Annotated in this window: 54 protein-coding genes, 1 pseudogene and 2 riboswitches (1 of these 57 cut by a window edge); of the genes and pseudogenes, 24 read left to right on the top strand and 31 right to left on the bottom strand. The window is 71.8% G+C overall.

What is annotated here, in order from left to right:
- From Aut01nite_RS26235 to Aut01nite_RS26210, 6 genes are all read right to left on the bottom strand, one after another.
- A protein-coding gene (locus Aut01nite_RS26235) for a glycoside hydrolase family 43 protein (RefSeq protein WP_043527169.1) crosses the window boundary here: on the bottom strand, positions 1 to 93 show its start. 1,623 nt of this gene lie to the left of the window's left edge; 93 of the gene's 1,716 nt are visible here — the first part of the coding sequence; its start codon is at positions 91 to 93; its stop codon lies beyond the left edge, outside the window.
- Positions 94 to 95: 2 nt separating this feature from the next.
- Positions 96 to 923 carry a carbohydrate ABC transporter permease gene (locus tag Aut01nite_RS26230; protein ID WP_204037687.1) on the bottom strand — a complete coding sequence of 276 codons (828 nt, stop codon included), beginning with the start codon at positions 921 to 923 and terminating at the stop codon, positions 96 to 98.
- A 1-nt stretch (position 924) separates the two neighbouring features.
- Positions 925 to 1,848, bottom strand: coding sequence for a carbohydrate ABC transporter permease (locus tag Aut01nite_RS26225; RefSeq protein WP_043526713.1), 924 nt, complete (start codon positions 1,846 to 1,848; stop codon positions 925 to 927).
- A 2-nt stretch (positions 1,849 to 1,850) separates the two neighbouring features.
- Entirely contained in the window at positions 1,851 to 3,185 is a 1,335-nt protein-coding gene (locus Aut01nite_RS26220; protein ID WP_173476700.1) for an ABC transporter substrate-binding protein, read from the bottom strand.
- The gene (gene arfA, locus Aut01nite_RS26215) at positions 3,182 to 4,666 is read right to left on the bottom strand and encodes an arabinosylfuranosidase ArfA (RefSeq protein WP_043526712.1); all 1,485 of its coding nucleotides are present in this window, start codon (positions 4,664 to 4,666) and stop codon (positions 3,182 to 3,184) included. The genes Aut01nite_RS26220 and arfA overlap by 4 nt, the downstream gene beginning before the upstream one ends.
- Positions 4,667 to 4,739: 73 nt before the next feature.
- Positions 4,740 to 5,753, bottom strand: a complete 1,014-nt coding sequence (locus tag Aut01nite_RS26210) for a LacI family DNA-binding transcriptional regulator (protein ID WP_043526711.1) — start codon at positions 5,751 to 5,753, stop codon at positions 4,740 to 4,742.
- Positions 5,754 to 5,870: 117 nt separating this feature from the next.
- Here Aut01nite_RS26210 and Aut01nite_RS26205 point away from each other — a divergent pair, with 117 nt between their 5' ends.
- The gene (locus Aut01nite_RS26205; protein ID WP_043526710.1) at positions 5,871 to 6,536 is read left to right on the top strand and encodes an HAD family hydrolase; all 666 of its coding nucleotides are present in this window, start codon (positions 5,871 to 5,873) and stop codon (positions 6,534 to 6,536) included.
- Between the two features lie 235 nt (positions 6,537 to 6,771).
- Here Aut01nite_RS26205 and Aut01nite_RS26200 read toward each other — a convergent pair whose 3' ends face one another.
- A complete protein-coding gene (locus Aut01nite_RS26200) occupies positions 6,772 to 7,821 on the bottom strand; it encodes a GGDEF domain-containing protein (RefSeq protein WP_052163910.1) in 1,050 nt (349 codons plus the stop codon).
- A gap of 173 nt (positions 7,822 to 7,994) precedes the next feature.
- On the bottom strand, positions 7,995 to 8,483 hold the full coding sequence (locus Aut01nite_RS26195) for a DUF1269 domain-containing protein (RefSeq protein WP_043526708.1): 489 nt from the start codon (positions 8,481 to 8,483) through the stop codon (positions 7,995 to 7,997).
- Between the two features lie 141 nt (positions 8,484 to 8,624).
- Here Aut01nite_RS26195 and Aut01nite_RS26190 point away from each other — a divergent pair, with 141 nt between their 5' ends.
- Complete coding sequence (locus Aut01nite_RS26190) at positions 8,625 to 10,028, top strand: AAA family ATPase (RefSeq protein ID WP_161790661.1); 1,404 nt, start codon at positions 8,625 to 8,627, stop codon at positions 10,026 to 10,028.
- A gap of 23 nt (positions 10,029 to 10,051) precedes the next feature.
- The gene (locus Aut01nite_RS26185) at positions 10,052 to 11,323 is read left to right on the top strand and encodes a hypothetical protein (RefSeq protein WP_043526705.1); all 1,272 of its coding nucleotides are present in this window, start codon (positions 10,052 to 10,054) and stop codon (positions 11,321 to 11,323) included.
- A 15-nt stretch (positions 11,324 to 11,338) separates the two neighbouring features.
- Here Aut01nite_RS26185 and Aut01nite_RS26180 read toward each other — a convergent pair whose 3' ends face one another.
- The gene (locus Aut01nite_RS26180) at positions 11,339 to 12,016 is read right to left on the bottom strand and encodes a hypothetical protein (RefSeq protein ID WP_236642773.1); all 678 of its coding nucleotides are present in this window, start codon (positions 12,014 to 12,016) and stop codon (positions 11,339 to 11,341) included.
- Positions 12,017 to 12,492: 476 nt separating this feature from the next.
- On the opposite strand from Aut01nite_RS26180, the gene Aut01nite_RS26175 reads away from it, so the two are divergent.
- Complete coding sequence (locus Aut01nite_RS26175; protein WP_043526701.1) at positions 12,493 to 13,473, top strand: SEC-C domain-containing protein; 981 nt, start codon at positions 12,493 to 12,495, stop codon at positions 13,471 to 13,473.
- Positions 13,474 to 13,521: 48 nt separating this feature from the next.
- Here the strand turns inward: Aut01nite_RS26175 and Aut01nite_RS26170 are convergent, their stop codons facing one another.
- The 6 genes from Aut01nite_RS26170 to Aut01nite_RS26145 all read right to left on the bottom strand — a co-directional run bounded on the left by Aut01nite_RS26170 (position 13,522) and on the right by Aut01nite_RS26145 (position 20,126).
- Complete coding sequence (locus Aut01nite_RS26170; RefSeq protein ID WP_043526700.1) at positions 13,522 to 13,983, bottom strand: peptidoglycan-binding domain-containing protein; 462 nt, start codon at positions 13,981 to 13,983, stop codon at positions 13,522 to 13,524.
- Positions 13,984 to 14,146: 163 nt separating this feature from the next.
- A complete protein-coding gene (locus Aut01nite_RS26165) occupies positions 14,147 to 15,007 on the bottom strand; it encodes an ABC transporter permease (RefSeq protein WP_043526698.1) in 861 nt (286 codons plus the stop codon).
- Entirely contained in the window at positions 15,004 to 15,930 is a 927-nt protein-coding gene (locus Aut01nite_RS26160; RefSeq protein WP_043526696.1) for an ABC transporter ATP-binding protein, read from the bottom strand. The genes Aut01nite_RS26165 and Aut01nite_RS26160 overlap by 4 nt, the downstream gene beginning before the upstream one ends.
- A 130-nt stretch (positions 15,931 to 16,060) precedes the next feature.
- On the bottom strand, positions 16,061 to 17,062 hold the full coding sequence (locus tag Aut01nite_RS26155) for an NAD(P)H-dependent glycerol-3-phosphate dehydrogenase (RefSeq protein WP_043526695.1): 1,002 nt from the start codon (positions 17,060 to 17,062) through the stop codon (positions 16,061 to 16,063).
- A gap of 52 nt (positions 17,063 to 17,114) precedes the next feature.
- Positions 17,115 to 18,734 carry a hypothetical protein gene (locus Aut01nite_RS26150; RefSeq protein ID WP_043526693.1) on the bottom strand — a complete coding sequence of 540 codons (1,620 nt, stop codon included), beginning with the start codon at positions 18,732 to 18,734 and terminating at the stop codon, positions 17,115 to 17,117.
- 156 nt (positions 18,735 to 18,890) lie between these two features.
- A complete protein-coding gene (locus Aut01nite_RS26145; RefSeq protein ID WP_052163912.1) occupies positions 18,891 to 20,126 on the bottom strand; it encodes an alpha/beta hydrolase family protein in 1,236 nt (411 codons plus the stop codon).
- A 134-nt stretch (positions 20,127 to 20,260) separates the two neighbouring features.
- Here Aut01nite_RS26145 and Aut01nite_RS26140 point away from each other — a divergent pair, with 134 nt between their 5' ends.
- On the top strand, positions 20,261 to 21,376 hold the full coding sequence (locus Aut01nite_RS26140; protein WP_043526692.1) for a sensor histidine kinase: 1,116 nt from the start codon (positions 20,261 to 20,263) through the stop codon (positions 21,374 to 21,376).
- Positions 21,364 to 22,005 carry a response regulator transcription factor gene (locus Aut01nite_RS26135; RefSeq protein ID WP_043526690.1) on the top strand — a complete coding sequence of 214 codons (642 nt, stop codon included), beginning with the start codon at positions 21,364 to 21,366 and terminating at the stop codon, positions 22,003 to 22,005. The genes Aut01nite_RS26140 and Aut01nite_RS26135 overlap by 13 nt, the downstream gene beginning before the upstream one ends.
- 36 nt (positions 22,006 to 22,041) lie before the next feature.
- Here the strand turns inward: Aut01nite_RS26135 and Aut01nite_RS26130 are convergent, their stop codons facing one another.
- The gene (locus Aut01nite_RS26130) at positions 22,042 to 22,509 is read right to left on the bottom strand and encodes a MarR family winged helix-turn-helix transcriptional regulator (protein ID WP_043526689.1); all 468 of its coding nucleotides are present in this window, start codon (positions 22,507 to 22,509) and stop codon (positions 22,042 to 22,044) included.
- 64 nt (positions 22,510 to 22,573) lie between these two features.
- Here Aut01nite_RS26130 and Aut01nite_RS26125 point away from each other — a divergent pair, with 64 nt between their 5' ends.
- Together Aut01nite_RS26125 and Aut01nite_RS26120 are read left to right on the top strand one after the other, a co-directional pair.
- Complete coding sequence (locus Aut01nite_RS26125) at positions 22,574 to 23,077, top strand: carboxymuconolactone decarboxylase family protein (protein WP_043526687.1); 504 nt, start codon at positions 22,574 to 22,576, stop codon at positions 23,075 to 23,077.
- A 165-nt stretch (positions 23,078 to 23,242) separates the two neighbouring features.
- Positions 23,243 to 24,208 (top strand): dipeptidase, encoded by a 966-nt coding sequence (locus Aut01nite_RS26120; protein ID WP_043526686.1) that lies wholly within the window; start codon positions 23,243 to 23,245, stop codon positions 24,206 to 24,208.
- Positions 24,209 to 24,212: 4 nt separating this feature from the next.
- Here Aut01nite_RS26120 and Aut01nite_RS26115 read toward each other — a convergent pair whose 3' ends face one another.
- The 4 genes from Aut01nite_RS26115 to Aut01nite_RS26100 all read right to left on the bottom strand — a co-directional run bounded on the left by Aut01nite_RS26115 (position 24,213) and on the right by Aut01nite_RS26100 (position 29,802).
- Positions 24,213 to 24,953: a GNAT family N-acetyltransferase gene (locus Aut01nite_RS26115; protein ID WP_052163909.1), complete on the bottom strand. Its 741-nt coding sequence runs from the start codon at positions 24,951 to 24,953 to the stop codon at positions 24,213 to 24,215.
- A 245-nt stretch (positions 24,954 to 25,198) separates the two neighbouring features.
- Positions 25,199 to 25,858, bottom strand: a complete 660-nt coding sequence (locus Aut01nite_RS26110; RefSeq protein WP_043526684.1) for an MSMEG_1061 family FMN-dependent PPOX-type flavoprotein — start codon at positions 25,856 to 25,858, stop codon at positions 25,199 to 25,201.
- Between the two features lie 195 nt (positions 25,859 to 26,053).
- The gene (locus tag Aut01nite_RS26105) at positions 26,054 to 27,595 is read right to left on the bottom strand and encodes a diguanylate cyclase (RefSeq protein WP_236642775.1); all 1,542 of its coding nucleotides are present in this window, start codon (positions 27,593 to 27,595) and stop codon (positions 26,054 to 26,056) included.
- A 5-nt stretch (positions 27,596 to 27,600) separates the two neighbouring features.
- Entirely contained in the window at positions 27,601 to 29,802 is a 2,202-nt protein-coding gene (locus Aut01nite_RS26100; protein ID WP_083999212.1) for a putative bifunctional diguanylate cyclase/phosphodiesterase, read from the bottom strand.
- 56 nt (positions 29,803 to 29,858) lie between these two features.
- Here Aut01nite_RS26100 and Aut01nite_RS26095 point away from each other — a divergent pair, with 56 nt between their 5' ends.
- The 3 genes from Aut01nite_RS26095 (at position 29,859) to Aut01nite_RS26085 (ending at position 32,249) form a co-directional block, all read left to right on the top strand.
- Complete coding sequence (locus tag Aut01nite_RS26095) at positions 29,859 to 30,296, top strand: MmcQ/YjbR family DNA-binding protein (RefSeq protein ID WP_043526681.1); 438 nt, start codon at positions 29,859 to 29,861, stop codon at positions 30,294 to 30,296.
- Complete coding sequence (locus Aut01nite_RS26090) at positions 30,293 to 30,835, top strand: MarR family winged helix-turn-helix transcriptional regulator (protein ID WP_239124614.1); 543 nt, start codon at positions 30,293 to 30,295, stop codon at positions 30,833 to 30,835. Before Aut01nite_RS26095 ends, Aut01nite_RS26090 begins: the two co-directional genes overlap by 4 nt.
- 322 nt (positions 30,836 to 31,157) lie before the next feature.
- Positions 31,158 to 32,249, top strand: coding sequence for a hypothetical protein (locus tag Aut01nite_RS26085; RefSeq protein WP_052163907.1), 1,092 nt, complete (start codon positions 31,158 to 31,160; stop codon positions 32,247 to 32,249).
- A 37-nt stretch (positions 32,250 to 32,286) separates the two neighbouring features.
- On the opposite strand, the gene Aut01nite_RS26080 is transcribed toward Aut01nite_RS26085, so the two are convergent.
- Entirely contained in the window at positions 32,287 to 34,974 is a 2,688-nt protein-coding gene (locus Aut01nite_RS26080; RefSeq protein ID WP_052163906.1) for an AfsR/SARP family transcriptional regulator, read from the bottom strand.
- 184 nt (positions 34,975 to 35,158) lie between these two features.
- Here Aut01nite_RS26080 and Aut01nite_RS26075 point away from each other — a divergent pair, with 184 nt between their 5' ends.
- From Aut01nite_RS26075 to Aut01nite_RS26065, 3 genes are all read left to right on the top strand, one after another.
- Positions 35,159 to 35,755 (top strand): peptidase inhibitor family I36 protein, encoded by a 597-nt coding sequence (locus Aut01nite_RS26075; RefSeq protein WP_161790660.1) that lies wholly within the window; start codon positions 35,159 to 35,161, stop codon positions 35,753 to 35,755.
- Between the two features lie 138 nt (positions 35,756 to 35,893).
- A complete protein-coding gene (locus tag Aut01nite_RS26070) occupies positions 35,894 to 36,232 on the top strand; it encodes a PadR family transcriptional regulator (protein ID WP_043526676.1) in 339 nt (112 codons plus the stop codon).
- Complete coding sequence (locus Aut01nite_RS26065; protein ID WP_152628788.1) at positions 36,219 to 36,860, top strand: hypothetical protein; 642 nt, start codon at positions 36,219 to 36,221, stop codon at positions 36,858 to 36,860. The genes Aut01nite_RS26070 and Aut01nite_RS26065 overlap by 14 nt, the downstream gene beginning before the upstream one ends.
- A 40-nt stretch (positions 36,861 to 36,900) precedes the next feature.
- On the opposite strand, the gene Aut01nite_RS26060 is transcribed toward Aut01nite_RS26065, so the two are convergent.
- Both Aut01nite_RS26060 and Aut01nite_RS26055 read right to left on the bottom strand, forming a co-directional pair.
- A complete protein-coding gene (locus tag Aut01nite_RS26060) occupies positions 36,901 to 37,413 on the bottom strand; it encodes a DUF4262 domain-containing protein (RefSeq protein WP_043526673.1) in 513 nt (170 codons plus the stop codon).
- Positions 37,414 to 37,797: 384 nt separating this feature from the next.
- Positions 37,798 to 38,202, bottom strand: coding sequence for a DUF3224 domain-containing protein (locus Aut01nite_RS26055; protein ID WP_043526672.1), 405 nt, complete (start codon positions 38,200 to 38,202; stop codon positions 37,798 to 37,800).
- A 145-nt stretch (positions 38,203 to 38,347) separates the two neighbouring features.
- Here Aut01nite_RS26055 and Aut01nite_RS26050 point away from each other — a divergent pair, with 145 nt between their 5' ends.
- Complete coding sequence (locus Aut01nite_RS26050; protein ID WP_043526670.1) at positions 38,348 to 38,605, top strand: hypothetical protein; 258 nt, start codon at positions 38,348 to 38,350, stop codon at positions 38,603 to 38,605.
- Positions 38,606 to 38,644: 39 nt separating this feature from the next.
- Here Aut01nite_RS26050 and Aut01nite_RS26045 read toward each other — a convergent pair whose 3' ends face one another.
- From Aut01nite_RS26045 to Aut01nite_RS26030, 4 genes and pseudogenes are all read right to left on the bottom strand, one after another.
- A complete protein-coding gene (locus Aut01nite_RS26045) occupies positions 38,645 to 39,100 on the bottom strand; it encodes a nuclear transport factor 2 family protein (protein WP_043526668.1) in 456 nt (151 codons plus the stop codon).
- 75 nt (positions 39,101 to 39,175) lie between these two features.
- Positions 39,176 to 41,116, bottom strand: coding sequence for a hybrid sensor histidine kinase/response regulator (locus Aut01nite_RS26040; protein ID WP_043526666.1), 1,941 nt, complete (start codon positions 41,114 to 41,116; stop codon positions 39,176 to 39,178).
- Complete coding sequence (locus Aut01nite_RS26035; protein ID WP_043526746.1) at positions 41,113 to 42,429, bottom strand: hypothetical protein; 1,317 nt, start codon at positions 42,427 to 42,429, stop codon at positions 41,113 to 41,115. Before Aut01nite_RS26035 ends, Aut01nite_RS26040 begins: the two co-directional genes overlap by 4 nt.
- A gap of 196 nt (positions 42,430 to 42,625) precedes the next feature.
- Positions 42,626 to 43,905 (bottom strand): annotated as a pseudogene (locus Aut01nite_RS26030) (L-serine ammonia-lyase).
- 32 nt (positions 43,906 to 43,937) lie between these two features.
- A riboswitch (glycine riboswitch) is annotated at positions 43,938 to 44,019 on the bottom strand.
- Between the two features lie 4 nt (positions 44,020 to 44,023).
- A riboswitch (glycine riboswitch) is annotated at positions 44,024 to 44,120 on the bottom strand.
- 110 nt (positions 44,121 to 44,230) lie between these two features.
- Here Aut01nite_RS26030 and Aut01nite_RS26025 point away from each other — a divergent pair.
- The 7 genes from Aut01nite_RS26025 to Aut01nite_RS25995 all read left to right on the top strand — a co-directional run bounded on the left by Aut01nite_RS26025 (position 44,231) and on the right by Aut01nite_RS25995 (position 48,497).
- A complete protein-coding gene (locus Aut01nite_RS26025; RefSeq protein WP_043526664.1) occupies positions 44,231 to 44,878 on the top strand; it encodes a DUF2306 domain-containing protein in 648 nt (215 codons plus the stop codon).
- 36 nt (positions 44,879 to 44,914) lie between these two features.
- Positions 44,915 to 45,913: a S66 peptidase family protein gene (locus Aut01nite_RS26020; RefSeq protein ID WP_043526663.1), complete on the top strand. Its 999-nt coding sequence runs from the start codon at positions 44,915 to 44,917 to the stop codon at positions 45,911 to 45,913.
- A 114-nt stretch (positions 45,914 to 46,027) separates the two neighbouring features.
- Positions 46,028 to 46,414 (top strand): hypothetical protein, encoded by a 387-nt coding sequence (locus Aut01nite_RS26015; protein WP_052163905.1) that lies wholly within the window; start codon positions 46,028 to 46,030, stop codon positions 46,412 to 46,414.
- Positions 46,414 to 46,845, top strand: coding sequence for a MerR family transcriptional regulator (locus tag Aut01nite_RS26010; protein WP_043526661.1), 432 nt, complete (start codon positions 46,414 to 46,416; stop codon positions 46,843 to 46,845). Before Aut01nite_RS26015 ends, Aut01nite_RS26010 begins: the two co-directional genes overlap by 1 nt.
- Positions 46,842 to 47,150, top strand: coding sequence for a mercuric ion transporter MerT (gene merT / locus Aut01nite_RS26005; protein WP_043526659.1), 309 nt, complete (start codon positions 46,842 to 46,844; stop codon positions 47,148 to 47,150). The genes Aut01nite_RS26010 and merT overlap by 4 nt, the downstream gene beginning before the upstream one ends.
- 43 nt (positions 47,151 to 47,193) lie before the next feature.
- On the top strand, positions 47,194 to 47,526 hold the full coding sequence (locus tag Aut01nite_RS26000) for a YnfA family protein (protein WP_043526658.1): 333 nt from the start codon (positions 47,194 to 47,196) through the stop codon (positions 47,524 to 47,526).
- Between the two features lie 179 nt (positions 47,527 to 47,705).
- The gene (locus Aut01nite_RS25995) at positions 47,706 to 48,497 is read left to right on the top strand and encodes a DUF4190 domain-containing protein (RefSeq protein ID WP_161790659.1); all 792 of its coding nucleotides are present in this window, start codon (positions 47,706 to 47,708) and stop codon (positions 48,495 to 48,497) included.
- Between the two features lie 39 nt (positions 48,498 to 48,536).
- Here the strand turns inward: Aut01nite_RS25995 and Aut01nite_RS25990 are convergent, their stop codons facing one another.
- Together Aut01nite_RS25990 and Aut01nite_RS25985 are read right to left on the bottom strand one after the other, a co-directional pair.
- Positions 48,537 to 48,902 carry a HEAT repeat domain-containing protein gene (locus Aut01nite_RS25990; RefSeq protein WP_236642772.1) on the bottom strand — a complete coding sequence of 122 codons (366 nt, stop codon included), beginning with the start codon at positions 48,900 to 48,902 and terminating at the stop codon, positions 48,537 to 48,539.
- 48 nt (positions 48,903 to 48,950) lie between these two features.
- The gene (locus tag Aut01nite_RS25985; protein ID WP_052163903.1) at positions 48,951 to 50,036 is read right to left on the bottom strand and encodes a polyprenyl synthetase family protein; all 1,086 of its coding nucleotides are present in this window, start codon (positions 50,034 to 50,036) and stop codon (positions 48,951 to 48,953) included.
- Between the two features lie 95 nt (positions 50,037 to 50,131).
- Between Aut01nite_RS25985 and Aut01nite_RS25980 the strand changes: the two genes are divergently transcribed.
- Together Aut01nite_RS25980 and Aut01nite_RS25975 are read left to right on the top strand one after the other, a co-directional pair.
- Positions 50,132 to 50,533 (top strand): MarR family winged helix-turn-helix transcriptional regulator, encoded by a 402-nt coding sequence (locus Aut01nite_RS25980; protein WP_373871553.1) that lies wholly within the window; start codon positions 50,132 to 50,134, stop codon positions 50,531 to 50,533.
- Positions 50,533 to 51,315, top strand: a complete 783-nt coding sequence (locus Aut01nite_RS25975) for a methyltransferase domain-containing protein (protein WP_043526656.1) — start codon at positions 50,533 to 50,535, stop codon at positions 51,313 to 51,315. Before Aut01nite_RS25980 ends, Aut01nite_RS25975 begins: the two co-directional genes overlap by 1 nt.
- Here the strand turns inward: Aut01nite_RS25975 and Aut01nite_RS25970 are convergent.
- Both Aut01nite_RS25970 and Aut01nite_RS25965 read right to left on the bottom strand, forming a co-directional pair.
- Positions 51,312 to 53,420 (bottom strand): putative bifunctional diguanylate cyclase/phosphodiesterase, encoded by a 2,109-nt coding sequence (locus Aut01nite_RS25970; protein WP_043526735.1) that lies wholly within the window; start codon positions 53,418 to 53,420, stop codon positions 51,312 to 51,314. The genes Aut01nite_RS25975 and Aut01nite_RS25970 overlap by 4 nt on opposite strands.
- Entirely contained in the window at positions 53,407 to 54,231 is an 825-nt protein-coding gene (locus Aut01nite_RS25965; RefSeq protein WP_043526654.1) for an SAM-dependent methyltransferase, read from the bottom strand. The genes Aut01nite_RS25970 and Aut01nite_RS25965 overlap by 14 nt, the downstream gene beginning before the upstream one ends.
- Between the last annotated feature and the right edge of the window lie 295 nt (positions 54,232 to 54,526).

The following is a 54,526-nucleotide window of genomic DNA, read 5'->3' as shown; positions in this document are numbered from 1 at the left end:
CGACACGGGGTTCTGATAGCGCGGCGCAGCCGGCGCCGGGCCGAGCAGGGTGACCGCCGTCAGCAGTGCGGTCAGGGATGCCGCGAGAGCCATGATCAGCCTTTCAGACCGGAGCGGGAGACGCCTTCGATGATGTAGCGCTGGGCGACGACGAACAGCAGCAGCGCGGGGATGCTGGCGACGGCGGCGCCGGCCATCACCACCGGATAGTTGATCGTGTACGCGCCCTGGAGGATCCCGAGGCCCGGCGGCAGGGTGAAGCTCTCCGGGCTGAACAGCACGTAGATCGGCCAGATGAAGTCGTTCCAGTTGGTGAGGAAGCTGATCAGGCCGAGGGTGGCGAGCGCCGGTTTGGACAGCGGCAGGATCACCCGGGTGAAGACCTGCCAGGAGTTGGCGCCCTCGAGGACCGCGGCCTCCTCCAGTTCGCGGGGCAGGCTCTCGAAGAACTGCCGCAGGAAGAACACGCCGAACGCGCTGGCCGCGCCGGGCACGATCAGCGCCCACAGGGTGTCCAGCCAGCCGAGCCGGTCGATGATCAGGAAGTTCGGGATGATCAGCGTGAAGATCGGCACGAACAGGGTCGCCACGATCATGCCGAAGAACAGGTTCCGGCCGCGGAAACGCATACGGGCCAGGGGGTACGCGGCGGTCGACGCCACGATCAGCACCAGCAGGGCCTGGCCGCCGGCGGCCAGCATGCTGTTGAGGAACCAGCGCAGCACCGGCGTCTGCGATCCGGCCTGGAACAGGGTCCCGTAGGCGCCGGTGGTGGGTTCCAGCGGCAGCAGCGTCGGCGGGACCCGGGTCGCCTCCCCCGGCGTCTTCACCGAGGTCAGCAGCATCCACACCAGCGGCGCGAGGAAGATCAGACTCAGCCCGATCAGTACGGTGTACCAGGCGATGCCCTTCGCGCGGCGCACGTCAGTCCTCCCTGCTCCGGAACACCCGGAAGATGATCAGGCTGACCGCCAGGAGGGCGAGGGTGAGCAGGTAGCTCATCGCGGCGGCGCTGCCCATCTTGAAGTCGCGCAGACCGGTCTGGGCGATGTACATGATCGCCGTGCGGGTCTCGACGCCCGGCGCGCCCTGGGTGATCAGGTACGACTGGCCGAACATGTTCGCCGCCTGCAGCACCGTGTTGATCACGACGAAGAGCAGCACCGGCCGCAGCCCCGGCAGCGTGACGTGCCGGAACTCGGCCCATCTGCCGCCGCCGTCGATGCGGGCCGCCTCGTACAGCTCCCGCGGGATGTCCTGGAGCCCGGCCAGGTAGATCACGGCGTTGAAGCCCAGCGTCCACCACACCGTGACACCGACCAGGGAGACCCACGCCCACGGCAGGTCGGTGGTCCACGGGGTGTTCGTGCCGAGCAGGGCGTTGACCGCGCCGAGGTTGGGGTCGAGCACGAACCGCCACAGCACGCCGATGACCGCCACGCCCAGCACGTACGGGGCGAAGTAGACGGCCCGGAAGAAGGTGCGGCCCGGGAAACTGCGGTTGAGCAGCAGCGCGACGGCGAGCGGCACCGTCAGCAGCAGCGGCACGCTGGCGACGGTGAACACGCCGGTGGCCGACATGGACTGCCAGAAGTACTCGTAGACGGCCGAGCCCGGGTCGAACAGCGCCCGGTAGTTGTCCAGGCCGACGAACGGCTTGCCGGGCAGTAGATAGTCCCAGTCGTGCAGACTGATCCACAGCCCGTAGACCGCCGGGACCAGCATGAACGTGCCGAAGAGCAGAGAATAGGGCAACAGGAAGAGGTACGGGGTGAGCGAGCCGTTGCGCCGGATCCCCCGCCGTTGCCCCGTCTCGGCCGTCCGGGCCCGTTCCTGGAGGAGGGTCATGGTCAGCCGCCGTACTTCTTGCGGTTCTGCTCGAGGATCTGATCGGCTTTGGCAGCCGCGTCGGACAGCGCCCTGGCCGGCTCCTTGCGCAGCAGGACCGCCTCGTTGACCGCGGTGACGACGGTGTTCAGCGCGTCGCCGATGCCCGCGACCGACGGCGGGTAGTGCACGTAGTCGATCTGGGTGGCGAGGGCCGCCTGTTCGGGCAGGGCCTGGAACTCGGCGCTGTCCCGGACGTCCTTGCGGGCCGGGACCTGACCGCCCTTCGCCCACTCCAGGGACTTCTGGCTGATCCAGTTGATGAAGACCTTGCCGGCGGTGAGCTTGTCGTCGTTGCGGGAACCCTGTTTGAACTGGACGAACTGGTGCGAGCCGGCCCACACCGCCTTCTGGGTGCCGATCTGTGGGACCGGGGCCGCGCCCCACTTCAGGCTCTTGTCCTGGGCGAGGGTGTTGACGGTCCAGATGCCGTTCCAGTTGAAGGCGTTCCTGCCGTTGCGCAACGCCACCAGGTCGGCGTCCTGGGCGACGTTCCGCGGGCTGTAACCCTTGCGGACCAGGTCGGTGTACCAGGTGAGCGCCTGCACGCCCGGGTCCTGGGCGAAGGTGGCCTTCTGCGCGCCGGTGTCGAACAGGTCGCCGCCGAACTGCCACAGCAGCGATTGGAACCACAGGCTGCCGGTGAACTGGAACGGGGTCGCCCAGCTCCCCTCGATCCCGGCCGACTTCAGCTTGTCGAGGGCGGCCAGATAGTCGTCGCCGGTCGCCGGCGGTTTCTCCGGGTCGAGGCCGGCCCGTTCCAGGACGGACTTGTTCCAGAACAGCCCGAGCGGGTGCACGTCGAGCGGGATGCCGTAACGCCGGTCCCGGTAGACGCCGGCCTGCCAGACCGGCGGCGAGAAGGCCGCCTCGGTCAGATTCAGCGACGCCGCGAGGTCGTCGAGAGGCAGGACGATGCCCCGGGCGGCGTTGGTGGCGAGGCTGTCGACGTGCATGATTCCCAGGTCCGGGCCGTTGCCGCTGGAGACCGCGGCGGGCACCTTCTGGTAGTAGTCCACCCACTGGTAGACGTTCATCGCCACCTTGATGTTGGCGTGCTCGGTGTTGAACTGGTCGATGAGCCGTTTCATGTAGTCGCCGTCGCCGCCGGTGAACCCGTTCCAGAAGGCGAGTGCGACGTTCGGGCCGGTGTAGGCGGTCGCGGCCGGCCCGGCGCTGCGGCCGGCCCCGGTCACCTTGTCGCTGGGTCCGCTGTCTCCGCAGGCGCCCAGCAGCACGGCGCCGCCGGCGCCCGCGCCGAGCGCGAGCACGCCGCGGCGGCTCAACTGTGTGTTCACGATGTCTCCTCGGTGGTGAAGCCGATCGCGTGCCACGACACCGGGGGCAACAGGACCTCCGTGGTGCTGCGGTGGACGCTGGGGGTGACCCGGTCCGGGTGGGCCGCGGTATTGGTCAGGTGCGGGTCGCCGGCCAGCATCACGTGCTCGCCGGGGGTGTGACCGCCGAACGCGCGCAGGTCCAGGTGCAGGGTGACCGGTGCGGTGCCGCGGTTGACGGCGAAGACGGTGAGGCGGGTGCCGTCGTGGGTGGCGACGGCGTCGACGGCCGGGACGTCGCCGTAGCGCCCGGTGGTCATGACCGGCGCGGTCAGCGCGGGCCGCAGCACGGTGCCGCGGGCCAGCCGGGCGGTGTGCGCGAACGGGTGGAAGATGGTCTGCCGCCAGGCGGGGCCGCCGGGCAGCGTACGGATCGGGGCGATGATGTTGACGAGCTGCGCCTGACAGCCGACGGCGAGCCGGTCGGCGTGGCGCAGCATGCTGATCAGCAGGTTTCCGACGACCATCGCGTCGGTGACGGTGAAGTCGTCCTCGATCAGCGCCGGGGTGTCCTCGATGCCGCGGTCCTCGGGCTCGACGAGGCGGGACTGGTACCAGACGTTCCACTCGTCGAGGGCGAGCCGGATGTACTTGGTGCGGCGCAGCCGGGCGCGGACGTGGTCGGCGGTGGCGAGCACGGCGTCGACGGCGGCGTCCAGATGGACCGCGGAAGCCCGGAAGCTGGCGTCGTCGTACCGCTCGGGGTCGTAGTAGGTGTGCAGGGAAAGGTAGTCGACCTGGTCGTAGGCGTGCTCCAGGACGGTCGCCTCCCAGGCCGCGAACGTCGGCATGTCGGCGCCGGAGCTGCCGCAGGCGACCAGTTCGATGCTCGGGTCGACGCGTTTCATGGCGTGCCCGGCGCGGGCGGCGAGCCGCCCGTACTCGTCGGCGGTGCGGCTGCCGATCTGCCACGGCCCGTCCATCTCGTTGCCCAGGCACCAGAGCCGGATGTCGTGCGGCCGGGTGACGCCGTGTTTGCGGCGCAGGTCGGCGGCGGCGGTCCCGCCGTCGACGTTGCAGTACTCCACCAGTTCGGCGGCCTCGGCCACGCCGCGGGTGCCGAGGTTGACGGCCATCATCGGCTCGGCGCCGGCCAGGCCGGCCCAGCGCATGAACTCGTTGAGGCCGAAGGCGTTGGTCTCGATACTGCGCCAGGCCAGGTCGAGGCGGCGGGGCCGGTCGCCGGCCGGGCCGACGCCGTCCTCCCAGCGGTACGCCGAGACGAAGTTGCCACCCGGGTAGCGGACGGTGGTGACCCCGAGTTCACGGACCAGGTCGAGGACATCGGTGCGCAGGCCGTCGGGGTCGGCCCGCGGATGCCCGGGTTCGAAGACACCGGTGTAGACACACCGGCCCATGTGCTCGACGAAGGAGCCGAAGAGGCGCCGGTCGACCGGGCCCACGGCGAAGGACGGATCTAGTGTGAGCCGCGCCACAGCCATGTAGTCGTTTTACAACGTTGGAAGTCCCGTTGTAAAGATGTCGTTGAATGCCTCCGGCCGGTTCTCCCGGCTCTCAGCCGACGGTGCTCTCCCGGACCACCAGGCGGTGATCGACGCGCAGCTCCCGCGGCGGGCCCGCGGCGGCCGGGCCGTCGCCGAGGCGCTCGGCCAGCAGATCCACCGCCAGCTGGGCGATCCGGGCGGTGTCCGGCGCGACAGTGGTCAGCGTCGGCGTGCTGAACCGGCCGTCCTCGATGTCGTCGAACCCGGCCACCGCCACGTCCTGCGGCACCCGGACACCCCGCGACAGCAGGGTCCGGATCGCGCCCAGGGCGAGCAGGTCGTTGAAGCAGAACACCGCGTCCGGGCGGCGCGGGCGGTCCAGCAGCGCGGCCATCGCGGCGGCGCCGTCCGCGCGGTGGAACCGGTCCACCCGGGCGACCAGGCGCGGGTCGAACGGCAGGCCCGTCTCCGCCAGGGCCGCCCGGTAGCCGGCGAGCCGCTGGTGGGCGGTCACCGCCGACGGCTGGTCCTGGGCGCCGATCGCCGCGATGCCGCGGCGGCCCAGCCCGTACAGATGCCGGGTCGCCTCCGCCGCGGCAGCGGTGTTGTCGATCGCCACGTGGTCGGCCGGGCCGTGCCACACCCGCTCACCCAGCAGCACCATCGGCGTGTCACCGCCGCGCGCCAGGTCCTCCCCGGCCAGCGCGAGCGGACTGAAGATCAGCCCGTCGATGGCGTGCCGGCGCAGACCCGCCACCAGGTTGCGCTCGCGCTCGGCGTGCCCGTCGGTCTGGTCGATCAGCACCGTCCAGGACCGCCGCTCGGCCGCCTGCACGATCAACCCCGCGACCTCGGCGAAGTACGGCGACTGCAGCTCCGGGACGGCCAGCGCGATCACCCCGGAACGCTTGCTGCGCAACTGCCGGGCAGCCACGTTCGGCACGTAACCGAGGGCGTCGATCGCCTCCTGGACCCGGGCACGGGTCCGCGCGGCGACGTGCACGTAGCCGTTGACCACGTTCGACACCGTCTTGATCGACACGCCGGCGCGCGCGGCGACGTCCTTGAGGCCCGGGGGCGGCACAGCTGAGCACTATACAACGTTGGCAAAACCCTCCGGCTGGTTCTCACCGGCCGTGAGACAGCCGTGAGAACCAGCCGGAGGTTGGTTCGCCATGCCGATCTCGGGTAACCGGCGACCATGAGATCCGGCGTTCTGTTCGACGTCGACGGCACCCTCGTCGACTCCACGTACCTGCACACCGTCGCCTGGTGGGAGGCGCTGCGCCAGTTCGGCGCGGACGTTCCGATGTCCAGGATCCACCGGGGCATCGGCATGGGCTCCGACAATCTGCTCGACCACCTGCTCGGCCCGGACCGGGACCGGGACGACGACGAGCGGGCCACCACCGCCCACGACGTGCTGTACGGCGCCTGGTGGGAACGCCTGCGCCCGCTGCCCGGCGCGGCCGAGCTGGTCCGGGCCGTCGCCGGGCGCGGCCTGGCCGTCGTCCTCGCGTCGTCGGCGCGCGCGCCCGAACTGGACCAGCTGCGCCGGGTCCTCGGCGCCGACGACGTGATCACCGCGGCCACCTCGTCGTCCGACGCCGAACAGAGCAAACCCGCCCCCGACATCCTGGAGGCGGCCCTCGACCAGTCCGGCGTCGACCCGAAAGCGGCCGTCTTCGTCGGCGACTCGGTCTGGGACGTCCAGGCCGCCGGGAAACTCGGCATCCCGGTCGTCGGCCTGGCCTGCGGCGGCACCTCGGCGGCCGAACTGACCGACGCCGGCGCGGTCGCCGTCTACGACGACCCGGCCGCGCTGCTGGCCGCCCTCGACGACTCCCCCATCGCCGAACTGCGATAAAGCCCATTCTGGTACGGGACGGCATCGGTCCCGTGTCCCGCGGCGGCCACGGCAGGCCTCCCCTCACGACCGTCCCGCAGGTGCGGCCCATGCGTCCGGTCACGGTCACCTCCGGCTGGTTGTCAGGGCTGTCTCGACCGCCCCGAGACAGCCCTGACAACCAGCCGGAGGTCGACGATCCTGTCCGGCCGGCCGTGGTGGCCGTCTCGAGGGCGGTGAGACAGCCGGACTGAGGTCAGGCGGCGCGGCGGGACTGTTTGGCGGCGTACATCGCCTCGTCGGCGGAGGCCAGCAGCGCGGCGGCGTCCAGGCCACGACCGGCGGCCACGCCCACACTGCCACGGATCGGGGTGCCGTCGGCAGCGTGTTCGGCGGCCAGGAGCTGCACGAGCCGGTCGGCGACCATGCGGGCCTCGTCGGGGCCGGTGTTCGGCAGCAGGAGCACGAACTCGTCGCCGGCGAGACGGCACGGCAGATCCGCGTACCCCGCACGGGTGTGGCCGCGCAGCACCTCGGCCACCGTGACCAGCACCTCGTCGCCGGCCGCATGGCCGAGACGGTCGTTGATCTGTTTGAAGCCGTCCAGGTCGAGGAAGAGCACGGCGACCGGGTCCGGTGACACGCAGTGCCGGCGCAGCGCGGCGGCGAACACCGCACGGTTCGGCAGGCCGGTCAGCGCATCGTGGTCGGCCAGCTGCTGGAGCCGGTTCTGCAGGCGGCGCAGCCGCTGGGTACGCCAGGCCAGCACCTCGCCGACCGTGAGGTACAGGGGCATCGTGTAGCTGAGCGAGGACAGGTCGGAGTCGCTCGCCCCGTCCGCGGCCAGCGGCACCAGGTACGCGGCCGCCAGGAACGGGCCCATCGCCAGGCTGATGCCGCGCGGCTCGCACAGGCCGAGCCACAGGAACACCATGAAGAAGAACATGCCGTACCGGAAGCCGTCGGTGCCGGCGGCGATGTTGTGCAACGCGATCAGCGTCATCGCCGACGGCGCGATCGCCAGCCGGACCAGGCGCGGGACGACGTCCCACGGCAGCGCCATCACGACCAGCCCGAACACCACGGCGGTCATCGCGATCGCCGACACCCAGCCGGTCCGGAACCCGGGCGGCGTCGGCAGCAGGATCGTCACGAACGTGTAGAGCCCGCACAGCGTGAAGAACAGGCCGACGGTGAATCCGCTGACCACGGCGCTGTCGTCGGCGCGGGCGTTCGCGAGGATGCGCCGCACATACCATTTCACTCCGCTGTGATCGGCAGCGGCGGCCGCGGTCTGAGCTTTCACCGCCCGTCCCGATGACACCGGTCTCCTCGGCGAAGCGCCGTGGCAGGGAGAACACCCCGGCGCCCACCATGCCGCCGACCACCATCATCGTCATGGTGGTGAGGGTTGGTCTCTGCGGTGTCGTCGGCGTCTGCGTCGCCGTCAGGTGAGCCTCCGTGGGTCCGGGCGCGGTGTCAGTTGCCGGCGCCGAGTTCCTCGGCCAGCTCCTTCTCCTGCTCGTTCGACAGCGAGGTCTGCAGGATCTCGCCGCCGAAGGGCCGCAGCGCGTCGACGAACTTGTCCTCGGTCCGCTCCCGGCTCATGATCACGACGGCGGCCTTGCCGGGAGCCAGCAGCGCCCGCACCCGGTCGCGGAACGAGTCGTTGATCCCGGACTTGCCGAGCTTGCCGAAGAGCGCGCCGAGCGCCCCGCCGACCACCGCCCCGGCGACCGGGATCAGGAACAGCAACCCGAAGATCGCACCCCACAGGGCGCCGCCCGCCGCGCCGGCGGAGACCAGCTTTCCGGGCGTGTCGACGTGGCTGTGCCCCTCGGCGTCCACGGTCACCACCGCCAGCCCGTTGAGCTCGACGATGTGATCCTTCTGCAGCTCGATGACCTGCTCGTAGGCCCGCTGGGCGGTGGCGTGGTCGTCGTACCCGATGATGATCAGATCGGACATTCCCGTTCCCTTCCGCGTCGGACAAGGCACTGGGAACGTAGGCGGCCACCGGGAACCCGTCCTCATCCACCGTGGATGAATCCGGTCCACCCTCGATCTCCGTCAGTATCGTGGGTGGACAGGAGCGGAAGGTGGTACGCGATGCGGAGCCGGTCGACGATCTCGTTGGGGCTGCTGGCAGTGGTCACGTTCCTGCTCCTGCCGATCGTCACCAACGTGGCCGCCGGCCGGCTGCCCGAGAGCTGGCAGCCGTACCTGGGCTGGTCCTGGCTGCTCGCCGCTCTGCTGGCCGCCCCTCTGGTGATCAGCGCGGTGCGCAGTGGCCGTTCCGCGGAGACCTCGCCCTCGGCGACCGTCGCGCAGACCGCGACCGCCGACCGGTCGGGGACCGCGGTGCAGGTGAACGGGCCGGCGACCGTGACGGTCGGCCTACCGGCTCCGCCCGCTCCCATGGCGCCCGAGGCCGCACCGGCGCCGCCGGCCGCCTGGCTCGACCGAGCCCGCGACGACGTCGACCACGGGCAGATCTTCGGGGCGCGGGATGCCCTGGAGCGGCTGGGCCAGGCGCTGCACAACCCGGACGGCGACCGGATCATCAGCATCTTCGGCGAGGGCGGCACGGGCAAGACGACGCTCGCCTACGAGATGGTGAAACGGCACGCGGTGGATGCCGGTTTCACCCGGATCGCCTGGACCTCGGCGAAGTTCGGCCACATGCGCGCGCTCGGCCGGATCGAGTACCGGCGCCGGGCCGCGGCCGAGTGGAACGACCTGCTCATCGACATCGCGGCGCAACTGGGCCTGGACATCGATCTCAGCACCTATCGGCTCAGCGAACGGCTGACCACGGCGATCGGCGAGTCCCCGGATCCGCTGCTGATCGTGATCGACAATCTGGAGACGGTCAGCGACGTGGACCTCGCGATGGCCTTCCTCGACCAGCCGGCCATGCTCGGGCCGCACAAGGTGGCCGTCACCACCCGCCAGTCCACGGCGGCCCGGTCGAGCCTGGTGCACGAGATCGCCTGGCGCGGGCTGGACGAGGCCGCGGTGCGCGACTTCGCGCGGCATCTCGCCGACGACGAGCCGGACTTCCTCCTGACGCCGAAGGATCTGGCCCAGATCGTCAGCGTCAGCGGCGGCCTGCCGCTGCTGGTCAAGATGGTGGTCCGGCTCGCGGTGCACGAGGCCCGGCCGGTCGACGAGGTGATCGGGCGGCTGCGGAACGCCCATGGCGAACTCGGCGGACGGATCGGCCCTTATCTGTACGAGAAGGCGATGGACTCGCTGACGACGAGTGACGGTGTGGGTGAGGAAGCGGCCACCGGCCTGATGAACGCGTTCTGCGCCCTGCCCGCCGGGCTGTCGCTGTCCGGCGACGACTTCTTCGAGCTCAGCCTGATCCCCGACCGCGCCACGTTCGACCGGGCCCGGGCCGCCGCGCGCGATCTGGCCCTGATCCGCGGCGCCGACGGCAACCGCAGGTTCGCGGTGCATCCGCTGTTACGGCAGTACATCTGCGACGGCGCCCGGGCCCTCTCGTGACGGCGCCCGCACGGGAGGCGCGGATGGCGGCCGCCCGGGACCGCGCCTTCTGGAGTGTCCGCACCCGGATGCTGATCCGCGACGCCCGGGAGACACGCGGCCAGGAGCTCAGGACGCTGATCCGGGAGCTCGTCCACTGGGCCGGCTACAGCGCGGACGATCCGGATGTCATCGACCCGGAGCTGTTCGCCGCGTTCGTGGAGGAGTTCAGCCGGGTCAGCGGCAACTACGGAACCGTCGACGACAGCATCGAGCAGGCCATCGAGCGGGTGCTGGACCTGCAGACGAGCCGGGGCGAGCCGGTCACCCGCCTGTGGATCGCCCTGGCCCGGTACCGTTCGATGATCTCCCTGGAGGACCCGCGCCGCCTGGAGGCCCTGACGACCGCGGTCGGCAGCGCTCCCGCCGGGTCCGAGGCGTGGGCGGAGGCCATCCTGGCCATGGTCTGGTACTCGATCGACGTCAGCCTCTACCCGCAGGCCCTTCGACTCTGCGCCGAACTCGAGGAGCGGCTGCCGGCCGATCTGTTCGCGGCGAAGTACCGGTGCGGGGCGCTCACCATGTCCGGCATCGCGCTGTTCACGTCGTTCCAGGACCTCCGCAAGGCCCGGAACGATCTCTCCGAGGCGCTGACGTACGAGGCCGCAGCCGCCGGCGATCAGCAGATCCGCCGGTGGGTGGCCACCGCCTACCACTACCTCGGCCGGGTCGCCGAGGTGGAGCGGGACTATCCCGCCGCCCTGTCGTTCTACGTGCGGGGACAGGCGATCCAGGAGACCTGCCCGGAGGAGTTGCAGGCCCTCGCCTTCCTCCAGCTGCGGATCGCCGAGCCGCTGATCGCCGTCAAGGCGTTCGACCAGGCACGCGACCACCTCCAGACGACGGCGAACCTGTTCCGGGTATCGGTCGAACACAGCTCCGGGCGGTTGCAGGGCCGCCTCGGCTTCGCCTTCCTCCAGGCCGCCCAGGGTGATGTGGACGGAGCGTTCGCCCTCGTGGAGGAGATCCGCGAGGAGTCGCGGCAGATGGGTTTCTGGCGCGGCGAGCTGCTCTGCCTGGGCTTCCGGTTGTCCCTTCTGGTACGCCGCCGGCGGCTCGCCCCGATCCCCGGCACTGTCCTCGAGATCCTCCGCACGATGCGCGGCGGCGAGCTGGGCCGCAACAACGCCCTGCGCCTGCTGACCAGGATCCCGCTGCTGGTCGGCGTCGCGCTCCGCCGGATGTCGCATCGCCGTGCCACCGGGGCGCCCGCGCCCACCGCGGTTCGTTGCCCCTGCCCCCGGCATGCCACCTGACCGGCCCCGCCGGGCTCAGGACAACGCGTCGACGATGCGGATCGCGCGGTCCTCGTGGTCGGCGTAGGCGTCCGGGACCGCTGACCGCTGCACGGCCTGGGCCGCGTCCCCGAGGCTGAGGGACTCCCAGTCGGGGATCTCGACCAGCCGATCGTAGAAGGCGTCCGCGGCGTAGCGCGGATCCATCAGCTGCGCCACCGTGCCCCAGCCCTGGCTCGGGCGCTGCTGGAAGAGGCCGACGGAGTCGAAGTCGTCGCCGACGCCCTGGTGCGGGCGGTCCAGGGAGGCCGGGACCGACGAGTTGGCCAGGTTGCGCAGGCTGGACTCCTGGAAGGCGGTCATCACGGCGATCAGCATCGCCCGCCGGGGAAGATCACGTTCCTGAGCCAGCCGTACGATCGTCGCGGCATTGCTCATCTGTGCCTGGTTGAGGCCCGCCACCGGCTTCGGTGGCCGGGCGGCCTTCGCCGACGGGGCGGGTTTCGAGTACCGGGCGGACTTCGGGGCCGGCGCGGAGGTCGCGGTCGGCGCCGGGGAGGTGAGCACGCCGCCCCGGGTGAGGGCCGGAGTGGGGGCCGTGCGCCGGTCGAAGGCGGCGTCGATCACGCCGGTGGCGGGCAGCCCGGCGCCACTGACGGCGACGAGCCCCCCGACGCCGGCCGAGACGGCGCTCACGGCCATCAGGAGGGACACCACGCGTCCCCGCCGTCGGCGGCGGCCCGGCCGGCGCCGGTGCCGGCGCGGCGGCCAGTCCGTCTCGTACATGTCCGGCCGGACATCGGACCATCCGTCCCATGCCGTCGAACGCTCTGCGGACGCCGGTGCCACGAACCTGCCCCACCCTTCCGTAACCACCCGGTTGTGCTTCCCGGTGGTACGGCGGCGCCGCGCTGCCGGATCAATCCGAACCCGTCTCACATGATGTCGGCCACCTCGATGAGTGGAGTGGAGCGGCCCGGCAGCCGCGTGTGATCGATCACCGCGCCCGGCCGGAGCCCCCGGGCCGTCGAGGACGTCGAGGAATCCCCGCCGGCGAACGTGCGCCGGGTGGCGTAGCCGGTCCACGAGTGCCGGCGCCTCCCGTGCCGGGCCCACCGGGTGGTGCTCGAAGCGGCGGAAGTGACCCAGATCAACGGCGCCGCCCGGCCGGGCGGCAGTAGCGTGACGGCGTGTCCCTGAAAGCAAATCTGACCAGCGCCGATCTCGACGACATCCGGCAGTCCGCGCTCGGCGCCGCCGACCCGCTCGGCATCGCCGCCGATCTGGCGGCCGCCGCCGGGTCCGGGGGTCTCGCCGATCCTCAGGACGCGGGGCTCGCGCTGACCCTGGCCGCCGAGATCGCCGAGAGCCGTTCGAAACTCGACGCCGCGCTGCGGTACGCCGATGCCGCCGTCGGGTCGTTCGGTGACCGCGACGACAGCCCGGCCGCCGCCGCCCGCGCGCTGCGGGCCCGGATCCTGTTCCGGGCGGGACGCGGCGACGAGGCGAACCCGCTGGTGGAGCCGCTGCGCCCGCTTCTCACCCGGTACCCCGACGCCCCCGCCTATGTCACCGCCGCCCTGGTGGTCGGCGGCCGTGCCCGCGAGGCGGAGACCTGGCTGACCGAGGCGGTGCAGGAGGTGCTGGCCGAACGCGGCGCGGATCCGGCCGACGCCGACGACGCCGGAGTGCTGTTCTTCCTGCTGCAGCAGCGGCACCGGCTGCGGCACGCCCTCGGCCTGCAGCACGACACGCACGACAACCTCGCCGAGCGCTTGGAGACCCGGCTGGCCAACGCCGGCGCTCCGGACCCGACGGCCGCGGCGGACCTGGTGTTCTGGTCGCGCGACGAGTTCGGCAAGCTGGTCACGGAGACCGAGGCGTACGGCGCGACCTGGGACGAGCACCGCGCCCGGCTGGAACGCGAACTGGTCCGGCGCGCCGGGTCCGGCCGGGCCGACACGGCGCTGCTGCCCGGTTCGGTCGCCGGCCTGACCGCGCAGGCCGGGCCCGGCGGTGACCCGGTGTCGGCGGAGAACCGGGCGGCGTACGCACGGACGCTGTCCACCGGCGCCGCTCGGCTGCCGTGGCCGCCGGAGCGCAACGGATCATGCTGGTGCGGTTCCGGCCTCAAGTACAAGAAGTGCTGCCTGCCCCGGGCCCGCGCCTGACCGGACCGGACGGCCGCCGGAGTCCCCGGCGGTCGTCCGGTTCCCTGCCTAGAACGACAGCATGCCGCTGACCAGCGCCTGCCAGGTCTGCGGGCCGACGATGCCGTCGACGGTCACCGACGGGATGTCGGCGTGCAGCGCGGACTGGAAGCCGCGGACCGCGGTCTCGGTCTCCGGGCCGAAGATCCCGTCCACCTGCGGGCCTTGCGACGGATCACCGGACAGGTTGCGGAACTGGAACTCCTCCTGGACGCCGCGGACGGCGTCGCCCTGCGCGCCCCGCTGCACCTCGATGATGAGCGCACGCCAGGTCTGCGGGCCGACGATGCCGTCGACGGCCAGGGACTTCTCCCGCTGGAAGTTGCGGACCGCGGTGTCGGTCTTCGGGCCGAAGATCCCGTCGACGGCGACCGTGTGCCGGCGGGCCCGGAGCAGGTACTGCAGGGTCAGGACGGGGTGTTCCTTCGCGCCCTGTCTGGTCTGCGGCCATGGACTCACTGTGGCGGCCATGTGCTTGTCTCCTTCCGCTTCAGTAGGCGGTACGCCCCTATCGGGCCCCACGGAGCGGAAAGACCACAAGGGCCGAACGTATCGACGTACGTGCCACCCTCGAGACGACCCCGCTGCGGGGGGATCCACAGCGGGGGCTGAATCGCGGGGAGGTCGGGAGCGGTCAGGTGGTGTCGCGGCGGCGGAAGGCGAGCGCGCCGGCGCCGACGGCGAGCAGGACGTAGGCCGCGGTGACGGCGGCCGCGCCGGCCTGGGACAGCAGGTACGGGTGGTTGCTCCCGGCCAGCTGGTGGGTCAGGTTGGGCAGCAGGATCGAGGCGAGCCGCAGCTGCCACACGTCCGGCAGGAAGTGCGCGAAGACCGGGGCGACGAGCACGAGCGCGCCGAGCGTGGTCAGCGCGGCGGCGGTGGACCGCAGCAGGGTGCCGAGGCCCATCGCGATCAGGGTGGTCACCGTGACGATCAGGGTGGCGGAGAGCAGGGTCGGCATGGCGTCGGTCCACTGCGGCCACGGGTTGATCGGCTGGGGCCGGTCGCCGAGCATCAGCTTGGCGTCCAGGAAGGCCAGCCCCGCGAACAGCCCGCCCGCGACGAGACCGATCAGGGCGGCGACGGTCGCCTTCGCGCCGATCAGGATGCGCTTCTGCGGCACCGCGAGCCGGGCCGGGCCGATCGAGCGGGTGGTGTACTCGCTGGTGATCAGCATGGCGCCGATCGCGCCGACGAAGAACATCACGAACGGCATGGTGACCACGGTCGGGTCCGCGGTCTCGTAGTTCTGCTTGTCGGCGGCGCTGGCCGCGTCGTAGGACTGCACCAGCATCAACAGGATCAGCGCGCCGAGCGCCGTGACGGCCACGCCACCGGCCAGGAACGCCCACGTCGACCGCAGCGTGCGGACCTTCATGAACTCGGCGGCGATCGCGTCCCGGAAGGCGCCGGAACGGCGCGGGGCGGCGGCCGGCGCCGGGGCTGCCGGAGCCGCGGCGGCGGCGGTGTCGGGGCGGTTCTGCAGGATGGTCATCGCTGCTCCTCCTGGGCTGCGGCGGGGGTGGCCCGGTACTCAGCGGCCTCGTTGGTCATTTGCAGGTAGACGTCCTCGAGGGTGGCGCTGCGCGGCGTCAGCCCGTGGACCGGGATCCCGGCGGCCGCGGCGGCGTCGCCGATGGCCGGGGCGTCCACTCCGACCGCGACCAGGTCACCGTCCTCGGTGGTGGTCACGGTGGCGCCGAGGCGGGTCAGGACCGCGGTCAGGTCGGCGGGGCGGGGAGTGCGTACGAGCACGTCGCGTTCGAACCGGTCGTTCATCTCGGCGACCGAGGTGTCCTCGAGCAGCCGGCCCTTGCCGATGATCAGCACCCGGTCGACGGTGACCGCCATCTCGCTCATCAGGTGACTCGACAGCAGGACGGTGCGGCCCTCGGCGGCCAGCGACCGCAGGGTGGAGCGGATCCACCGGATCCCGGCGGCGTCGAGGCCGTTGACCGGCTCGTCGAGGACCACCACCCCCGGGTCGCCCAGCAGCGCGCCGGCGATGCCGAGCCGCTGCTTCATGCCGAGGGAGAACCCGCCGACCCGCTTGTTCGCCACACTCGACAGCCCCACCTGCTCCAGCACCGCGCTGACCCGCGCCTTGCCGATGCCGTTGGACCGGGCCAGACACGCCAGGTGCACGAACGCGGTCCGGCCCGGGTGCGCGGCGTCGGCGTCCAGCACCGCGCCGACCTCGTGCAGCGGGTGGTCGATCTGGTCGTAGCGGCGGCCGCCGACCAGGGCCTGGCCGGACGTGGGACGGTGCAGGCCGAGCATCATGCGCATCGTGGTGGACTTGCCGGCCCCGTTGGGGCCGAGGAAACCGGTGACCACGCCCGGGCGGACCTCGAAGGACAACCGGTCCACCGCCAGTGTCGGTCCGTATCGTTTGGTCAGCTCTCGTAGCTCGATCATGTGTTTCATCGTGGCAGCGGTCACCCCCGCGGCGCGCCTGACCGAGGTCTTAACAGGGGTCCGACCACGGTCGTAGGGGGGCGAGCGTCCGCACCGGCGGGCACGACGGACGGCCGGGACACCCGCGCGGTCAGCCGGGGTCGGACTCGTGTCCGGCCGGATGGGTGCGCAGCAGCCCGTCGTACGCCCGGACGGCGGTGATCTCACCGGTCACGACCCGGTGGATGGTACGAGTGATCGGCATCGCCAGCCCGTGCCGGTCGGCCAACCGCACCGCGGCGTGCACGGTCTTGACACCCTCGGCGACCTGACCCATCTCGGCCAGGATGTCGTCGAGGCTGCGCCCGCGGCCGAGTTGCTCGCCGACGTGCCGGTTGCGGCTGTGCGGGCTGATGCACGTCGCCACCAGGTCGCCCATGCCGGCCAGCCCGGCGAGCGTGCCCGGTTCGCCGCCCAGCGCGACGGCGAGCGTGGTCAACTCGGCCAGCCCACGGGAGATCACCCCGGCCCGGGTGTTGTCGCCGACGCCCAGCCCCTGCGCGATGCCGGTGGCGATCGCGACGACGTTCTTCAGCGCGCCGCCGACCTCGCAGCCGATCACGTCGTGGTTGGTGTAGACCCGCAGCAGCCCGCGCCGGAAGACCCGCTGGATCTCGGTGGCGACGGTGAGGTCCTCGGTCGCGATCACGGTGGCCGCCGCCATCCCGGCCATGATCTCCTTGGCCAGGTTGGGGCCGGTGAGCGCGGCGGCCGGATGGCCCGGCAGCACCTCCTTGATCACCTCGGTCATCCGGGCCAGCGAGTCGCGCTCCAGGCCCTTGCTGAGGCTGACCACGGGGATCCACGGATGCAGGTCCGGGCGGACGCTCTCCAGGGTGGCCCGGAACGCGCCGGTCGGCACCCCGACGACGAGCAGCTCGGCGTGGGCCGCCGCCTCGGCCAGGTCGGGGGTGGCGCGCAGCCGGGCCGGCAGGGTGAACCCGTCGAGATAGCGCTCGTTGGTGTGCTTGGCGTTGATCTCGTCGGCGGTGGCCGGGTTGCGCGCCCAGATCAGCGAATCGTGATCCCGGCGGGTGAGCACCGACGCGACGGTGGTGCCCCACGAACCGGCGCCGAGAACGGTGATCCGCATGCTCTCCCCCTCATCGGACCGGGTCCATTGCAGAGAGGATACGGCGGGGAGTCTATTTGACGACGAGCGCGCCGGACGTGGCGGACGACGGCTTTCCGTACGCGTCCCCGGCGAACGCCACCGCGAACCGGAACTGGACGCCCTTCGATGCCTCGACCAGCGTGAAGTAGTCGACCCCGGAGTTCGGCAGCGTGAACGTCTTCGTCTGCACGGTCGGCCAGGCGGTGCCGTTCTTACGCTGCAGGCGCAACGTCACCTTGCGGCCGGCGACCGGGGCCGCCAGGGTGACCTTGGCGAGGACGTCGGACTTCTTACGGAAGTACGCCACCTTCTGCACCGTCCGGTACTGCCCGGACAGGATGATCGCCGTGCGGGTGAGCGTCTTGAAGACGGCCGACGCCGACGACGGGGCGCTGGTGTCGTTGCCGTCGTAGTAGGCGGTCACCTTCCCACCGGACGGCGCGGCGAGCAGGACGGTGGCCGTACCCCCGGCATTGGTCCTGGCGGTGACCGTGACCGTGGCGCCCGGTCCGGTCCGCACGAACCGGACCGGCGCCCCGGGCCGGCCGGCGACCGTCGCCGTGGCGCGGACCTTGTCGCCGAACTTCGCCGGGGCCGTGAGGGTCAGCCGGGTCGTCGTCGCCGCCGGAACCGGCACGGTCCCGAACCCGGCGGCCAGCCAGTAGCGGCGGTTGCCGTTGTCGTTCTCCTCCAGCAGCGTGTAGAGGCGGCTGTCGTCGCCCGACCAGGTCAGCGTGCCCTTGACCGGCTCCGGCTGGTTGTAGGCGGGCTTCGGATGGGCGTTCCCGGACAGCACCGATCCGCCGGTGGACAGATCGAAAGCGGTCACATTGCCGGCGCCGTGCGCGCTGACCCCGCCGCCGAGCCGGGTCCCGTCGTGGGAATAGGCGACCGACACCGGGTACGGCCCGGTGTCGAAGGTGCCGGCGGGCGCCATCGTCGCGGCGGTGAACTGCGACAGGTGGTACGGCGCCCCGGCGGCCGTCGCCACCCTCGCCCCGTCCCTGCTGACCGCGATGCCACCCAGGTTGGAACCGACCTCCGCGGACCCGAGCGGTGTGACCGCCGACCCCTCGACCCGGTAGGTGCGCACCTTCGCCGGGCTCAGCCCCGGAACCGCGACCGCGAGGATGTCGCCTCCGCCGGCCAGCAGCGGCGCCTTGTAGAAGTCGGTGCCGGCCACCGTCTGCGGGTCGGCACCGCTGGCCGCGTCGACCGAGCCGAGGCCGGTGCCCCCGCCGCCGTCACAGCCGAACCCGTAGAACAGCCGTGCCCCGGCGAACGCCAGATGGGCCGGGCACGGGCTGGTGGTCCAGCGCGCGACCTCGGTCAGGCCGGCGGTGTCCAGGACGGCGATGGCGCCGGCCTGGCTGAGCGCCACGAACGCCCGGTCCCCCGCCGCGGAGACCACGATGTCGCGGGCGCCGAACATGCCGGTCAACGTCTTCACGGTGACGCCGTCGGTGCCCAGCACCACGACGCTGTTGCCGTCGGAGACGAACAGCCTCCCGTTCGCCGCCGCCATCGCCGTGGGCGCGGTCAGCGTGGTCGCGGACGTCGGCACCGGTGTCGTCGCCGCCGCGGCCGGGGTGACGCTGAGCAGGCTTGCCGTGGTGATCCCGGCCAGGGCGGCCGCCAACCTCAGGAACATGCCGCAATCCTTCCGCGTCAGCGCGCCGCCAGGGCGGGTTATCCACAGGCCCGCCCCGGCGGCGCCCGGAATCCGGTCCACTGTCCGGAATTCACCACGCCGGGAGCGTGGCGACGCCTGCCGTGGCCGCCGCTCACGCGCCGGGGCGGGGTCCGGTCACCGGACGAATTCGATCTCCGGGTACCGCGGGTCCGGCGCGGCGAGCAGGCGGCCGCCCCGGCACCGCAGGTGCTGATCGAAGAAGGCCCGCAGGTAGGAACGCTGGATCACGATGGACCGCTGCGGGGCGAGGGCGCCGACCATCTCCGCCAGCTGTTGCGGGGTGAGACCGATCTCGGCGGCGGCCTGGGGGTAGAAGGCGACGCCGTCGGTGAACGACCCGTGGACCGAGTCACGCAGTCGCAGCTGACGTTTCCAGCCGCGCTGCGCGGCCCAGAAGGCGTTCCAGGTGGGGTCCTCGGCGTCGGGCCCGTGGTCGCTGCCGAACAGCAGGAACGGCCGGGTGGAACCGGCGACCGCGGCGGGGCCGAGGAGGGTGCCGTCCAGGTCGGCGCCGGCTTTGAGGCGTGGATCCTGGTTCATCACGGCGGCGGCGGTGCTGCCGCCGAGGGAATGGCCGAACATGCCGATCCGGTCCAGGTCGAACGCGCCGCGCAGGCCGTCCGGCAGCCGGCGGCGGCCGGCGTCGGGATTGCGGCCGGCGTCCAGCGCGGCCAGCTGGTCGAGGACGAACCGGGTGTCGGCGGCCCGGACGTCGGCGGCCTGGAGAAGGATCTCGTCGGTGAGGTCCGGCGGAACGGCCGCGACCTCGACCCGCCCGTCGGGGAACTCGACCTCGGAGGCGTCGTGGGTGTGATCGATCGTCACGACGATGTATCCGTGGCTGACCAGGTCCTCGACGAGGACGGTGCCGGTGCCGCGGTCGCCGCCGAGGCCCGGCGAGTACAGCAGCACGGGGTGGCCGCCGGGCCTCCGCTCGACCGGCGCGCCCGTCCGGCCGTGCGTGCGGGTGTCACGGATCCGGCCGGCGGGAAGGCCGAAGGCCTCGGCGAAGTGCGGCACCGCGCCGGGTGACAGCCACGGCTCCGGCAGATGGCCGCGGACGGTGCGGGCCGGGTACCAGACCTGGACCATGATCTCCCGGACCGGGCGGGACGGCACCCACGGATCGGTGCGGGACGTGTCGCGCAGGTGCAGGGCGACGGTGCCGAGCCGGGCCGGGCCGGACGGCGCGGGCAGAACGTATCCCCCGGTGATCCGCCGGTGGGCGGCGGCAACGGGCGTGGCGGCGGCCAGTCCGAGGCCGGAGGCCAGGGCGGCGGTCAGGAGCGTACGGCGGCGCAGGGGTCGTACCGCAGCCGTCGAGTTCGTGATCGTGGTCGGTTCCAGCATGCCGACCACGCTGCCGGAATCGGGCCGCCCGGTCGGTAGGGCAGGCAGCCGGTTCGGGGTGCGGTTTTCCCCACCCCGGCCGGAGGGGTGGCCCCCTGGCCGCCGCACCGGACGGTCTCTACCTTGATCACGTGATGACGGCGGAGACGATGAACCCCGGGACGGTGCCGGCGGCCCGATGGTGGGCGCGCACCTGGCGTGCCGTCGCCCACACGCTCGCGGGCCTGCCGCTCGGCATGATCGGTTTCACGCTGACCGTCGTGCTGCCGGTCGGCGCCGCCTACAGCACCGGGTGGAGCCTGCTGTACGCCGCTCCCGGCGACTGGCCGATGACAGCCATGTTCGCCCTGCTCACCGTGGTGGCGGCGGGGCTGGCGCTGGTGTCCCTACCGGGCCTGACCGCGATGCAGCGCCGGCGTTTCCGGGTGTTGCTCGGCATCGACATCCCGCTCCCGCCCCGGCCGGCGCGGGGGCGGCAGCTCGCCTATCACGTGCTGGCGCCGTTCACCGCTGTGGCGTCCGTCGTTCTGCTGCCGGCGGCGCCCTGGGTGGCCAACGCCGACACGGCCGCGGCCCGGGCGCTTCTCGGTCCCGGCCGCCGTGCGGAGCTGTCGATGCGGGTGGAGGCGCTGGCTCGGAGCCGGGCCGACGTCGTCGCCGCGACCGACGCCGAACGCCGCCGCATCGAACGTGACCTGCACGACGGCGCCCAGCAGCGGCTGGTGTCGCTGGCGATGAACCTGGGCATGGCCCGCGCCGGCCTCGCCGGCACGCCGGGACCGGCGATGCGGGCGATCGAGGACGCCCACGACGAGGCCGTGCAGGCCCTCGCCGAGTTGCGCGAGTTCGTCCGCGGCCTGCATCCCGCCGTGCTCGACGACCGCGGCCTGGACGCGGCCCTGTCCGGCGTCGCCGCCCGCGCCCCACTGCCCGTCCGGCTGCTCGTCGACGTGCCGGCGCGCTGCTCCCCGGTGATCGAGGCGATCGCCTACTTCGTCGTCTCGGAGGCGCTCACCAACGTCAGCAGGCACGCCGGGGCCACCCACGCCGAGGTGACCGTCGTGCGCGCCGCCGATCGGCTCCGCGTCGTGGTCACCGACGACGGCCGGGGCGGCGCGACCACCGGCGGCGACGGCACCGGGCTGCTCGGGCTGGCCCAGCGTGCCGCCTCGGTGGACGGGACGTTCGCGCTGCACAGCCCGGCCGGCGGGCCCACGACGATCACCGTGGAGCTGCCGTGCGCATCGTGATCGCCGAGGATTCGGTGCTGCTGCGGGCGGGTCTGACCAAGCTGCTCACCGACGGCGGTTTCGACGTCGTCGAGGCGGTCGCCGACGCCGAGCATCTGCTCCGCGCGGTCGGCGTGCACCGCCCCGACGTGGCCCTCGTCGACGTGCGGATGCCGCCGACGCACACCGACGAGGGCATCCGGGCCGCCCTCGTCATCCACCACCAGTTCCCGGCGGTCGCCGTCGTCGTCCTGTCCCAGTACGTCGAGGAGCGTTACGCCACCGATCTGCTGTCCGTCCGCACCGACGGTGTCGGCTACCTGCTGAAGGATCGGGTCGCGCACGTGCCCGACTTCCTCGCCGCGCTGCGCCGGGTCGCCGCCGGTGGCACCGCCCTCGACCCGGAGGTGATCGCGCAGCTTCTCGTGCGGCACCGCACCGACCCGCTGGACCGTCTCACCCCACGGGAGTCGGAGGTGCTGCGACTGATGGCCGAGGGCCGTTCCAACAACGGCATCGCCGGCACCCTGAAGGTCAGTCACAGCGCGGTGGAGAAGTACATCGGCAGCATCTTCACCAAGCTGGAGCTTCCGCACGCCGACTCCGACCACCGCCGCGTCCTCGCCGTCCTCAGGTACCTGCGCACCTGAGGATGCGGGCGGTGAGGCGGCCGGCGAGGCCCGGGGTCAGCCGAACCAGCCGGGCACGTCGACCGGGAAGCCGGCGTCCGGCACGACGGCACGCAGGGACGACTCCAGATCCGCGACGCGGGCGGCGCCGAGTGCCGTGACCCAGCGGGCCCGCAGCTCGTCGAAGATCTCCGCGGACCGCGTCAGGGCGTCGATGCCACGCGGGGTGAGCCGCACCAGTTTGCGGCGGGCGTCCCGCGGGTCGTCGGCGCGCTCGATGTAGCCGAGGGCGGCGAGCCGGTCGATGGTCTTGCCGGCGGCCTGTTTGGACACGCCGAGGCGGCGGCCGACCTCGCTGGCGGACGCGCCGTGCACGCCGATCGCCTGCATCGCGAAACCGTAGGCCGGGCGGACGTCGGGATGACCGCGTTCGGCCAGCTCGGCGTGCAGCTGGTCGATCAGCGACCGGAACCCGGCGAACAGCAGCAGGGGCAGCTCGTAGCCTGCCGGCTCGGCGTCAGGCATTGGCAAAGTCGACAACCTGGTTTACGGTTTGGACAACCACGTTGACGATTCTACGGGAGCCCTCATGTTCACCGCACACACCCTCGACTCCGCTCCCGCCGGTTCCCGGCCCCTGATGGCGTCGACCGTCGAACACCTCGGCCACCTCCCGCCGCCGGTCGCCCTGATGGCCGAGTCACCCGAGATGCTCGGCGGATTCCTGCACGCCAGCGGCCTGTTCGAGGCGAGCACGCTCGACCCGCTCGCCCGCGAGGTGGTGGTCATGACGATCGCAGCCCGCAACGAGTGCCGGGTCTGCGTCGCCATGCACACCGGCCGCCTGCGGTCCCTGAACGCCGATCCCGCGCAGATCACCGCGCTGCGGTCCGGGCAGCCCCTCGACGATCCGCGGCTGGAGGCGCTGCGACGGTTCACCCTGCGGGTGCTCGCCACCGCCGGCGAGGTCCCCGAGGAGGAGCTGACCACCTTCCTGGACGCCGGATTCACCACCCGCAACGCCCTGGAGGTCGTCCTGGGCATCGGCGCCTACACGATGTCAACCCTCGCCAACCGCCTCGTCCGCGCCTGAACCGCCATCACTCCGAGCCGTAACCCGGAAGCCAGGTCTCCGCCCGGATCACCGCCATCTCCCCGTCCGCCACGCGCCTGAGGATGGTTAAGGCCTCCTCGTCGACGTGCCATAGCGCCATTGCACGGTGAAACTCACGCCGGCATCGTAGCCGTACCATTGATCATGCCTTTGAACTCGCCGTTCCTGTGGGAACAGCACTGTTGTCTGCCGTTGACGCCCGCCGCCGACCTCGGGGAGCTCGACCGTTACCGGCGGCCGGGCGGCAGCTTCGTCTCGGTCAACGCCGGATACGCGCCGCACGGCTACGACGAGGTGGTGGCGCTGCTGGCGGACTGGCGGCCCCGGCTCGACGGTGACGACCGGTTCGTGCTGACCCGTGGGATCGGGGACCTGGACGCGGCCCGCGACACCGGGCGGGTGGCGGTGGCCTTCGACCTGGAGGACTCCCGCCCGATCGACGGGCGCCTCGACCGGGTGCGGGAGTTCTACGACCTGGGCGTACGCACGATGCTGCCGACCTACAACACCCGCAACGCGGCCGGCGGCGGCTGCCTGGACGCGACCGACGAAGGGCTGACGGGGTACGGCCGGGACCTGATCCGGGAGATGAACGCCGTCGGGATGGTGGCCGACGGATCGCACTGCGGCGCCCGTACCGCCCTGGACGTCAGCGCCGTCTCGGAAAAACCGATGATCTACAGCCACTCGTGCATGCGCGCGGTGTGGGACCATCCGCGCAACATCACCGACGAGCAGGCCAAGGCGTGCGCGGACACCGGCGGCGTCATCGGGATCACCGGCATCGGCATCTTCCTCGGGCCCAACGACACGTCGGTGGAGGCGTTCGTGCGGCACATCGATCACGCGGTCGAACTCGTCGGGCCGCAGCACGTGGGGCTGTCCACCGACTACTCGTTCGATTTCGCCGACGGCGGCGACCCGATCGCCGACAACCCGGATCTGTTCGACGACTGGTTCACCCGCTGGGGCCCGATCGACTTCACCCCGCCGGAAGGGCTGTTCGCGGTCGAGCAGGCGCTACGGGACAGGGGCTATCCGGACGACGCGGTGGCCGCGATCCTGGGCGGCAACTTCCGGCGGGTCGCCGCCCAGTGCTGGGCGGGCTGACCGGTCAGCCGACGTTCCAGTAGCGGTACTCGGCGACGATCGTGAAACCCATGTCCCGGTAGACCGGCAGGCCGGCGGGCGTGGCCTGCAACACGGCGGTGGTGGCGTCCGGCTCGGCGCCGATCGCGTGCTCGGTGACGAGCCGCCCGAAACCACGGCGGCGATGATCCTCGCGTACGCCGACGAAATAGATCCCGACGGTGTCCTCGTGCCGGACGCCGAGACTGATCGCCACCACCCGCCCGCCGACCCGCCCCAGATGGAACCGCAACGCCGGATCGTCGAACGCCCCCGCATGCACCATCGGCCCCAGCAACGCCGGGTCGAACCCGTACACGCTGCCCGCGCAGTCGAGGAACTCCCGCAGTTCGGTCAGGTCACCGGCGGTGGACAGCTCCAGTTCGCCCTCCCCCGGGTCACCGGCCGGACCACACGGCCGGTTCAGGATCGGATACCTCGGTTTCGCTACCGCCCCCAGCCGTGCGGCGAACGCTTCCGCCGCCGCCGACTCCTCCCCGGCGTAGAGCCGCCACGCCGTACCGTGCCCGGCGAAGTACTTCCCGGCCTGCTCCAGCGCCGCCTCCTGCGCGACCCCCGCTTCGAGCTGAAGCAGGTTCCACCCCGGTCCCGGAACCCCGGTCCGCACCAGCAGCCCACCGGGAGTCTCGACACTCTCCCCGCCGCAGATCCGCGCGAGCTGCCGCCAGTAGGCCCGATGGTTGGCGTGTGACGCTTCCACAGACATCCCTCGATTCTCGCCATTCCACCCCACAAGATCCACCCCGTTTCCCGGTACGCCCACCGCGTCGGCCTCGTTCACCGGATCGAGGGCCCGTGGTATTGCTCGACCATGAATCTCGGAATCGCGGGGCGAACCGGGAAGTGGCTACTGACCGGAGTCCGAGCGGCCGGTCCGAGAACGCGGGTGGGACGGTCGCGCCACGGTCGACGGCGATGCCGCCGTCGGCGCCGGGGCAAGCGGTTCTCCGGTCACTCGTACCGGTACTTCAGCGCGTCGCGTTCGATCTGCTCGATGTCGGCGATCGTCAGGTCCGGCATCCGCAGCTGGGCCAAAGTAACCTGGGCCGAGGTCGGCTGGGCGTCGGCGGGCAGCCACCGCTCCGGATCCCAGCTGCCGGAACGCATGAACGATTTCGGGCAGTGCGGGTAGACCTCTTCGATGCCGACCACCAGCGCGCTGGCCGGCGGTTTGCCCACGGCGGTCAGCTGCGACAGCAGTTCCGGGCGGGTGGAGACGCAGGCCCGGCCGTTGAGCCGCAGCGTCGTGTTGCGCCCGGGAATGATGAACAGCAGCCCGGCCCGGCCGGTCGCGATCACGTTCTGCAGGGTGTCGAGGCGTTTGTTCCCGGTCGCGTCGGGGATCGCCACCGTCCGCGAGTCCAGCACGCCGACGAACCCGGCGGGCCCGCCACGCGGCGAGACGTCACAGTTGCCGGCGGCGTCCACGCTGGCGACCAGCACCAGCGACGCGAGGGAGATCAGCTGCCGGGTCTCGTCGGTGAGCTCGGTCATCTGCTTGCGCACCGCGGCCTCGCCGGGCTGCGCGTAGACCCGGCGCAGCGCCTCCTGGTCGGTCAGGGCGTCGGGGCGCAGGGCGTCGAAGGCGGTGGTGGCATCGACTGTGGTCATACGCCGACCCTAGACGACAGGCGCGATCACTCGCGGTCCGCGGCGCTTGCGGCACACCATTCCGCGGTACGGGCCACGCACGGTCCCGTGCCTCGCGGCGGCTGCGGCAGGCGTTCCCGCACGACCGTCCCCCGATACGGGTCATGCATGCCCGTCCCGGTCACCCCCCGGCTGGTTGTCAGTGCCGGCCGCGCGCTAGCCGACGGCGGCGGCCGGCAGGGCCAGTTCGACGCGGTCGCGGCCGGCGGACTTGGCGGCGTACAGGGCCACGTCGGCGGTGTGGAGCAGGGTGGTGACGTCGTGACCGGGACGGGCCTCGGCGACGCCGGCGCTGATCGTCACCGACACGGCGGCCGCGATCGTACGGCGTACCTCGTCGACGCGGGCGGCCGCCTCGTACAGCCCGCAGCCGTCCAGGACGATCACGAACTCCTCGCCTCCGTACCGGGCGACCAGGTCACCCGGGCCGGCGGCCGCCGCCAACCGTTGAGCGACGCGCTTCAGGACCTCGTCGCCGGCGTTGTGCCCGTACCCGTCATTGACCTTCTTGAAGTGGTCGATGTCGATCAGGGCGACGGTGAGGGCCCGGCCGGACGCGAGCATGCCGGTCAGGTTCGTCATCAGGTGCCGGCGGTTGTGCAGGCCGGTCAGGTGGTCACGGGACGCCTGCTCGGCCAGGTCGTTGCGAAGCCGCTCGATCGTGGCGAGCTGGTTGCGCAGTTGTTCGTTGGCCTGTTCCAGGGCGCGGCGCTGCCGGTTGTGCTCGGTGACGTCCCGGGCGACCAGGAGCCGGGCGGTGCCGCGCCGCCGGGCGCCGGTCATGTCGCTGATCTGGATGCTGAGGTCGGTGCCCGTACCGCCGATGTCGTCGATCGTGAATTCCACCCGCCCGTCGGCGGGCAGCTCGCCGAACACGTCCGGCAGCGGGCAGTGGCCACTCGCGGCGCCGAGCCCGCTCAGGAGACGGCCGGCGGCCGGATTGAAGTCGAGGATGCGACGCTGCCCGTCGATGACGATCACCAGGTCGGACATGATCGTGAACAGGTCACGGTGGGTGACCGGCGCCGAGGACGGTCCGGAGTCGGTGCGGACCATCCAGTACATGACCGGCGCGCCGAACGCGAACCCGATCGCGGTCAGGTCGACGAGGCGGCCGGCGGAGAGCACCCCGGTCAGGTTGACGGCGGCGGTCGGCGCCGAGGTCAGCACGGCCAGCAGATAGCCGCGGTGCCGGCCACTCGCCCGGATCACCAGCCGGAGCACCGCCACGCAGCAGACGGTCAACATCACGTAGCAGTAGAGGGCGTGCACCCAGAACAGCGGGCCGAACACGGCGGCGTACGCCCCGCCGACGCTGGTCGGCCGCAACTCGGTCATGAACAGGTGGTGCCACGGGTTGGTGGCCAGCGCGACCGTGCACAGCACGGGTTCGACAGCCAGCAGCACGGCGGCGCGCGGCCGCAGCGTCCAGAACCGGTCGGCGAACGCGCGGGCCGCCGCCCACCAGCCGGCGACCAGAGTGAACACGCCCGCGTACGCCAGCGACATGGCCCACGCCGCGCCGGTGGGCTCGCGCACGAACAGGTTCAGCATCGACATCGCCGACCACCAGGCGGCGCCGGCCGCCACCAGGGCGATCGGCCGGTAGCCGGCCGCCTCGTCCCGCCGCCGCCACGCCGACACGGCGACCGCGACCGAGACGGCCCCGGCGGTCGCGAAGACGGCCGCGAAGATCATCACCGTCACCGGACCACGATCTCCTTCGTCGGCACGTACGCCAGTCGCGGGATCTGCTCGGCCGGGACCGGGCGGGAGTACAGGTAGCCCTGGCCGCGCTGGGCGCCCAGGTGGATCAGCTCGGCCGCCTGCGACTCGTTCTCGATGCCCTCGGCGACGGTGGTCAGGCGTAGCACCTGGGCGAGCCGGATGACGGCCTCGGCGATCGCGGAACCCTCGGCGGTGCCGTCCAGGAGCGCCACGAAACTGCGGTCGATCTTCAGGATGTCGACCGGAAGCCGGGTCAGGTACTGCAGGGAGGAGTAGCCCGTACCGAAATCGTCGATGGCGATCCGCACGCCCTCGGACCGCAACCGCCGCAGCGCGGCGATCTCGATCGCCTCGTTCACCATCGCCGACTCGGTGACCTCGACGACCAGGTGCGCGGCGCTCAGACCGGTCCGGCCGAGCACCGCCAGCACGTCCCGGGCCAGGTTCGGCTCCTGCAACTGCCGGGGCGCGACGTTCACCGTCACCGACAGGTCGAGCCCGGCGGCACGCCAGCGGGCGGTCTGCTCGCAGGCGCGCTCCAGCACCCACTGGCCGATCGCGACGATCTCGCCGGTCCGTTCCGCGACCGGGATGAACGACGCCGGCGACACGTCCCCGTGCAGCGGGTGCCGCCAGCGCAGCAGCGCCTCCACGGCCACCGCCCGGCCGCTCAGCAACTCGATGATCGGCTGGTAGACGACGGTGAACTCGCCGCGTTGCAGGGCGCCTTCGAGGGCTTCGGCGAGTACGGCGTCGGCGGCCCGCCGGTCGTTCATGGCCGGCTCGTGCACGGCGAACGTGGAGACGCCGGACCGCCGGGCGTGATTCAGGGCGATCTCGGCGTTGCGGAGCACGGTCCTGGCGGGCTCGTCCAGCCGGGCGACGGCGACGCCGATCCGGACCGGGACGGCGTCGAAGGCGGCCAGGATGCGCTGGGCCACCACGGTCGCCTCGGAGGCGACGGCGGCGTCGGTGAGCAGCACCCCGTAGGTCGTGTCGCTGAGCCGGGCGACCAGGTCGTCGGCGCGTACGCAGGAACGCAGCACGTCGGCGGTCACTGCCCGCTCCGCCGGGATCTCCAGCGCCTGCTCCCTCGAGATCGCCAGCACCGCGAACGTCTCCCGGCCGCGGACCAGCCGGGCGAGGGCGTCCTTGAGGGCGGCGCGGTTGGCCAGGCCGGTCTCGGTGTCCCGCCCGGCCTGCGCCCGGCTGGCCCGCAACGCCAGCCACTGCCGCGCCGTCACCGCGCCGATCATCACGACCGTCGCCACCAGCAGGCCGCTCCAGCGCAGCCAGCCGGCCGTCTGCACGATGATCACCAGCAGCAGGGTGATCCCGGCGACCAGCGAGACCAGCGGCAGGAAGGCGACCCAGCGCGGCGGGCCCGACCGCGTGGCCCGGTCGGTGGAGCTGAACACGCCGGAGGCGGACATCATCGGCGACAGGGTGAGCAGCAGGTGCGCCAGGATCGCCACGCTGCCGCCGGCCGGGCCGAGCATGTGGGCGGCGCCGTCGTCGAAGCCGGTCGCCCAGCCGGTGTCGACCAGGATCATCAGGACCATGCCGCAGACCAGGACCGTGATCGGGTCCCGCCAGCGGGTGACGACCCCGCGCATCAGCATCGCCGTGACCGCCATCGCCAGCATCAGGCTGCCCAGGGGCAACCCGGCGAGCAGCAGCCAGCCGTGCCCGGGGCCGGTGTGCCAGACCTCCGGGTCGAAACCGACGTACCACATGATCATGACGATCGGGGCGGCGACCGCCAGCATCTCCGCGACGAACGCCTGCCGGTGCGGCCCGCTCAGCCGCAACAGCGAGCCGAGCACGGTCGCCAGGCCGAGCAGCGCCATCCCGCCGATGTGCGCCGACTGCGCCACCCACTGCTGCCAGACCGGGGCGCCACCGACCACCACGGCCGTGAACACCAGGCTCGCGCCCGCGTCCAGGACCCGGGCGGTCGCCCCGAGCCGGCAGGACAGCGGGTTCAGTCCCAGCCGGGCCACCCGGATCAGGTAGTACACGCCGATCAGGTCGATGACCGCCAGAGACACGCCGAGCACCATCGGATGCCATTCCAGGCGCACCCAGCCGACCACCTGCGCGACCAGGACCAGCACGAGCAGCCCCCGTACCGCCCACGGCACGCGCCGGGGCCGGGTTACGGTGCTCTGCGCCATATCCGCACTGTCGGCCCGTCTCCCGCGGAGTTGAGGACAACCGTTACAGTCGCCCCATGTCGGCGCCAGGAGACGTGCCACCGGAGATCCTGAGCCGGTTGCGGCCGATGTTCGAGCGCCTGCCCGAGACGTTCGAGGAGCCGGCCTGGATCGGGGTCCGCTGGCGGATCCGCGCCCGCACGGTCGCGCACGTCTACACACCCGACCCGCGGCGCGCCCCGGTCTACGCGCGTCACGTGGTGGACGGCGAGGCGCCGACCGTGATGACGTTCCGCGTCCCCGCCGACGACCTGCTCGGCCTGACCGCCGCCGATTTCCCGTTCTTCCGCGCCCCGTGGGGCCGGAACGTCGCCGCCGCCGTCCTGGGTCCCCACACCGACTGGACCGAGATCGCCGAACTGGTCACCGACAGTTACCTCCTGATGGCCCCGAAATTCCTCGCCGCCCAGGTTCCCTCCCCCGCTGAGCCTGCCGGCCACCCTGGTCATCCATGATTCGCCCCGCCAACGGTGGGCGGCCGGATCCGTTGAGACAATCCATCGATCTTGGAGGCCGGAGAATGACTTCGAGCACCGTGCCGGCGACCGCTGATCCTTCGGCCGCGGAGGACGCTCTCGCCGCGCAGCCGGTCGGCTATTGGAGCGGCGCGGTGCACAAGGCCGTCGTCAACCGGCTCCGTGACGCGATGGCCGGCATCGACGTGACCCAGCCGCAATGGTGGGTACTCACCCAGGTGAGCATCGGTGACGATCCCACGCGGGCGAGCATCACAGCGAAGCTGGCCGATGTCGCGGAGACGCCGCATGATGTCCCTCGCGCCGTCGATCAGTTGCTGCACCGCGGATGGGTCGAACCGGACGAGGCACGACGGCTCCACCTGACCGACGCCGGCCGGGCCGCCCGCGATCGCATCAAGGACCTCGTCACGGGCCTGCGAGCGGAGATTCACGAAGGCATTTCAGACGAGGAGTACGTCGTAGCGCTCACAGTCATGAGGCGGATGATCAGCAATATCGAGACCGCCGCCGGCTGATCGCAGCGACGCGCAGTCGCTGTGCATCCACTCCGCCAGCTGACGGTACCCCGTCCGACGTGCTGAAACCGCCGGGGTGCGGGCGTTCGTCACCATCCGCCAGCCGGCCCACGTCGTCTCCTCGCATCCTCGCCCGGATCAGTGGGACTCCAGCTCGGCACAACCCAGCAAGCGGTCCGCTCTTCGGCCCGAGGTCGCATCCCTTCGGCGCCGGTGAACGCTTTGCGCTCTGCGGCCGGTAAGGCGCTGCCGCTTGCTGAAGGACGCGTGAGGGTGGGATCATCGCGGCCATGATCGAAAGAATCGAGTTCTCCGTCCGCTGGTGAGCGTGACGACCGAGGCTGGGCTGCCCGGACCCCGGATCGCTCTGTTCGAACACGCGCTGCGTCTCCATCGGCAGCATCCCGACGCCGCTCTGCCTCGCGCAGGTGAGCCGTATCCCGACGATGAGCGTCACCGCTCGCGGCCGTCATACCGGCGGGCGAGAGATCAACGGCTCCACGGGGCCGATGTCGCTGTCATCCTCGACGAGCACTTCAGCCGCCCTGGCGCGCAGCCGAGTGAACTCGTCGGCGCCTTCCGCGATGTCCACGTCCCGATTCATCGCAACGACCACATCGTTGCCGCTGCGCTGCGCGCAGATCGGCAACGAGTGCGTCAGACCGGCCGGTGGCTGGTGCGGCACAGCACCGATCGCAATGCCGCCACGGTCGGACTCACGCTGCTGTCCGCCGATTCGGCCGAGGGCGACATTCCGCTGATCCAAACCATCGGTCTGCTGTCGCACCATTTCGGGCCGTTGGCCGCGGAGGCGTTGCAACGCCGCGGTGGAGGCGCAGAAGCGCTGCGGTGGCTCGGCGAGCGCGTCGCCGGCTGGGGCCGGGTCTACGTCGTCGAGGCGCTATGCCGACAAGGCGCTGCCAGTTCCCGGGCATGGCTGCTGCGCCATGCCTGCGACGGCGACTACCTCAACGGCTACTTCGCCGGCAAGGTCGCCACCGCAGCGCACCTTCACGAGGCGATCACCGATGCCGAGGCCGATGACGAGCTGATCGATCACACCGGCCGGCTCCTGAGGACCCTGGCGGACTGCGGTGGCATGGGCATGACCCTCGAGCACTACCCGCCGGCGCCTGTCGTGCTGGCCGCGCATGCTGCTCACCTCGCCCGGCAGGAGCCGACAGCGAACCGGTACATCGATGCCGCGATGATCGCCGACTGCCTGGTGGCCAGGCCTGCAAACCGATGCGGCTGCACTGCCGAGCAGCGGGACCGCATCGTGCAGCAGTACCTCGCCGTACTCGAGCAGCCCGACTGGCGCGATGCGGTCCGCGCGGGACTCGGCCCGACCAGCGACTTCTTCGCATGGTTCACCAACCACGTCGCAACGCGGCTACGTCTCGCGGCATCGTAAGGCGCGCCTGGTCCAGTCGTGGTTGTTCCCGATTGCCTCATCGACGACGCTCCGAGCGGGTCGCGGCGTCGCCGAGTCGGGCGGCGATCGCCTCGGCGTCCGGATGTCTGAGGTCGCGCAGCAGGGCGTACCCCTGCTCCCAGGCCTCCCGGGCCGCCTCGGTCTGCGCCGCAGCCTGGCAGGCGTCGCCCAGCCGCACCAGGACGTACGCCCGGCTGTACTCGTCCCCGGAGCACGCGAGCAGGCCGGCGGCCCGGCGGAACGCGACGACCGCCTGCCGGTGGTCGCCGCTGTGGTGCAGTGTCTGCCCCAGGCTGTCCCAGGCACTGGCCTCCCCCGGCACATCGCCGTGCCGCTGGTAGAGCTCCAGCATGTCGCGGCAGTGGGTGAACGCCCGATCCAGGTTGCCCACCTGCAGGTACAGCCACCAGAGCCCGACCAGGGCGAACGCCTGTCCGGTACGGTGCTTCCCGGCACGGAACCGCTCGTGCGCCTGCTCGAGGTGGCTCAGCATCTCGTCGTACCGGCCCTGCTGTTCGCAGGCGAGCGAGAGGCTCAAGTGGGTCCGGGCGCGCCCGGTCGGCTCGCTCAGATGCTCGTACTGGTAGAGGGCGTGCCGGAAGTGCACGCGTGGATCGTGGCGGCCGGGGTTCGCGGACAGCCGGGTGTGTTCCCGGCGGGTGAGGAAGTCGGCGAGGGCCCACACGATCTGCCAGACATGGCTGTCGAAGCCGGCCCGCCCGGCGGTCTGTACGGCGCTGATGAGCGTCGCGTGCTCGGCGGTGAACCAGGCCAGTGTTTCCGCCTCGTCGGCCGGCGGGTCCACCGAGACGCCCGGCGCGGGCGGCGGCAGCGACAGCGGGGTGCGTTCCGGGGCGAGCACCAGAGCGGCCCGATGCGCGGTGTGCACGAGGTGGTCGAGCAGCCGGTGCAGGGCCGCGTGCCGGAATCCTTCCGCGTCCCGCGCGGCCAGCTCGGCGGCATAGGCGCGCAGCAGATCGTGCAGCGTGTACCGGCCCGGCGCCTCTTCGATGACCAGATTGGCCCGTGCCAGCGCGGCGAGCAGCGGCCCGGCCTGTACGGGCGGCACACCGAGCAGGCTGGCCGCCGCCGGTACCGTCACGTGCTCGCCCGGGTGCAGGCTCAGCAGCCGGAACAGGTCGGCCGGTAGCCGGTCGAGGACCCGGTAGCTGCAGGCGAACACGGCCCGCAGATCGGTACGGACGTCGCCCGCCTGCAGTGCGTCGAGGTTCGCGCCGATCAGTTCCGCGGCGACCGCGGACAGGCGGAAGTGCGGCCGGGTCGCGGCACGGGCGGCGACGACGGCCAGCGCCAGTGGCAGCCGGGCACAGGCTCGCACGATCGTGTCGACCGCGTCCGGCTCGGCCAGGAGCCGGCCGGTTCCGAGCCGGCTGGCGAGCAGGCCACGGGATTCGTCGGCGTCCAGGGCGCCGAGCGGCAGCGCGTCCGCCCCGTCGGTGGCGACCAGGCCGCCCAGGGCGTCGCGGCTGGTCACCAGGGTGAGGCAGCCGGGAGCGCCCGGCAGGAGCGGACGCACCTGCTCCGCGTCGCGGGCGTTGTCGAGCAGGATCACCATCCGCCGGCCGGCCACCAGACCGCGGTACCGCGCTTCCCGGGCGTCCGGGTCCGGCGGCACATCGTGCGCGGGCACGCCGAGGGCGTAGAGCAGTTTGCGCAACGCCTCCGCTGGTGACACCGGCCGGTCCACCGGATCGAACCCGCGCAGGTTGACGTAGAGCTGCCCGTCCGGGAACCGGTGGGCCACCCGGCGGGACCAGTGCAGGGCGAGGGCCGTCTTGCCGACCCCGGCCATGCCGGAGACCGCGACGACGGCCGTGCCCGGCCGGGCGTCGTCCAGGAGCGCGTCCAGACGAGCGAGTTCCCGCTCCCGGCCGGCGAAGGCCGGCACGTCCGGCGGCAGCTCGGCGGGCGCCACCGCGGGCGGCGGCGGTTCGGCGTCCTCGGCGCGGCGCAGGATCGCCAGATGGATCCGCCGCAGGTCCGGCCCCGGCTCCACGCCGAGCTCGTCGCGCAGCCGTTCCCGGATCGTGGCGAAGCAGGCGAGTGCCTCGGCGGCCCGCCCGGTCTCGGCCAGCGCCCCCATCAGCGCGGCCGCGAGCGGCTCGGTGGTCGGATACTCCCGCAGCAGGGCGGTGAGTGAGCCGGCGACCCGTGCGCCGCAGCCCAGCCGCAGGCAGAGACGGGCCCACCGTACGGCCGCGTCGAGGCGCCGCTCGTGCCATCCCTGCCGGATCGGGACCGTCCACTCACCGGGGATGTCGGCCAGCGGTTCTCCCTGCCACAGCCGTAACGCCTCGTCGAGCAGGCGTTCGCCCCGCTCGTCGGCACAGTTCGCGGCCGACGCCTCGGTCAGCAACCGGGTGAAGCGCAGCATGTCGACGGCGTCCGGGTCGGATCGCAGCTGATAACCCGCCGGGCCGCGGATCAGCTGGACCGGTGGTTCCACGGCCGGGTCCGCCCCGGCGAGGACCTGGCGCAGCCGGGCCACATAGACGTGTATGCCGTGGCGTGCCTGCCGCGGTGCGGCCTCACCCCACACCCGGTCGAGCAACGTGTCCACCGGCACCGGGCGTGGCGCGTCGACCGCCACCGCCGCGAGCAGGGCTCGCTGGAGCGGCGGTCCCGGGCTCACCGCGGCCGTACCATCCCACAACTCCACCGGACCCAGCAGCCGCAGCTCCATGCATCCCCCGTACACATAGCCGAATGTCGATGCTTCTGTGCCGTCCGGCGTTTGTCAACGACGGCGCCGGCGGCGTCGAGGTTCCGGCGAGCCCGCGTCGAGGCCCGCTCCCGAGACTCGTATCCGCGCGCCGCCGTCGATCAGCGGACGGCGCCGGTATCTCCATCAGCGGAAGGGAACGGGGATGAAGGAAACAGCCATCAGGAGCGCCCGGAGGTGGGTGGCAGCCCTGGCCGTCGCGGCGGCGGTGGTGGTGGCGCCCGCTCAGGTCGCCACCGCGGCGCCCGCGGCGTTCGCCGAGCAGGCGCGCGCGGCGGGCCTGGACCAGCGGGAGGCACGCCAGCTGCAGAGCCAGGTCGACCAGGTCCTCGCCGAGATGAAGGTCGGCGGCCGGCAGATCAGCGCCAACGAGGTGCTGTCCAACGACGGCCTGGTCAAGGTCGTCGTGCCGGTTCCCGGCGAGGAACGGGCCCGCGCGCTGTCCGGCTCAGCCGGCCGGGCCGTCTGCACCTACGAGTACCTCTGCCTGTTCGACGGCCCGAACTACACCGGCCTGATGCGGGAGCTCTACGCCTGCAGCATGGTCAATCTCGGCAACTACGGCCAGCACGACCGGCTCGAGTCCTACTACAACAACCAGACGATCGGTACGGTCGCCAACTTCTACAACTGGACGGGGTCCTGGGGGCGCCCGAAGTTCGGCAGCACCGCCCCGCATTCCGATCCCAACCTGTGGCGGTGGGGCTGGCAGAACATGATCGACGGCGTGGACCCCTGCTGAGGCAGTCCGCGAAGTAGGCGGGCCGTCGCATTCGGGCGTCCGGCGCGGGAGATCCGGCGAGACCAGCCGCTCTCCCCCGCCGGACGCCTCACGTCATGGGGTTGTTTGTGATGCAGGGTTCTCTGCTATACATAGTAGGTGAGATCGAGTCAGCTCCTCAAAGGCGTGCTGGACATCGCCGTCATGGCCGCGCTGTCACGTCGCGAGCTGTACGGCCTCGAGCTGCTGGAACGACTGCGGGCCGAAGGCCTCACCCCGTTGGGCGACCCCTCCGTCTACGGGGTGCTACGCCGCCTCGAGCAGGACGGGCTGGTCACCGCCCGGCTGGAGCCGTCGGCCAGCGGCCCCGCCCGCAAGTACTACAGCATCACCCCGAAAGGCCGAGCCGACCTGGACGCCGCCGACGCAGAGTGGTCACGGCTGGCCCGCGTCGTCAACCGGCTCCTGGAGATGAGGAATGAACGTGAGCAACGCTGAGCCATCCGCCGCATCTGCCGGCGAAAAACCCTTCGTACCCTCGGAAGCCATCCGGAACTACGTCACCGCGGTGGACGGCCTCCTGCTGGACGTGCCGTGGCGTCGGCGGCGTGAGCTCACCACCGGCCTGCAGGAACACCTCCGGGAGAATCCGGACCAGATCACCGTCGAACAACCCGAGGAGTACGCGGCCGAACTGCGCGCCGCGGCCGGAGCCGTTCCCGGCGGCTTCCTGTCCGGATTCCGGTCGGTATCCTGGCCCACGCCGCTGGAGTGGTGGGAGTCGGTGCTGCGCGGCGCGGCCCTCATCCTGCTGGCACTGCTGGGATACAAGATCCTGGACCACCTGTCCTACTTCGTCGTCGGAGATCCTTCATCACAGGGCTCGTGGCCCGGCGCGCTCGACCGCGCGCTGCAGACGCTGTACCCCGTGCCAGCCTTCCGCGGCTCCACCGGGACCGGGCTGCTGATCTATGCCCCGCTGGCCGTCCTCGTCGGGCAACTGACCACCGCCGCGGTGCTGCTACGCGCACCACAACGACGTCCAACGCTACGAATCTTGTCGTACGTCAGCCTTGGCATCGTCCTGGCAATGCTCGGCTACGGAGCCATGCGATCGTTTGCCTGACACCGAGGCGCCGGTGCCCCCTCGGATACGGTGATTCGCACTAGCCGCCGGTAGCCGGCCTGACACCCGATGAGACGGGTCGACCGAGTACCGGCATATCGCTCACCCGCGTGCCCGGCTGCCAGGGCCAGCGGTGGTACCGGTCCGGCCAGACGATCTGCAAGGCATCCACGGCGGCATCTTTTGCCGCGTAGAACTGCGCGGCAACGGGCAGGTGGCGCTCCGGCTCGATCACCGTGACGAACTGGACCTCGTGGCCTTCGATGACGTCGTCGGCATGTCGGCCGGAGGTGAACGCCCGCCGGCCGTCGATGATCTCCCCCGCAACGGTGCGCAGAGTAGGCCGGGAGATGTCGGGGGGCAAGCCGAACAGGATCAGCTCAGGGTGCCCGTGGTCAGTCAGGCCGACCGTGTACCAGCACGCTTCCAAGCGAATCGGCTGCGGCACGAACTGCAGATATACACCGAAACGCTTGACAGCCTCACCGATCTGGCGGAGCCCGGCCTCCTGATGTCCGGCCGTCACAGGTTCGCCTCCCCTGATGGCTGCCACTTCAGCACCAGTGCTGACCTAGGTACGCTTCCACCCTGATCGGATACCCGGACACTGAACATCCACACCTGCTGTTCAGTTCGGCTGCCGTCTTCCGCCCGCGTCCACCGCGCAGGCCGCAATGCCGCGTCTACATCTTGCCCGGCACACCGGCATTCTCAACCGCCGATGAGCGGATGCCCCGTGACGGAGTTGCCTGGCAGTGGATCGACTGCAGATTTCGCGGCGAACGATCAATCCCACCAGACGACCAGTGGTAGCAACATGCCTGCTGTCGTGCGACGTCGTCGACGCCTCCCACCACTGGCGCAAGCTCTCCGCCGGCACGAACACCGTCGGGTGTACCGCGGCCGGAGCCGGGCGGTCGACATCCGGCGGGCGGTGTCAGGGCAGGTCGTAGTCGAACGAGATGCGGTGGGTGCCATCGTCGTCGACTGCCAGGCTCCCGGTACCGCGGATGCCGGCCAGACCACCGGTCCCGCTCGCGGGGACGATGGTCAGGAACTCCGCTTGCCGGTCCGCACCCGTGGTGGTGGCGGAGTGCACGAAGTTGAACGTGCCCGCCGTGCCCGCGACGCTGCCCTCGAAGGACTCCATCGCGACGTACGTCCCGGTGCCGATGACGGGGTCGAAAGCGGCCGTGAAGAGGGTCTCGGACCGGCCCTCGACGTCCCCGGTGAACGTCTTGCGCATGGTGGCGAACCCGACCGGCAACCCGGTCTTGATCTCCGAAGCCGGCACGGGGGCCGGGGTGAAGTCGGTTACGTCGAAGGTTCCGGTTGCTCGCATGTCCGGCACGGTACGGCGCTCCCCTGACAGTTTCCGTCAGTATTGCCGGTCATCGGTTCCGGCCGGGCGGGCGGCTGGAACGGCGAACGACGCATGTCCGCTGCCGGTGGCAGAGAGAGCGTGCCCTCCGAGGTAGCGTCTGCCGATGCACCCTGATCCGCTGGAAGACCTGCCTCCCGCGTCCCGCGCGGAACTGACGGCGGCCGTATGCGCCGCCATCGACGTCGATCCCGCCACCGCGGAGGACATCATCCGATCGACCGAGCCGTTCTGGGAGGCGATGGAACGAGCCGGTGGCCTCGTGGACACGTGGGGTGGGGGCGAGTTCTGTCAGGTCCTGCCCCGGGTCCTGTCCTACATCGAGTCCGTCGCCAACCCGGAGCGAGGCGGCGTCGGCCACTGAACCACGGGCGGCGCCGTACGGGGACGGCGTGGGCATCGGTCAGGGGCGCGAGGCGGCCTGGCTCTGAGGGCGAAGGGCGGCGAGGAAGTCGTCGAGCACACCCCAGGCCCGCGCACTGGCGATGTGGTCGATGTAGTCCCGGGACTCGATGATGAGCCCGTCACGGATACGCATCACGAAGACGCAGGGCACCGTGAAGGTCTCACCGGTCTCCTCGACCCGTCCCTGGTAGGCGAATTCGGCGACGATCACTTCCGGGTCCGCTGTCTCGTGGACGGTCACGTCGACCGGCTTACGGTGCAGGGTCCGGGCGACCGGGGGCGGCGCGGTGAAGTGATCGTGGAGTTCGCTGCGGCTGCGCAACGGCGGCGGGTTCAGCGGGTGGAACGGGTGCGTGACGTGAGTCTGTTCGGCGTACAGTCCGGCAAGTTCCTCGTAGGGGCCGTCGCAGACGCCGTCGACCAGCTGCAAGAACGTTTCACGAGGGCTGCTCATGTCGGGTTTCCCTCCGATCCGGCGCCTCCGGGGAGACCGATGGCCGTCGACGAACCCTACCGTCCACCGGGTGGGTCAGACGCGGGAGGTGATCAGGCGGTGCAGTTCGTTGAGGAGGGTCTGTGCCTCGAAGGGCTTGCGGATCAGGGGCGCGTCGGCGGGGAGTTCCTGGCCGCCGGGGGCGGGGCCGCTGGTGTAGCCGGACATGAACAGGACGGGCAGGCCGGGGCGGTCGTGGCGGAGTTCGGCGGCGAGCTGGGTGCCGGACATCCCCGGCATGATCACGTCGGTGAGCAGGACGTCGAAGCCGAGGGCGTCGTCGCGGCACATGCGCAGCGCCTCCGCCGGGTGCGGGGCGGCGAAGACCTGGTAGCCGGCCTTGCGCAGCAGCCGGCAGACGATGTCGCGGACCAGTTCCTCGTCCTCGACGACCAGGATCCGCTGGCCGTCGCCGGCGCGGGCGGGCGCTCCGGGCGCGGCGGGGCTGACACCGGGCGCTCCGGCGGCGCCGGCGGGCAGGCGGACGTGCAGGGTGGTACCGCGGTCCGGTTCCGATTCGAGGCTGATGGTGCCGCCGGCGTCGGTGACCACGCCGTACGCGGTGGCCAGCCCGAGACCCGTACCACTGCCCCGCCCTTTGGTCGTGAAGAACGGTTCGAAGGCGCGTGCCAGCACCTCCGGGGGCATTCCGCAGCCGGTGTCGGTGACGGCGAGGCAGACCTGGTCGCTGCCGTCGCCGGCGTGTTCGAGGCTGGTGCTGAGGGTGAGCCGGCCGCCGGCCGGCATCGCGGCGCGGGCGTTGAGGACCGCGTTCATGACGACCTGTTCGAGTTTGCTGCGGTCGATGACCACCGGCGGGAGGTGCGGGACGAGCACGGTGCCGAGCTCGATGTCCTCGCCGAGGGTGCGGCCGAGCATCCGCAGCATGTCGGAGGTGACCGTGTTGAGGTCCAGCAGTTCCGGCTGGGAGGGTTCGGAGCGGCTGAACATCAGCAGTTGGCGGGTGAGCGCGGCGCCGCGGGCGGCGGCCTGTTTGATGCCGGCCGCGTCGGAGCGGCTGGGGTGGCCCTCGTCGAGTTCGTCGGCCAGCATGTCGGCGTACCCGGAGATCACTGCGAGGATGTTGTTGAAGTCGTGGGCGATGCCGCCGGCGAGCTGTCCGAGCGAGTCGAGCCGTTCGGCCTGCCGCAGCTGCTGTTCGAGTTCGGCGCGTTCGCGTTCGGCGGCCATCCGTTCGGTGACGTCGCGCAGGATGCCCTCGACGGCGACGACCTCGCCGTCCTCGCGGACGGCGCTGGCCCGTTGCTCGATCCAGACCATCTGGCCGTCGCGGCGGCGCAGCCGGAACGTGATGGTGCCGGAGCGGGGCGCCCGCCAGGACTCCTCGAAGATCGTCCGGTCGCCGGGGTCGATCAGGTTCAGGACCAGCCGCGGCTCGGCGTAGAAGTCCTCGGCCGGATGGCCGGTGATCTGTTCGACGGCGCGGCTTAGGTATTCCATCGCCGGTTCCGGGGCCAGCCGATACCGGAAGATGATGTCCTGGGCGTGTTCGGCGAGCAGGCGGAACCGTTCCTCGCTGTCGCGCAGGGCCGCAGCGGCCCGGCTCCGTTCGGTGATGTCGGTGGAGATACCGGCCACCGCGTACGGCACTCCCGCGTCGTTGACCAGCGGGAACTTGACGGTCAGGTAGGTGTGCACGCCGTCGTCGCCGGGCGCGTCCTCCTCCAGTTGCAGCGGGACGCCGCGGGCCAGCGCCTGCCGGTCGTTCTCCCGGAACGCGTCGGCTATCTCCTGGGGGAACAGGTCGTGGTCGGTGAGGCCGACGATGTCCTCACGGCGCAGTTTGAACAGTCGTTCGTACTGGCGGTTGACCAGCATGTACCGCCCGTCCGCGTCGCGCATGTAGATGACCGCCGAGGTGTTGTCGAGCAGGGCCATCAGCTGGTCGCGGCCGACCTCGAGCATCGGCGGACGGCTGTCCTGCCGCCGTGCGGTCTCATCGTCTGTCGTGCTCATCCGGCCATTTCCACAACGACCGGCGCGGTCGTCCCCCGTCCGGACCGTACCGCGGGATCGCCTGCCGGGTCGGCGGTTTCGGCGATCAGCAAGCCGCGCAGCGGGGCCAGGGCGTGCTGCTGGCGGGCCCGGGTCAGGCGTTCCAGGAAACTCTCGGTCATTCCGGTGGTGCCGGCCCGGTTGGAGACCAGCAGGCGGTCGCCGAGGCCGTCGGCGTCGCGGCGGCGCTGCGGCTGGAACAGGAAACGTTTGCTGAGCATCAGGTGGGCCCCGGAGACCCGGGCGTGCATGGCCAGCAGCCGGTACCAGTCGATCAGGGCCGGGTGGTGGGCGACCAGCCGCCGCAGGTCGCCGTCGTCGCAGAGCCGCACGTCGCAGTCGTTGCAGCCGATCTCGGCGAGCAGCCGCTGCGGCAGGGTCGGCGCGTCCATCAGGCCGGCGATCTCGGTGCGCTCACGTTCCAGCAGGGCCGGGAACAGCCGCCGGGCCTGCCGGTCGTAGCCGGGTTCGGCGATGCCGAGCAGGAAGTCGCGTTTCAGCGCCTCCGGGTCGAGGGCGCCGCTGGGCGGGATGTCATCGAGTGTCCAGTGCGCGGCGAACTGCCGGAACACGTCCATGAACATCTCCGGGGCCATGGTCTGCTCCGGTGGCAGGGTCGCGAAGTCGACGAACAGCCGGCGCAGCGCGGCGAGCAGGACGGTGGCCTCGCGTACCCGGTGGCGGGCGTTCTCGCCGATCAGGTCGGCGTGTTCGCCGGTGAGCGGCTCGAGCAGGCAGTTGACCGCCCTCTCGATCGCCTCGCCCTGCTTGACCAGCAGGAAGAAGCGTCGCTCCCCCGCGGTGCCGGTGTAGCTGCGGACCCGGCCGTCGTCGAAGACGCCGGGCAGTTCGGCGACGACCTCCTCGTGCAGCCGGACCAGGACGGTGCCGACGTTCCACCGCACCAGCGAGGCGTAGCTGTCCCGGTCGTAGTGGCCGGTGCCGGTGTGCCCGGCCAGACCGGCGAAGTAGTTCCGGAACCCGATCCGCTCGCCGCCGACGGCGAGGCCGTCGAACGCGCGTTCCGGATGTAGCAGGCCGCCTTCGGTGTGCTCCTGGTAGTGACGGGCCACCGAGGCGCCGACGAAGCCCAGGTTCACCACGAGCCGCTGCGCCTGCGCCGGCGTCAGCTGGTTGATGTCCGGCAGCTGATACAGGACGTGCTCGCGTAACTCGGTGGTCAGCAGCTCGGGTGGTGCGTGATCGTGCAGGATCGTCGTGTTCAGCCGGGGCAGTTCGTGCAGAACCCATTCGCCGACCTGTTCCGGAGTCATCCGGACCATCACCTCCGCGGACGCTTCACCTGTCTGTTCGGCGCGGGCGGCACGCCGCTGAAGCGCGGCGGGGAGTGGCGTGTGGCACCTTTCGCGGGATCGGCGTTCCGGCCGGTTACCGCCCGGCGCGGCGGTCGGCGCGACAGAACGGCCGGATGAGGACGCGGTGGCTGTTCGCCGACCAGTCGGGGGCCGGTCAGCACTCGATGACGTTGACGGCGAGGCCGCCGCGGGACGTCTCCTTGTACTTGATCTTCATGTCGGCGCCGGTCTCCTTCATCGTCTTGATCACCTTGTCCAGGAGACGTGATGCCGGCCGTCGCCGCGCAGCGCCATCCGCGCCGCGGTGACCGCCTTGACCGCGGCCATCCCGTTGCGCTCGATGCACGGGATCTGCACCAGGCCGCCGACCGGGTCGCAGGTCAGGCCCAGGTTGTGCTCCATGCCGATCTCGGCGGCGTTCTCCACCTGCTCCGGGCTGCCACCGAGCACCTCGGCCAGCCCGGCCGCGGCCATCGCGCACGCCGAACCGACCTCGCCCTGACAGCCGACCTCGGCGCCGGAGATCGACGCGTTCTCCTTGAACAGCCCGCCGATCGCGCCCGCGGTGAGCAGGAACCGCACCACCCCCTCGGTTCCGGCGCCGGGCACGAACTCCAGGTAGTAGCGCAGCACCGCCGGGATGATGCCGGCCGCGCCGTTGGTGGGCGCGGTGACGACCCGGCCGCCGGCGGCGTTCTGCTCGTTGACGGCCATCGCGTACACGGTCAGCCATTCCAGGGGGTCACCGTCGGCGGCCAGCTTGCGGGCGGTCTGCGCGGCACGGCGACGGACCTTCAGACCCCCGGGGAGTACGCCCTCCGCGTCCAGTCCGGCGTCGATGCAGTCGGTCATCACCTGCCAGATGCCGAGCAACTCGGCACGCACCTCGGCCGGCGGGCGCCACACGGACTCGTTGGCGAGCATCAGGCGGGAGATCGACAGGCCGGTGGCGCGGGTCAGCGACAGCAGTTCGGCGCCCGAGGAGAACGGGTGGGGCGGGGACGTGCCGTCCGGTCGTACCACCGCGGGGGTGTCACCCACGACGAACCCGCCACCGACGGAGAAATAGGTCTTGCGCAGCATCTCGGCGCCGTCGGCGCCCAGCGCCGTGAAGATCATGCCGTTGGGGTGCTCGGGCAGCGACCGCCGCCGGTGCAGCACCAGATCCACCGGGAACCCGAGATCCCGCACCGACGGTTCGAGGCTGGTGTCGACCGTCTCCGGGTCGTGGCCCAGCAGCCCGAGCAGCACCGCCCGCGGCGTGCCGTGGCCGTGACCGGTCGCGCCGAGCGAACCGAACAACTCGGCCCGCACGCCGGTCACCGAGGCGTCGAGATGCCGGGCGAACATGCGGGCGGCGCGCATCGGGCCGACCGTGTGCGAGCTGGACGGCCCGATCCCGATCGAGAACAGGTCGAAGACGGAGACGGCCACGGGGAGGCTCCTTCGGTGTCGGGCCTCCCTCGCTCTGTCATGGATGCCTGAGAGGTTCACCGCGGGACGCGGTTTGCACCGTGGGCGCAGCCCGGGTGGGCTGTCTTTCCAGAGTCGCCGGACCGCTGCGGTACGTGGGCCTGAGAGATTCTGAGGGAGAAGTTGCTCCTTCGGCGACCCGCTGCGACCAGCGAGTGCTCTCCCGCGGCGGCGTGACGGCGAAAGTGTTCGGTTGTGGGCTCGAACCCTACTACGCGGATTCGCGTACGAGGGCGCCGCCCGTGGACGGACGCCGGATCCGCCGTGATGCCCGAGAGTCGAACCCATGCCTGCTCGTCTCCGCACCGTGCTCTGGATCATGATCGTGGTCGCCGGCCTGGTCCTCGTGGCGCCCTACCTGAGTCTCGGCAGCCGCCTCGAGGTGCACGGCTACGTGCACTACGCCGTCCTGGTGGCGCATGTGCTCACCGCGGCGGTGGCGCTGATCCTGGGACCGTTGCAGTTCATGCCGGCGGTCCGGGCACACCGCCGGCGGCACCGCCTGATCGGCCGGGTGTACCTGCTCGGCGGAGTCCTGCCGGCGGCGGTCACCGCCCTGCCGGTCGCGGTGTGGTCGGTGAGCCCGCTGACCCGGATCAGCCTCACCCTCGCGGCCGTGCTGTGGCTGGTCACAGCCGGGCTCGCCGTCCGGGCCGCCCGCCGCCACGACATCACCGCCCACCGCGAGTGGATGATGCGCAACTACGCGCTGACGTTCCTGGCCGTCACCGCGCGCCTGGTCGTCCCGGTGATCCTGCTGCTGCGCGTCACGATCGCCGACGACAGCCCCGCCTCGATCGCGGAGACCGCCACCACCCTGATCCCGATCGGCCAGACCGCCGGCTGGATCATCAACCTGGCCGTCGCCGAGGCCCTCATCCGCCGGGGAACGCTCCGGCGACGTCGTCCCGCGGCCAGTGGTGTGCGTAAATAGCGGGCGCGTCGCCACGGGGGCCGGAATACTGCCCCGATGACCGATTCTGCTACGCCGCCGCTGCTGCGGCCTCGGGCTCTGCGGGCCGGGGATCTGGTGGTCATCGCGGCGCTGTCCGGGCCGCTGCCCGCCGAGTACGAGTCGCACGTCCAGCACACGGCGACCGTCCTCGAAGGGATGGGTTTCCGGGTCCGACGGGCGCCGCTGCTGGCGGTGGGGCGGCGGCGCTGGTGGAGCGCGGCCTCGCCGGCGGAGATCGCCGCCGATCTCAACGGGCTGCTGAGAGATCCCGAGGTACGCGCGATCGTCGCCGGCGACGGCGGCCAGACGGTGTTCGGCTACCTGGATCTGATCGACCTCGACGCGGTCCGGGCCGACCCCAAACCGATCCTCGGGTACAGCGACATCTCACTGCTGCATCTGGCGCTGTACGCCCGTACCGGCCTGGCCGGGTTCCACGCCGACATGGCCGTCCCCGGTTTCGGCGGGCACTGGCGGACCGCCCCGCCGGCACGCCACGCGGAACTCCGCGACCTCTACGTCCGGCTCCTGACCGACCCCGAGCCGCTCGGCGCGCTGCCCACCGGCCCGGCGTGGGAGTGCTGGCGCCCGGGCCGTGCCGAGGGGCCGCTGATCGGCGCGGTGATCAACCGGATCGCGCTCGTGCAGGCGACCCGGTTCGCGGTGCCACTCGACCGGTTCGACGGGGCGGTGCTGTTCTGGGAGGAGATCGGCGGCCACATCTCGCACGTGTGGAGCTACCTGCAGGTGCTGCGGCACGCCGGCATCCTCGACCGGATCTCCGGCATGGTCGTGGGCATTCCCCACGCGATCGCCGGTCTGGAGGAACCGGACGCCTCCCCCACGCTCGCCGAGATCGTCCTGGACGTCCTCGGCGACCGGGACATCCCGGTCCTGGGAAACGTCGAGTGCGGGCACGCCGGCCCGGTGCTGCCGATGCCGGTGGGCGTCCGCGCGGCCCTCGATGCCGGCCGGCGGACCCTGACCCTGCGCGAATCGGCGGTACGCCCATAGCCGTCCCCCGCTGCCCCGCGGAGGCGGTGTGCTGGCGGGGTTGCATCCGGTACCCGGGTACCGGCTTATGGTCGACCGGACGGCGCCGACGGTGCCCTGTTCGAGGAGACCGGCATGTCCTTCGTGATTCCGGACGCCTGCACGCTGCCGACGGCTGCGCAGCCGTCGCGGCTGGCGGAGTTCGACGCGTTGTTCGCCACCGCGGTACGTCAGGTGGATCGGCTGGACGCGACACGCGCCCGGCTGCGCATGGCCGGCCCGGCCGGGCTGGCGGCCACGGTGCGTGATCTGACCGCACGGGAGACCGGGTGCTGCTCGTTCTTCACCTTCACCGTCGCCATCGAACCGGCGCCGGACGGTGCGGTCGTGGTCCTGGACGTCGAGGTGCCCGCCCGGCACGCCGACGTGCTCGCCGCGCTGGTCCAGCGGGCGAGCACCCTGGCCGAAGCCCCGCCCGCCGGGCTGCCGTTCCAGGGCACCCGCGCGGCGCCGGCATCGTGATGGAGGGCTTGCGCACCGGCGAGGTCGCCGAGCGGGCCGGCGTCAACATCCAGACGCTGCGCTACTACGAACGCCGTGGCCTGCTCGCCGAACCGGTCCGGTCCAACGGCGGGCACCGGCTCTACCCGGCCGACACCGTCGCCCTGCTCACCGTGATCAAAGCGGCGCAGCGGCTCGGTTTCACCCTCGACGAGGTGGCCGGTCTCCTGGACGCCGGCCGGCGCCGGCACCCGAACGCGGACCTGCGGCAACGCGCCATCGACAAGATCGCCGAGATCGACCGGAAGATCGCCGACCTGACCGCGATCCGCGGCACGCTCACCCAGGTCGTCGACGCGCGCTGCGACAGCCTCACCGACTGCACCTGCGCCGACTGCCCGATCCCGTACCTGACCATCGCCACCACCCGACCGGACGGAGCGCCCGCATGAACCGGCCCGCCACCCCGCCGACCCGTACCGCCGTCCCGGCACCGGTGCGGATCGGCACCGAGCCACCACGGCGCAGCAAGGTCACCGGCGGGCTCGCCGTCCTCGCCTGCGCCACCTGCTGCGCCCTGCCCCTGCTGATCGGCGCCGGCGTGCTCACCGCCGCCGGCGCCGCGATCCTGGAGAGGACGCTGCTCGCCGTCGCCGCCGGCCTCGTCGTGGCGGCGCTGGGGATGTGGGGGCTGCACCGGCGCCGCTCCGCCCGGCACACCGGCTGCGGGTGCACCGGCGGCGGATGCGGTTGCTGACCGGCGCGACGGCACCCGCGGGCCGGTGTGCTGACATGTGCGCATGATGATCCTCCGTTCGATCCTGCTGTTCGCCCTGGCCGCGCTGGCCGAGATCGGTGGCGCCTGGCTGATCTGGCAGGGCGTCCGCGAACACCGGGGGCTGTGGTGGGTCGGCGCCGGGATCGCCGCGCTGGGCGCGTACGGCTTCGTCGCGACGTTGCAGGCGGACGCGAACTTCGGCCGGATCCTCGCCGCGTACGGCGGGGTCTTCGTCGCCGGGTCGCTGGGCTGGGCGATGGTCGTCGACAGATTCCGGCCCGACCGCTACGACGTCGCCGGCGCCGCGATCTGCCTGATCGGCGTCGCCGTCATCATGTACGCCCCGCGGCCCTGACCGATGGCACAGGCACCCTTCAGAGGCCCTCGATCAGAACGACCGGCAGCAGGCCGAGGTAGGGAAGGACGCTGTCGGGCAGGAGGGTGGCGCCGAACGCGGCACTGCGACGCACGGCGATGCGAAGGCGAGACGGATACGGGTGCGACGTGAACGGTACGGGCCACTACGGTTCGTTCGTGCACAACCAGGTTCCTTCTGATCCGTTCCAGCAGCCGGCCACCCCGTACGCCGCGCCCGCTCCCCATGTCCCGCCGTACGACCCGTTCGCGCCGCAGCCGTACCCCGGAGACGACCTGCCGCACGAGCAGTACGGACCGCCGTCGGGTTACGGACCGCCGCCGGGTTACGTACCGCCGGAGTTCGCACCGTACCCGGCGCAGGCCGGCACCAACGGATTCGCGATCGTCTCCCTGGTCGCCAGCATCTGCGGTGGCCTGGTCGTGGGCACCCTCCTCGGCATGGGGTTCGGCATCGCCGCGCTGGTGCAGATCAAACGGCGTCCGCAGAAGGGCCGCGGCATGGCCATCGCCGGGGTGGTGATCTCCAGCCTGACGCTGGTGGTCACGATCGCGATCGTGACCACCTTGATCGTCGACGAGTCCCGGGACCGGGCGGCCGGGATCACCGACGTGGAGGCCACCGCGTTGAAGCGCGGCGACTGCATCCGCGAGTTCGACGAGTCGACGACGGTGTACGACATGCCGGTGGTGCCGTGCACCCAGCCGCACGCGGCGGAGGTCTACCACGTCTTCACCCTGCCGTCCGGGCCGTTCCCGGGTGAGCCGGCGATCGAGGAGGAGAGCGACGACGAGTGCGGTGTGGCGTTCGAGCCGTACGACACCCCGCAGAACGAGGAGCTGGACATCTACTACCTGCATCCGCAGCGCAGCACGTGGAGCCGGGACCGCGGGGTCACCTGCATCGTGGTGGACCCCAAGGGCACCCGTACCACCTCGATCCTGAATTAGACCGGGTTCGGGCGGCCCCAGCAGGCCGCCCGTCCACCATCAGCGAGTCCGCCGGCCGCGCTCGAAGAGGAGGCGGCGGGCCTCCTTCGTGTCCAGGGCACGCAAGCCGCCCTCGGCCCGGGAGCGGTACGACTCCTCCTCGTGGTCCAGGGCCTCCGCCAGCACGTCGAACGCCCTCGGTGACCCGGCGCCGGCGATCAGCTCCAGCAGCCAATAGCGGTGGGGGCCGTCGCGCCGATACTCCTGGATCAGCTCGTCGATGTGGTCGGCCGCGATCAGCGTCAGCAGATGGAACCCGTCTTCGCTGAGCTGCGGATCCTTGTCGCGCATGAGCTTCAGCGAGCGCGCGTAGTCGCCCTGGGCATTGCGGAGCAGGCGCTCCCGCTCAGCCTCCCAGTTCCGCACGGCGTCGATGCTATCGCCCGCCCGCCGCCATGACCGGCCGGCGAGGCGTCACGATGTCCGGCCGGTGGCGGCCTGCGCCAGCGCGGCCAGCACCGACCGGCTCGTCTCGTCGACCGGCAGACCGCCGAGGGCGGTCAGGGACCGGTCCAGCAGCTCGCCGATCATGGTCTCGACGGCGTCGAGCGCCCCGGCGCCGGTGATGATCTCCCGGAGGGTCTCGACGCCGTCGGCGCCGAGGCCCGGGTCGCCGAGCAGGGACCGCAGGGTCGCCTGTCCGGCGGCGTCGGCCCGGTCCAGGGCCAGGGCGACGAGGACCGTACGTTTGCCCTCCCGCAGGTCGTCGCCCGCGGGTTTGCCGGTCCGGGCGGCGTCGCCGAACACGCCGAGGATGTCGTCGCGCAACTGGAACGCCTCGCCGAGCGGCAGCCCGTAGGCGGAGAGGCCGGCCAGCAGGTCGTCACCGGCGCCGGCGAGCCGCCCGCCGAGCAGCAGCGGCTGTTCGACGCTGTATTTGGCGCTCTTGAACCGCACCACCCGGCGGGCCCGGTCCAGCGCGCCGTCCGGGCGGCGGCCCGCGGTGGCCTGTTCCAGCAGGTCCAGGTACTGCCCGCCCATCAGCTGGGTGCGCATCCGGTCGAAGACGGCTCGTCCGCGGACGAGCGCGGCCGGGTGCAGGCCGCTGCCGGTGTAGAGCTCGTCGCTCCAGGTCAGGCACAGGTCGCCGGCGAGGATGGCGGTGGACGCGCCGAAACGGTCGGAGTCGCCGCTCCAGTCGTTGCCGCGGTGCAGGGCGGCGAACCGGCGGTGCATGGCGGGGGCGCCGCGCCGAGTGTCGGAGCCGTCCATGATGTCGTCGTGGATCAGGGCGGCGGCCTGGAAGAACTCCAGCGCGGCGGCCGCGGCCACGAGGGCCGGATCGTCGGGCCTGCCGGCGGCTCGCCACGCCCAGTAGCAGAAGGCCGGGCGCAGCCGTTTGCCGCCGTCCATCAGGTCGGCCACGTACCGCACCAATGGCAGGCAGTCGTCGCTCACCTCGGCGAGCACCCGCTCCTGCACGCGGAGGAACTCCGTGATGGTCTCGTGCACCCGGGTGCGAAGGTCTTCGATCTTCAGCGGGTGCGGATTCCTCTCCATGGCAATGAATCTTGGCAGAAGAGTATTTAGATTGTCTTGCTACCCGAGGGGTTTATGATCTTTCCGTGACCGACCTCGCTCTCGCCGTCCGGGACCTGCTGCGCGCCAACGGGGAGGCCACCCACGGCCTGGCCCGCCGCCTCGGCGTCGGCGTCACCGACGCGATAGCGCTCGATCATCTGCTGAGCAGCCCGGACGGGCTCGGGCCGACCGAGCTCGGCCACCGCCTCGGCATCCGATCCGCCTCCGCGACGACACTCGTCGACCGCCTCGAGGCAGCCGGGCACGCCGAACGCGTACGCCATCCCTCCGACCGCCGCCGGCAGACCGTCGTGGCCGGCAACCGCACCCGGCAGCAGGCCGCGGAGGCCCTGCATCCGCTGATCCAGCGGATCGAGGCGGCCGCCGCCCGGATGGCCCCCGACGAGGTCACCGCGGCGACCGCCTTCCTGCACGAGGTCGCCGAGGCGATGCGCGACTACGCCGGGCGCGCGTGATGGCGGCCCTGCGGCGGTTCCTGGTCCTGCCCCGGGTGATCTGGTACGCGGCGCGGGCGCCGCGCGGCCGTGACCGGGTGTGGGACACCTACTGGCGCGACATCGGCGGCGGCGGCGCGGACGGCGACGTGCTGTGGGACGGCGCCACCGACCGGGGCACCCGATGGTGCCTGGACCAGGCGCTCCGGCACTTCGATCCGGCGCTGCCGGTGGTCGACGTGGCATGCGGCAACGGAACCCAGGCGCTGCTGCTCGCCGACCGTTTCGCGCCGGTGGTCGGCGTCGACGTGTCGGGAGAGGCGGTCGCGCGGGCCCGGCAACGCGCCGCGGGACGGTCCAGGCTGTCGTTCCGGGTCGCCGACATCACCCGGCCCGGCGCCGGCCGGGATCTGGCCGCGGAGCTCGGGCCGGCCAACGTGCACATCCGTGGCCTGCTGCACATCCTGGACGAACGGCAGCGGCGCGCCGCCGCCGGCAACCTGGCCGACCTGGCCGGCGAACGCGGTGTGGTGCTGCTGGTGGAGACCGCGGGGGCGGGCGGCGCGCTGCGCTACCTGGAACAGCTGGGGGTACGGCTGACCGCGTTCCCGCAGACGGTGGCCCGCTGCCTGCGGGCCGGGCTGCCGATCCCCCGCGACTTCGGCGAGCGTGAGCTGGCCCGCGCGTTCCCAGCCGACCGCTGGCAGGTGCTGACCACCGGCACGACGGACCTGGACGTGGTGGTCACCGGCGGCCCCACGGCGGTCCCCGCCTTCTACGCCGTGCTGAAACGCCGGACCTAGACGCGGACGTCGCGGGTGAGCAGGTCGTCGATCGCGGCGGCCGTGACCGGGCGGCCGAGATGCCAGCCCTGCGCCGCGTCACAGTCGAGCTCCCGCAGCCGGGCCAGCTGCTCCGGCGTCTCCACCCCTTCGGCGATCACCGACAGGTCGAGGACGTGGGCGAGGTCGATGAGCGTGGCCACGATGTGCGCGTCGGCGGGGCTGCCACCGTCCTTGAGCCCGTCGACGAACTGCCGGGCCAGCTTGAGCACCCGGACCGGCAGGGTCCGCAGATAGACCAGGTTGGAGTAGCCGGTGCCGAAGTCGTCGATGGCGATCCGGATGTCGTGCCCGGCGAGGGTCCGCAGCGCCTCCATCGGCGCGCCGGAACCCGCCATCATGGCGCTCTCGGTCAGTTCCAGTTGCAGCGACCCCGGTGGCAGACCGGTGTCGGCCAGGACCGTCAGCACGTCACCGACCAGCCGCGGATCGTACGTCTGTGCGGTGGCCAGGTTGACGCTGACCACGAACGACGGGAACCGGCGGCGCCAGGCGGCGGCCCGCGCGCACGCCTCCCCCAGCACCCACCTGCCGATCGGGCCGATCGCGCCGCTCTCCTCGGCCAGGTCGATGAACACGTCCGGGGACAGCGTGCCGAGCCGGGGGTGATGCCAGCGCAGCAGCGCCTCCACGCCGAGCAGGCGGCCGCTGCCGACCTCGACGAGCGGCTGGTAGAGCAGGCCGAACTCGCCGCGGTGCAGCGCGGTCGGCAGCTCCTCGGCGAGGGTGTAGCGGGCCACCTGGACGGCGTTGAGCTCGGCGTCGTAGCAGAGCCAGCGGCCCCGCCCGGCGGCCTTCGCCCGGTACAGGGTGAGGTCGGCCGCCCGCAGGATCTCCGCCGGTCCGCTGTCGCGCGCCTGCTGGGTGACGATGCCGATGCTCGCCGACACCCGGAACTGGTGGGTGCCGGCCTGCACCGGATGCTCCAGGCTGGCGAGCACCCGGTCGGCGACCGCGATCAGGTCGTCCTGGGAGGCCCCGGTCGCCAGGACGACGAACTCGTCGCCACCCATCCGGGCGACCAGGTGACCGGACTCGCCGGCGCACCGGCGCAGCCGGCCGGCGATGGCGACGAGCAGCCGGTCGCCGACGTCGTGGCCGAGGCTGTCGTTGATCCGTTTGAAGCCGTCCAGGTCCAGGTAGCAGAGGCCGACCCGGTTGTCCGGCTCCTGGAACGCCGCGGTCAGCCGTTCGGTGAAGCAGGCCCGGTTCGGCAGTCCGGTGAGCAGGTCGTGGGTGGCCTCGTACCGGAGTCGCTCCTGAAGGCGATGGCGTTCGGTGACGTCCTCCATCATCGCCACCGTGTACCGCGGCGCCCCGGTGTCGTCGCGCAGCAGCGAGACGGTCACGGTGGTCCACACCTCGGATCCGTCCTTGCGGGGGTACGCCTTCTCCATCCGCACGTAGTCCCGCGCCCCGCTGACCATCTCGTCGTAGCGCACCCACATGTCCGGCACGTCGGTCCGGTGCACCAGGTCCCGGACGGTGAGCGCGCGCACCTCGTCCTCGGTGTACCCGAGCAGGCGGGCCAGCGCCGGGTTGACCCGCACGATCCGGCCGTCCACGTCGGCGATCCCGATGCCGATCGCCGCGTCCCGGAACAGGGCACCGAACCGGGCCTCGCTCTCCCACAGCGCCTGCTCGGTCTCCTTGTGGGCGCGCAGCACCGCCTGCCCGATGCGTTCCTGCTCCACCAGGGTGCGGCCGCGCAGAGCGGCGGCGTACCCGGCGGCGAGATCGGCCTGCACCGCGGTCACCCGGTCGGCGACCCGGTCCCGGTCGGCGTCCAGCACGGCCAGCAGGGTACGCAGCGGCGCGCCGAACGTGACGAGGCAGGCACGGACCGCGCCGGGGTCGGTGAGACCGGCCCGCACCAGGGACTCGCCGATGTCCGTGCCGACCCCGGGATCGTCCGTGCCACCGGCCAGCGCCGCCAGGAGACGGTGCGTGTGCCCGGACAGCATCGTCTTGAGCTCGGCGGCGCTCAGCGGCTGGAAACCGGCCTGCCGCACGGCCCGCACCCACTGCCGGACGAACCGCGCGACGGCGGCGTCACGCGCGGACATCACCCGCGAGGATCCCCACACCCGCGTACGCCGCCGTCCGCTGCGGATCCTCGTCCGGCTCGTCCCCCGGCTCGGGCCGCCAGGTGGTGAGGAACACCAGGCCCGGGTCGACCAGGGTGAAGCCGTCGAAATACCGGGCCAGTTCGGCCCGGCTGCGCAGCCGCAGCGCCGAGTCGGTCTGGCCGGACAGGTCGTACGCGGCGAGCACCTCCGGCGGCTGCCCGTCCCCGGTGACGTGCGAGAGCAGCAGGTAACTACCCGGGCAGACCGCGTCGCGCAGCCGCCCGATGATCGCGGCGGGGTCGTCGGAATCGGGCAGGAAGTGCACCACCCCGGCGAGCAGGATGGCCACCGGCCGGCTGAAGTCGAGCAGCCCGGTGGCGCGGGCCCGGTCCAGCAGGTCCGCGGGCTCGCGCAGGTCGGCGCAGACCACCACGGTGTACGGGTCGTCGCGCAGGATGGTCCGGCTGTGCGCCACCGCGACCGGGTCGATGTCCACGTAGATCACCCGGCTGCCCGGCGACGCGGCCTGCGCGATCTCGTGCACGTTGCCGGCCGTCGGGATGCCGGAGCCGATGTCGAGGAACTGCCGGATGCCCTGCCCCGCCAGGTAACGGACCGCGCGCCGCAGGAACACCCGGTTGGCCCGCATGGTGTCGCCGACGTTCGGGGTCATCCGGATGATCTGCTCGGCCAGCTGCCGGTCGACCTCGAAGTTGTGCGCCCCGCCCAGGAAGTAGTCGTAGACCCGGGCGTTGCTGGGACGGTCCACATCGATGTCGGCGGGAATCCAGTCCAGTTGATCCGGCACCTGTACCTCCTACACCCGCGTGTGTATTCCGGCCGCTGTCCGCGCCCGCAGTCCACACGCTCTCGGTGGCGGAAGGTCGCGAATCCAGTTCGCGGAGTTTACCGGTGCGATCGACCGAGCAAGCGATCGGGCTCGATCTCTGTCGCGCCGGCGATCAGGATGCCGGGCAGGCGCGGGAACGGGAGGCCGGCCCGCGCCGGATCCGCAGGTGCCCGATCACCGGTGGGCCCGGCGCGGGGTGACCGATCACCGGCGGATCCGGCGCGGGATGCTCGGTCACCGGCGGATCCGGCGC

Origin of the sequence: Actinoplanes utahensis (genome assembly GCF_016862455.1) — a bacterium.
GTDB classification, from domain to species: Bacteria; Actinomycetota; Actinomycetes; order Mycobacteriales; family Micromonosporaceae; genus Actinoplanes; species Actinoplanes utahensis.
Note: the sequence above shows the minus strand (reverse complement) of the source record. Positions and strands in the feature narration are given on the sequence as shown.

Excerpts from the sequence above, each read along its gene's own strand:
- Aut01nite_RS25975 (WP_043526656.1), top strand. The coding sequence starts at position 50,533 with ATGGCGGCCCTGCGGCGGTTCCTGGTCCTGCCCCGGGTGATCTGGTAC.
- Aut01nite_RS26040 (WP_043526666.1), bottom strand. The coding sequence starts at position 41,116 with ATGAGCACGACAGACGATGAGACCGCACGGCGGCAGGACAGCCGTCCG.
- Aut01nite_RS26105 (WP_236642775.1), bottom strand. The coding sequence starts at position 27,595 with ATGATCTTCGCGGCCGTCTTCGCGACCGCCGGGGCCGTCTCGGTCGCG.
- Aut01nite_RS26045 (WP_043526668.1), bottom strand. The coding sequence starts at position 39,100 with ATGAGCAGCCCTCGTGAAACGTTCTTGCAGCTGGTCGACGGCGTCTGC.
- Aut01nite_RS25985 (WP_052163903.1), bottom strand. The coding sequence starts at position 50,036 with ATGGAGAGGAATCCGCACCCGCTGAAGATCGAAGACCTTCGCACCCGG.
- Aut01nite_RS26025 (WP_043526664.1), top strand. The coding sequence starts at position 44,231 with ATGCCTGCTCGTCTCCGCACCGTGCTCTGGATCATGATCGTGGTCGCC.
- Aut01nite_RS26055 (WP_043526672.1), bottom strand. The coding sequence starts at position 38,202 with ATGCGAGCAACCGGAACCTTCGACGTAACCGACTTCACCCCGGCCCCC.
- Aut01nite_RS26035 (WP_043526746.1), bottom strand. The coding sequence starts at position 42,429 with ATGACTCCGGAACAGGTCGGCGAATGGGTTCTGCACGAACTGCCCCGG.
- Aut01nite_RS25970 (WP_043526735.1), bottom strand. The coding sequence starts at position 53,420 with ATGTCCGCGCGTGACGCCGCCGTCGCGCGGTTCGTCCGGCAGTGGGTG.
- Aut01nite_RS26100 (WP_083999212.1), bottom strand. The coding sequence starts at position 29,802 with ATGGCGCAGAGCACCGTAACCCGGCCCCGGCGCGTGCCGTGGGCGGTA.
- Aut01nite_RS26205 (WP_043526710.1), top strand. The coding sequence starts at position 5,871 with ATGAGATCCGGCGTTCTGTTCGACGTCGACGGCACCCTCGTCGACTCC.
- Aut01nite_RS26185 (WP_043526705.1), top strand. The coding sequence starts at position 10,052 with ATGGCGGCCGCCCGGGACCGCGCCTTCTGGAGTGTCCGCACCCGGATG.
- Aut01nite_RS26170 (WP_043526700.1), bottom strand. The coding sequence starts at position 13,983 with ATGGCCGCCACAGTGAGTCCATGGCCGCAGACCAGACAGGGCGCGAAG.
- Aut01nite_RS26010 (WP_043526661.1), top strand. The coding sequence starts at position 46,414 with ATGGAGGGCTTGCGCACCGGCGAGGTCGCCGAGCGGGCCGGCGTCAAC.
- merT (WP_043526659.1), top strand. The coding sequence starts at position 46,842 with ATGAACCGGCCCGCCACCCCGCCGACCCGTACCGCCGTCCCGGCACCG.
- Aut01nite_RS26225 (WP_043526713.1), bottom strand. The coding sequence starts at position 1,848 with ATGACCCTCCTCCAGGAACGGGCCCGGACGGCCGAGACGGGGCAACGG.
- Aut01nite_RS26130 (WP_043526689.1), bottom strand. The coding sequence starts at position 22,509 with ATGCCTGACGCCGAGCCGGCAGGCTACGAGCTGCCCCTGCTGCTGTTC.
- Aut01nite_RS26150 (WP_043526693.1), bottom strand. The coding sequence starts at position 18,734 with ATGTTCCTGAGGTTGGCGGCCGCCCTGGCCGGGATCACCACGGCAAGC.
- Aut01nite_RS26190 (WP_161790661.1), top strand. The coding sequence starts at position 8,625 with ATGCGGAGCCGGTCGACGATCTCGTTGGGGCTGCTGGCAGTGGTCACG.
- Aut01nite_RS26015 (WP_052163905.1), top strand. The coding sequence starts at position 46,028 with ATGTCCTTCGTGATTCCGGACGCCTGCACGCTGCCGACGGCTGCGCAG.
- Aut01nite_RS26155 (WP_043526695.1), bottom strand. The coding sequence starts at position 17,062 with ATGCGGATCACCGTTCTCGGCGCCGGTTCGTGGGGCACCACCGTCGCG.
- Aut01nite_RS26165 (WP_043526698.1), bottom strand. The coding sequence starts at position 15,007 with ATGACCATCCTGCAGAACCGCCCCGACACCGCCGCCGCCGCGGCTCCG.
- Aut01nite_RS26110 (WP_043526684.1), bottom strand. The coding sequence starts at position 25,858 with ATGACCACAGTCGATGCCACCACCGCCTTCGACGCCCTGCGCCCCGAC.
- Aut01nite_RS26125 (WP_043526687.1), top strand. The coding sequence starts at position 22,574 with ATGTTCACCGCACACACCCTCGACTCCGCTCCCGCCGGTTCCCGGCCC.
- Aut01nite_RS26160 (WP_043526696.1), bottom strand. The coding sequence starts at position 15,930 with ATGATCGAGCTACGAGAGCTGACCAAACGATACGGACCGACACTGGCG.
- Aut01nite_RS26195 (WP_043526708.1), bottom strand. The coding sequence starts at position 8,483 with ATGTCCGATCTGATCATCATCGGGTACGACGACCACGCCACCGCCCAG.
- arfA (WP_043526712.1), bottom strand. The coding sequence starts at position 4,666 with ATGGCTGTGGCGCGGCTCACACTAGATCCGTCCTTCGCCGTGGGCCCG.
- Aut01nite_RS26020 (WP_043526663.1), top strand. The coding sequence starts at position 44,915 with ATGACCGATTCTGCTACGCCGCCGCTGCTGCGGCCTCGGGCTCTGCGG.
- Aut01nite_RS26140 (WP_043526692.1), top strand. The coding sequence starts at position 20,261 with ATGACGGCGGAGACGATGAACCCCGGGACGGTGCCGGCGGCCCGATGG.
- Aut01nite_RS26050 (WP_043526670.1), top strand. The coding sequence starts at position 38,348 with ATGCACCCTGATCCGCTGGAAGACCTGCCTCCCGCGTCCCGCGCGGAA.
- Aut01nite_RS26080 (WP_052163906.1), bottom strand. The coding sequence starts at position 34,974 with ATGGAGCTGCGGCTGCTGGGTCCGGTGGAGTTGTGGGATGGTACGGCC.
- Aut01nite_RS26000 (WP_043526658.1), top strand. The coding sequence starts at position 47,194 with ATGATGATCCTCCGTTCGATCCTGCTGTTCGCCCTGGCCGCGCTGGCC.
- Aut01nite_RS26090 (WP_239124614.1), top strand. The coding sequence starts at position 30,293 with ATGATTCGCCCCGCCAACGGTGGGCGGCCGGATCCGTTGAGACAATCC.
- Aut01nite_RS26075 (WP_161790660.1), top strand. The coding sequence starts at position 35,159 with ATGAAGGAAACAGCCATCAGGAGCGCCCGGAGGTGGGTGGCAGCCCTG.
- Aut01nite_RS26145 (WP_052163912.1), bottom strand. The coding sequence starts at position 20,126 with ATGCTGGAACCGACCACGATCACGAACTCGACGGCTGCGGTACGACCC.
- Aut01nite_RS26115 (WP_052163909.1), bottom strand. The coding sequence starts at position 24,953 with ATGTCTGTGGAAGCGTCACACGCCAACCATCGGGCCTACTGGCGGCAG.
- Aut01nite_RS26120 (WP_043526686.1), top strand. The coding sequence starts at position 23,243 with ATGCCTTTGAACTCGCCGTTCCTGTGGGAACAGCACTGTTGTCTGCCG.
- Aut01nite_RS26095 (WP_043526681.1), top strand. The coding sequence starts at position 29,859 with ATGTCGGCGCCAGGAGACGTGCCACCGGAGATCCTGAGCCGGTTGCGG.